The organism is Cytobacillus solani, from assembly GCF_001420595.1.
In the GTDB taxonomy this organism is placed as follows: Bacteria; Bacillota; Bacilli; order Bacillales; family Cytobacillaceae; genus Cytobacillus; species Cytobacillus solani.
In genome coordinates this window covers 1,670,669-1,728,339 of the sequence record NZ_LJIX01000006.1, presented here as the reverse complement: position 1 = coordinate 1,728,339, position 57,671 = coordinate 1,670,669, and the positions used below count along the sequence as shown (strand labels likewise).

At 36.4% G+C, this 57,671-nt stretch carries 60 protein-coding genes (2 of these 60 running past the window's edge); 19 read left to right on the top strand and 41 right to left on the bottom strand.

The window, feature by feature from the left end; genetic code table 11:
* Nucleotides 1-770, bottom strand: partial view of a cytochrome c oxidase subunit II gene (gene coxB / locus AN957_RS10480; protein WP_053475465.1) — the 5' portion only. Its footprint begins 304 nt before the window's first position; the window shows 770 of its 1,074 coding nt (coding positions 1-770); it begins with the start codon at nt 768-770; its stop codon lies off the left edge, out of view.
* A gap of 254 nt (nt 771-1,024) precedes the next feature.
* On the bottom strand, nt 1,025-1,963 hold the full coding sequence (gene cyoE / locus AN957_RS10475) for a heme o synthase (RefSeq protein WP_053475464.1): 939 nt from the start codon (nt 1,961-1,963) through the stop codon (nt 1,025-1,027).
* A gap of 638 nt (nt 1,964-2,601) precedes the next feature.
* On the opposite strand from cyoE, the gene AN957_RS10470 reads away from it, so the two are divergent.
* Nucleotides 2,602-3,570 carry a COX15/CtaA family protein gene (locus AN957_RS10470; protein ID WP_053475463.1) on the top strand — a complete coding sequence of 323 codons (969 nt, stop codon included), beginning with the start codon at nt 2,602-2,604 and terminating at the stop codon, nt 3,568-3,570.
* A 36-nt stretch (nt 3,571-3,606) separates the two neighbouring features.
* On the opposite strand, the gene pyc is transcribed toward AN957_RS10470, so the two are convergent.
* The 4 genes from pyc to glsA form a co-directional block, all read right to left on the bottom strand.
* Complete coding sequence (gene pyc, locus AN957_RS10465; protein ID WP_056683999.1) at nt 3,607-7,047, bottom strand: pyruvate carboxylase; 3,441 nt, start codon at nt 7,045-7,047, stop codon at nt 3,607-3,609.
* Nucleotides 7,048-7,200: 153 nt separating this feature from the next.
* On the bottom strand, nt 7,201-8,403 hold the full coding sequence (locus tag AN957_RS10460) for an FtsW/RodA/SpoVE family cell cycle protein (protein ID WP_056683995.1): 1,203 nt from the start codon (nt 8,401-8,403) through the stop codon (nt 7,201-7,203).
* A 233-nt stretch (nt 8,404-8,636) separates the two neighbouring features.
* Complete coding sequence (locus AN957_RS10455; protein WP_053475460.1) at nt 8,637-8,918, bottom strand: Fpa/YlaN family protein; 282 nt, start codon at nt 8,916-8,918, stop codon at nt 8,637-8,639.
* Between the two features lie 121 nt (nt 8,919-9,039).
* Nucleotides 9,040-9,969, bottom strand: coding sequence for a glutaminase A (gene glsA / locus AN957_RS10450; RefSeq protein ID WP_053475459.1), 930 nt, complete (start codon nt 9,967-9,969; stop codon nt 9,040-9,042).
* A gap of 161 nt (nt 9,970-10,130) precedes the next feature.
* Between glsA and AN957_RS10445 the strand changes: the two genes are divergently transcribed.
* Nucleotides 10,131-10,628 (top strand): hypothetical protein, encoded by a 498-nt coding sequence (locus AN957_RS10445; RefSeq protein WP_053475458.1) that lies wholly within the window; start codon nt 10,131-10,133, stop codon nt 10,626-10,628.
* Between the two features lie 87 nt (nt 10,629-10,715).
* Here the strand turns inward: AN957_RS10445 and AN957_RS10440 are convergent, their stop codons facing one another.
* A complete protein-coding gene (locus AN957_RS10440) occupies nt 10,716-12,041 on the bottom strand; it encodes a PhoH family protein (RefSeq protein WP_053475457.1) in 1,326 nt (441 codons plus the stop codon).
* 169 nt (nt 12,042-12,210) lie between these two features.
* Here AN957_RS10440 and AN957_RS10435 point away from each other — a divergent pair, with 169 nt between their 5' ends.
* On the top strand, nt 12,211-12,801 hold the full coding sequence (locus AN957_RS10435) for a YhcN/YlaJ family sporulation lipoprotein (protein WP_053475456.1): 591 nt from the start codon (nt 12,211-12,213) through the stop codon (nt 12,799-12,801).
* 110 nt (nt 12,802-12,911) lie between these two features.
* Here AN957_RS10435 and AN957_RS10430 read toward each other — a convergent pair whose 3' ends face one another.
* On the bottom strand, nt 12,912-13,367 hold the full coding sequence (locus AN957_RS10430; protein WP_053475455.1) for a pyridoxamine 5'-phosphate oxidase family protein: 456 nt from the start codon (nt 13,365-13,367) through the stop codon (nt 12,912-12,914).
* 132 nt (nt 13,368-13,499) lie between these two features.
* Here AN957_RS10430 and AN957_RS10425 point away from each other — a divergent pair, with 132 nt between their 5' ends.
* The gene (locus tag AN957_RS10425; protein ID WP_053477498.1) at nt 13,500-13,700 is read left to right on the top strand and encodes a YlaI family protein; all 201 of its coding nucleotides are present in this window, start codon (nt 13,500-13,502) and stop codon (nt 13,698-13,700) included.
* A 162-nt stretch (nt 13,701-13,862) separates the two neighbouring features.
* Here the strand turns inward: AN957_RS10425 and AN957_RS10420 are convergent, their stop codons facing one another.
* From AN957_RS10420 to typA, 3 genes are read right to left on the bottom strand one after another with little or no spacing between them, the layout of a single operon-like run.
* Entirely contained in the window at nt 13,863-14,150 is a 288-nt protein-coding gene (locus AN957_RS10420; RefSeq protein ID WP_056683994.1) for a hypothetical protein, read from the bottom strand.
* A gap of 15 nt (nt 14,151-14,165) precedes the next feature.
* Nucleotides 14,166-14,483, bottom strand: a complete 318-nt coding sequence (locus tag AN957_RS10415; protein ID WP_056683993.1) for a YlaH-like family protein — start codon at nt 14,481-14,483, stop codon at nt 14,166-14,168.
* A 23-nt stretch (nt 14,484-14,506) separates the two neighbouring features.
* Complete coding sequence (gene typA, locus AN957_RS10410) at nt 14,507-16,345, bottom strand: translational GTPase TypA (protein WP_053475452.1); 1,839 nt, start codon at nt 16,343-16,345, stop codon at nt 14,507-14,509.
* A gap of 205 nt (nt 16,346-16,550) precedes the next feature.
* On the opposite strand from typA, the gene AN957_RS10405 reads away from it, so the two are divergent.
* Nucleotides 16,551-16,736, top strand: coding sequence for a YlaF family protein (locus AN957_RS10405; protein ID WP_053475451.1), 186 nt, complete (start codon nt 16,551-16,553; stop codon nt 16,734-16,736).
* 180 nt (nt 16,737-16,916) lie between these two features.
* On the opposite strand, the gene AN957_RS10400 is transcribed toward AN957_RS10405, so the two are convergent.
* Nucleotides 16,917-17,717: an inositol monophosphatase family protein gene (locus AN957_RS10400; RefSeq protein ID WP_053475450.1), complete on the bottom strand. Its 801-nt coding sequence runs from the start codon at nt 17,715-17,717 to the stop codon at nt 16,917-16,919.
* Nucleotides 17,718-17,965: 248 nt separating this feature from the next.
* Nucleotides 17,966-18,160, bottom strand: coding sequence for a hypothetical protein (locus AN957_RS10395; protein WP_053475449.1), 195 nt, complete (start codon nt 18,158-18,160; stop codon nt 17,966-17,968).
* Between the two features lie 202 nt (nt 18,161-18,362).
* On the opposite strand from AN957_RS10395, the gene AN957_RS10390 reads away from it, so the two are divergent.
* Nucleotides 18,363-18,983, top strand: a complete 621-nt coding sequence (locus AN957_RS10390; RefSeq protein ID WP_053475448.1) for a YktB family protein — start codon at nt 18,363-18,365, stop codon at nt 18,981-18,983.
* 55 nt (nt 18,984-19,038) lie between these two features.
* On the opposite strand, the gene AN957_RS10385 is transcribed toward AN957_RS10390, so the two are convergent.
* Entirely contained in the window at nt 19,039-19,311 is a 273-nt protein-coding gene (locus AN957_RS10385) for a UPF0223 family protein (RefSeq protein ID WP_053475447.1), read from the bottom strand.
* Between the two features lie 50 nt (nt 19,312-19,361).
* Nucleotides 19,362-20,321, bottom strand: coding sequence for an NAD(P)H-dependent flavin oxidoreductase (locus tag AN957_RS10380; RefSeq protein ID WP_056683990.1), 960 nt, complete (start codon nt 20,319-20,321; stop codon nt 19,362-19,364).
* A 194-nt stretch (nt 20,322-20,515) separates the two neighbouring features.
* On the opposite strand from AN957_RS10380, the gene AN957_RS10375 reads away from it, so the two are divergent.
* Nucleotides 20,516-21,985: an aminotransferase class I/II-fold pyridoxal phosphate-dependent enzyme gene (locus AN957_RS10375; RefSeq protein ID WP_056683987.1), complete on the top strand. Its 1,470-nt coding sequence runs from the start codon at nt 20,516-20,518 to the stop codon at nt 21,983-21,985.
* A 200-nt stretch (nt 21,986-22,185) separates the two neighbouring features.
* On the opposite strand, the gene AN957_RS26800 is transcribed toward AN957_RS10375, so the two are convergent.
* Together AN957_RS26800 and AN957_RS10370 are read right to left on the bottom strand one after the other, a co-directional pair.
* Nucleotides 22,186-22,305, bottom strand: a complete 120-nt coding sequence (locus AN957_RS26800; protein WP_075209127.1) for a GapA-binding peptide SR1P — start codon at nt 22,303-22,305, stop codon at nt 22,186-22,188.
* Nucleotides 22,306-22,518: 213 nt separating this feature from the next.
* A complete protein-coding gene (locus AN957_RS10370; protein ID WP_053475444.1) occupies nt 22,519-22,818 on the bottom strand; it encodes a DUF3055 domain-containing protein in 300 nt (99 codons plus the stop codon).
* Nucleotides 22,819-22,976: 158 nt separating this feature from the next.
* Here AN957_RS10370 and AN957_RS10365 point away from each other — a divergent pair, with 158 nt between their 5' ends.
* Nucleotides 22,977-23,411 carry a DUF1885 family protein gene (locus AN957_RS10365; RefSeq protein ID WP_172797634.1) on the top strand — a complete coding sequence of 145 codons (435 nt, stop codon included), beginning with the start codon at nt 22,977-22,979 and terminating at the stop codon, nt 23,409-23,411.
* Between the two features lie 76 nt (nt 23,412-23,487).
* Nucleotides 23,488-23,829 (top strand): hypothetical protein, encoded by a 342-nt coding sequence (locus AN957_RS10360; RefSeq protein WP_053475443.1) that lies wholly within the window; start codon nt 23,488-23,490, stop codon nt 23,827-23,829.
* Between the two features lie 26 nt (nt 23,830-23,855).
* Here AN957_RS10360 and AN957_RS10355 read toward each other — a convergent pair whose 3' ends face one another.
* The gene (locus tag AN957_RS10355) at nt 23,856-24,098 is read right to left on the bottom strand and encodes a hypothetical protein (protein WP_053475442.1); all 243 of its coding nucleotides are present in this window, start codon (nt 24,096-24,098) and stop codon (nt 23,856-23,858) included.
* Between the two features lie 214 nt (nt 24,099-24,312).
* Here AN957_RS10355 and AN957_RS10350 point away from each other — a divergent pair, with 214 nt between their 5' ends.
* Nucleotides 24,313-24,690 (top strand): hypothetical protein, encoded by a 378-nt coding sequence (locus tag AN957_RS10350; protein ID WP_053475441.1) that lies wholly within the window; start codon nt 24,313-24,315, stop codon nt 24,688-24,690.
* A 40-nt stretch (nt 24,691-24,730) separates the two neighbouring features.
* Here the strand turns inward: AN957_RS10350 and lpdA are convergent, their stop codons facing one another.
* The 5 genes from lpdA to AN957_RS10325 all read right to left on the bottom strand — a co-directional run bounded on the left by lpdA (nt 24,731) and on the right by AN957_RS10325 (nt 30,836).
* Complete coding sequence (lpdA, locus tag AN957_RS10345; RefSeq protein WP_056683984.1) at nt 24,731-26,140, bottom strand: dihydrolipoyl dehydrogenase; 1,410 nt, start codon at nt 26,138-26,140, stop codon at nt 24,731-24,733.
* 3 nt (nt 26,141-26,143) lie between these two features.
* Nucleotides 26,144-27,466 carry a dihydrolipoamide acetyltransferase family protein gene (locus tag AN957_RS10340; protein ID WP_053475439.1) on the bottom strand — a complete coding sequence of 441 codons (1,323 nt, stop codon included), beginning with the start codon at nt 27,464-27,466 and terminating at the stop codon, nt 26,144-26,146.
* 81 nt (nt 27,467-27,547) lie between these two features.
* The gene (locus AN957_RS10335; RefSeq protein ID WP_053475438.1) at nt 27,548-28,525 is read right to left on the bottom strand and encodes an alpha-ketoacid dehydrogenase subunit beta; all 978 of its coding nucleotides are present in this window, start codon (nt 28,523-28,525) and stop codon (nt 27,548-27,550) included.
* Nucleotides 28,526-28,528: 3 nt separating this feature from the next.
* Entirely contained in the window at nt 28,529-29,644 is a 1,116-nt protein-coding gene (pdhA, locus tag AN957_RS10330) for a pyruvate dehydrogenase (acetyl-transferring) E1 component subunit alpha (protein ID WP_056683982.1), read from the bottom strand.
* Nucleotides 29,645-30,167: 523 nt separating this feature from the next.
* Nucleotides 30,168-30,836: a YkyA family protein gene (locus tag AN957_RS10325; RefSeq protein WP_231690048.1), complete on the bottom strand. Its 669-nt coding sequence runs from the start codon at nt 30,834-30,836 to the stop codon at nt 30,168-30,170.
* Nucleotides 30,837-31,280: 444 nt separating this feature from the next.
* Here AN957_RS10325 and AN957_RS26795 point away from each other — a divergent pair, with 444 nt between their 5' ends.
* Both AN957_RS26795 and def read left to right on the top strand, forming a co-directional pair.
* Complete coding sequence (locus AN957_RS26795) at nt 31,281-31,421, top strand: YjcZ family sporulation protein (RefSeq protein ID WP_075209126.1); 141 nt, start codon at nt 31,281-31,283, stop codon at nt 31,419-31,421.
* A 424-nt stretch (nt 31,422-31,845) separates the two neighbouring features.
* Nucleotides 31,846-32,400 (top strand): peptide deformylase, encoded by a 555-nt coding sequence (def, locus tag AN957_RS10315; RefSeq protein WP_053475435.1) that lies wholly within the window; start codon nt 31,846-31,848, stop codon nt 32,398-32,400.
* A 45-nt stretch (nt 32,401-32,445) separates the two neighbouring features.
* On the opposite strand, the gene AN957_RS10310 is transcribed toward def, so the two are convergent.
* The gene (locus AN957_RS10310) at nt 32,446-33,216 is read right to left on the bottom strand and encodes a Cof-type HAD-IIB family hydrolase (protein WP_056683981.1); all 771 of its coding nucleotides are present in this window, start codon (nt 33,214-33,216) and stop codon (nt 32,446-32,448) included.
* A gap of 602 nt (nt 33,217-33,818) precedes the next feature.
* Between AN957_RS10310 and AN957_RS10305 the strand changes: the two genes are divergently transcribed.
* On the top strand, nt 33,819-34,031 hold the full coding sequence (locus AN957_RS10305; protein WP_053475433.1) for a DNA-dependent RNA polymerase subunit epsilon: 213 nt from the start codon (nt 33,819-33,821) through the stop codon (nt 34,029-34,031).
* 3 nt (nt 34,032-34,034) lie between these two features.
* Nucleotides 34,035-35,702 (top strand): ribonuclease J1, encoded by a 1,668-nt coding sequence (gene rnjA / locus AN957_RS10300; protein WP_053475432.1) that lies wholly within the window; start codon nt 34,035-34,037, stop codon nt 35,700-35,702.
* A gap of 55 nt (nt 35,703-35,757) precedes the next feature.
* Here the strand turns inward: rnjA and AN957_RS10295 are convergent, their stop codons facing one another.
* The 8 genes from AN957_RS10295 to AN957_RS10260 form a co-directional block, all read right to left on the bottom strand.
* The gene (locus AN957_RS10295; protein WP_053475431.1) at nt 35,758-36,417 is read right to left on the bottom strand and encodes a potassium channel family protein; all 660 of its coding nucleotides are present in this window, start codon (nt 36,415-36,417) and stop codon (nt 35,758-35,760) included.
* Nucleotides 36,418-36,521: 104 nt separating this feature from the next.
* Nucleotides 36,522-38,342 (bottom strand): ABC transporter ATP-binding protein, encoded by a 1,821-nt coding sequence (locus tag AN957_RS10290; protein ID WP_056683980.1) that lies wholly within the window; start codon nt 38,340-38,342, stop codon nt 36,522-36,524.
* An 8-nt stretch (nt 38,343-38,350) separates the two neighbouring features.
* The gene (locus AN957_RS10285; RefSeq protein ID WP_053475429.1) at nt 38,351-40,105 is read right to left on the bottom strand and encodes an ABC transporter ATP-binding protein; all 1,755 of its coding nucleotides are present in this window, start codon (nt 40,103-40,105) and stop codon (nt 38,351-38,353) included.
* A 169-nt stretch (nt 40,106-40,274) separates the two neighbouring features.
* Complete coding sequence (locus tag AN957_RS10280) at nt 40,275-40,730, bottom strand: TlpA family protein disulfide reductase (protein ID WP_053475428.1); 456 nt, start codon at nt 40,728-40,730, stop codon at nt 40,275-40,277.
* A 94-nt stretch (nt 40,731-40,824) separates the two neighbouring features.
* A complete protein-coding gene (locus AN957_RS10275; protein WP_056683979.1) occupies nt 40,825-41,367 on the bottom strand; it encodes a peroxiredoxin in 543 nt (180 codons plus the stop codon).
* Between the two features lie 280 nt (nt 41,368-41,647).
* On the bottom strand, nt 41,648-42,535 hold the full coding sequence (locus AN957_RS10270; protein WP_053475426.1) for a transcriptional regulator CcpC: 888 nt from the start codon (nt 42,533-42,535) through the stop codon (nt 41,648-41,650).
* 111 nt (nt 42,536-42,646) lie between these two features.
* Nucleotides 42,647-43,093: a cyclic-di-AMP-binding protein CbpB gene (gene cbpB, locus AN957_RS10265; RefSeq protein WP_053475425.1), complete on the bottom strand. Its 447-nt coding sequence runs from the start codon at nt 43,091-43,093 to the stop codon at nt 42,647-42,649.
* 152 nt (nt 43,094-43,245) lie between these two features.
* Nucleotides 43,246-43,482, bottom strand: a complete 237-nt coding sequence (locus AN957_RS10260; RefSeq protein WP_053475424.1) for a YkuJ family protein — start codon at nt 43,480-43,482, stop codon at nt 43,246-43,248.
* A 270-nt stretch (nt 43,483-43,752) separates the two neighbouring features.
* On the opposite strand from AN957_RS10260, the gene AN957_RS10255 reads away from it, so the two are divergent.
* On the top strand, nt 43,753-44,010 hold the full coding sequence (locus AN957_RS10255) for a glutaredoxin family protein (protein WP_053475423.1): 258 nt from the start codon (nt 43,753-43,755) through the stop codon (nt 44,008-44,010).
* 23 nt (nt 44,011-44,033) lie between these two features.
* On the opposite strand, the gene AN957_RS10250 is transcribed toward AN957_RS10255, so the two are convergent.
* From AN957_RS10250 to fadH, 4 genes are all read right to left on the bottom strand, one after another.
* On the bottom strand, nt 44,034-44,678 hold the full coding sequence (locus tag AN957_RS10250; RefSeq protein WP_056683978.1) for a DUF3993 domain-containing protein: 645 nt from the start codon (nt 44,676-44,678) through the stop codon (nt 44,034-44,036).
* A 204-nt stretch (nt 44,679-44,882) separates the two neighbouring features.
* Nucleotides 44,883-46,106 carry an EAL domain-containing protein gene (locus AN957_RS10245; protein WP_056683977.1) on the bottom strand — a complete coding sequence of 408 codons (1,224 nt, stop codon included), beginning with the start codon at nt 46,104-46,106 and terminating at the stop codon, nt 44,883-44,885.
* Nucleotides 46,107-46,255: 149 nt separating this feature from the next.
* Entirely contained in the window at nt 46,256-47,671 is a 1,416-nt protein-coding gene (gene aspA / locus AN957_RS10240) for an aspartate ammonia-lyase (protein WP_245637775.1), read from the bottom strand.
* Between the two features lie 161 nt (nt 47,672-47,832).
* Nucleotides 47,833-48,555, bottom strand: coding sequence for a 2,4-dienoyl-CoA reductase (gene fadH / locus AN957_RS10235; protein ID WP_245637827.1), 723 nt, complete (start codon nt 48,553-48,555; stop codon nt 47,833-47,835).
* Nucleotides 48,556-48,782: 227 nt separating this feature from the next.
* On the opposite strand from fadH, the gene AN957_RS10230 reads away from it, so the two are divergent.
* On the top strand, nt 48,783-49,649 hold the full coding sequence (locus tag AN957_RS10230) for a metallophosphoesterase (RefSeq protein ID WP_056683973.1): 867 nt from the start codon (nt 48,783-48,785) through the stop codon (nt 49,647-49,649).
* A gap of 165 nt (nt 49,650-49,814) precedes the next feature.
* Here the strand turns inward: AN957_RS10230 and AN957_RS10225 are convergent, their stop codons facing one another.
* On the bottom strand, nt 49,815-51,923 hold the full coding sequence (locus AN957_RS10225; RefSeq protein ID WP_075209125.1) for a sensor domain-containing protein: 2,109 nt from the start codon (nt 51,921-51,923) through the stop codon (nt 49,815-49,817).
* A 301-nt stretch (nt 51,924-52,224) separates the two neighbouring features.
* Here AN957_RS10225 and AN957_RS10220 point away from each other — a divergent pair, with 301 nt between their 5' ends.
* From AN957_RS10220 to AN957_RS10210, 3 genes are all read left to right on the top strand, one after another.
* Entirely contained in the window at nt 52,225-52,833 is a 609-nt protein-coding gene (locus AN957_RS10220) for a PadR family transcriptional regulator (protein ID WP_056683970.1), read from the top strand.
* Between the two features lie 3 nt (nt 52,834-52,836).
* Complete coding sequence (locus AN957_RS10215; RefSeq protein ID WP_056683967.1) at nt 52,837-54,114, top strand: MFS transporter; 1,278 nt, start codon at nt 52,837-52,839, stop codon at nt 54,112-54,114.
* A gap of 84 nt (nt 54,115-54,198) precedes the next feature.
* On the top strand, nt 54,199-54,666 hold the full coding sequence (locus AN957_RS10210; protein ID WP_053475415.1) for a YkyB family protein: 468 nt from the start codon (nt 54,199-54,201) through the stop codon (nt 54,664-54,666).
* A gap of 59 nt (nt 54,667-54,725) precedes the next feature.
* On the opposite strand, the gene AN957_RS10205 is transcribed toward AN957_RS10210, so the two are convergent.
* The 4 genes from AN957_RS10205 to AN957_RS10190 form a co-directional block, all read right to left on the bottom strand.
* Nucleotides 54,726-55,631: a chemotaxis protein gene (locus AN957_RS10205; protein WP_053475414.1), complete on the bottom strand. Its 906-nt coding sequence runs from the start codon at nt 55,629-55,631 to the stop codon at nt 54,726-54,728.
* Between the two features lie 186 nt (nt 55,632-55,817).
* Nucleotides 55,818-56,345, bottom strand: coding sequence for an RDD family protein (locus tag AN957_RS10200; RefSeq protein ID WP_053475413.1), 528 nt, complete (start codon nt 56,343-56,345; stop codon nt 55,818-55,820).
* Between the two features lie 228 nt (nt 56,346-56,573).
* Nucleotides 56,574-56,753 (bottom strand): hypothetical protein, encoded by a 180-nt coding sequence (locus tag AN957_RS10195; RefSeq protein ID WP_053475412.1) that lies wholly within the window; start codon nt 56,751-56,753, stop codon nt 56,574-56,576.
* Nucleotides 56,754-56,814: 61 nt separating this feature from the next.
* On the bottom strand, nt 56,815-57,671 hold the 3' portion of the coding sequence (locus tag AN957_RS10190; RefSeq protein ID WP_075209124.1) for an NAD(P)-dependent oxidoreductase. It continues 94 nt past the right edge of the window; only the last 857 of its 951 coding nucleotides appear in the window; its start codon lies off the right edge, out of view — the gene reads right to left on this strand; it ends in the stop codon at nt 56,815-56,817.

Sequence of the window (57,671 nt, the reverse complement as noted above, 5' to 3'; positions counted from 1 at the left end):
GTTGCTTCCTGTGGTTCCTTAATATTTTGCATATTAGTAACCCACTGATCAAACTCTGCACGAGGAAGGGCTTTTACTTTAAAATCCATTAAAGCATGTGATGGTCCGCAAAGCTCTGCACATCGTCCTTGGAATAATTTATCAGGGTCAGCTTTTTCACTATCAAATTCTAACCAGAATTTATTTACATTTTCAGTGTTGTTATCCATTTTCCCACCAGCTGCTGGAATCCAAAATGAATGTTTTACATCTGAAGCAATTAAATTAAAATAAACCTTTTCATCAGTCGGAACAATTAGTTCTTGACCTGTTACTATTTTTTCATTTGGGTATTCAAATTCCCACCAATATAAATTTGCACGTACATTGACAACAAGTGCATCAGAGGAACCATCTTCATTCTTCTTCTCCATTGCATCAACATCAGCGAAATTGAAAACAGCAGATACTGTCGGAACTGCTAGGACAAGGACTAATAAGATCGGTATAACAGTCCAAATAATTTCCATTGCATGATTTCCTTCAACTTGATTAGGAATTTTGTCATCTTTCCGACGGAACTTCACTAATACAATAATGAAAATCACAGCTACTACCGCCATTACAGCAATCATCATAATTGTACTAAACACCATTAAATCATATTGTTTTTTTGCTACTTCACCAGCAGGTTGTAGCGCAGATAAATATGGTTGACCACTGCAAGCAGAAAGCACGAGCGTCAGAATTGCAAATAATGATACTAGACGCCATTTTGCAAGCCTCTTCATAAGCTAATCAATCCCCTCTTTCTTTAAAATTTCTGTTTGAATTTTTTAATTCAAAAAAATTATGAATAAATTCTTTCAATACTTAGGAAAAGAAAGAATTCCTAACAAAAGTTGTTTTTGACATTTTAGTATGTAACTCATTAGTAGAAATTATTATTAAATTGAAACAATTATTCGTTTCATAATAAAAAGAGAAGCGAAGACGTGCTAATAATTAAAAAACTATTAAAAAAACCCTTCGCTCCAAATTTTTTTTATAAAAGTGTGATTATTACCATAGCTACAAACATGATAGTCAGATATTGTAGAGAGTATACAAACATTAAAGTTGCCCATTTAATATCATCATTGAATTTTCTTGCATATATCCCAGTTGCGATCCATCCAATATTTAACAATGTCGCAAGGATTAAGAAAGGCAATCCTAACTCAGGAAGAAAAAACGGAAGCGGCAATAATGCTGCAATCCAAATATAAATATGACGCTTAGTAGTTTTAAATCCTTTTATAACAGGAAGCATTGGGACACCGGCTGACCGATATTCCTCTACTCGTCTCATAGCAAGTGCATAAAAATGAGGCGGCTGCCAGAAAAACATAATTAAAAATAAAACCCATGCGATAATATCAAGATTTGCGTCTACAGCAGCCCAGCCAATTAACGGCGGGACAGCACCAGAGAAACTGCCAATAACGGTATTAGATACATACCTTCTTTTTGACCATATTGTATAAGGAACAATATAGCTAAACACTCCAATTAACCCAATGACTACAGCTGTCATTGTTGTCATCATTAAGAAAAGAGTTCCAGCTATAATTAATAGGAAGCTCATTGCTGCAACTTTTGTTGGATTCGCCTTGCCCGTAACAGTTGGTCTTTTCTTTGTTCTTTCCATTAAAGGGTCAATATCTCGATCTATGTAGTTATTAAGAGCACATGAACCAGCAATAATTAATCCTGATCCAATTAATGTATAGAACACAAGATCTAAATTACTAAAAAAGCCCTTAGATGAAAAATGCAAAGCAAGCCATAACCCTGTAAAAGTAGTAATTAAGTTTGAATTAACAATTCCAATCTTAATGAGAGAAAGAAAATCCTTCCACGCAGTAGATTTTGGCACTTTATTATCTAGGCGTTGATCATTGTTATCGATGCCTCCATCAATGACAGCCCTCGTATTAGACATGTTTTTATTTCCTCCTTTATCTCTTATCACAAATACACCATTATTCACTACAACTACTATAAAGCATTACAGTTTACATTACTATATTTGCAATAAAAAACGAAGGGTACATCCTTATACATTATGTGTACAATACTTTTCCACTATAGATAACGTAAAAACATTGTAAAATTTTTATGTAGAAAAACAGACCTTCCTCTGTATATTAAATCACACTTTCATGAACTTTTGTGAACATTTTTCGAATAAATTGTGAATTTTTTGTGTCAGCGCATTTTTGCTCTTAAAGAAATGTTGTTTTTCTGCCATAATATAAAAGAGTTTATTCATGTCCTACTTCGATCCACTTGGAGTTACCTAGAATAAGGTATCGTTCATTCAAACACCTATTTAGACCTCCATTCTATTTCTAGCAAACTCTGTAAAAACTTTCAACCCTAAATACTATAATTACAGTGAATAATAATAAAAATATTGAATATCTAAAATATTTCCAGTAGAATCTGAAAAAGCATCTGCTAGTTCTGTTCATTTCATATTAAATTCGATATGATGGGTACGATAAACTCATTCAATGACTTTTTTATTAATAGTTGTCTATTATAATGAACGTAATTTTTAGAAGAAGGTGAATAACTTTGCAACGATCATTGAAATGGCTCGCCGTTTTAACAACAATAGGGATGCTTCTCATATTGTTAGGAGGAGCACTTGTAACAAAAACAGATTCAGGAATGGGTTGCGGTAGATCATGGCCACTTTGCAATGGGGAACTAGTACCTACCGATATCACACCCGAATTAATTATTGAACTGGCTCATCGTGTGGTTTCGGGTGCAGTAGGCTTGATGGTATTACTTCTTTCCGTATGGACCTGGAAGGCAATAGGCCATATTAGAGAGACGAAATTTTTATCATTTACTTCATTCTTTTTTCTGGTACTGCAAGGGTTAATTGGTGCTGCGGCTGTTATTTGGGGACAATCAGACTTTGTTCTAGCCCTTCATTTCGGCATCTCCCTTATTTCATTTGCTACTGTATTATTACTTACCCTCTTAATATTTGAAGTAGACAAAAAATTCGAAGCAGAAAAGGTTATTCTCGATAAACGGATGAAAAGACATATCATTGGTGTTTCTATTTATAGCTATGTTGTCGTATATACAGGAGCCCTCGTCAGACATGTCAATGCGAGTTTAGTATGCCGTGATTGGCCATTATGCATAAACAGCTCATTTGCACTCCCTGGAAACATGCATGAATGGGTGCAAATGGGGCATCGTACTGCTGCTGGCATTATATTTATATGGATTGCCTATATCACTTTTCTAGCAGTAAAGCATTACAAGGACCAAAAGGTCATTTATTGGGGATGGATTATCTCTTTCATCCTTGTCACTCTTCAAGTAATAGCAGGTGCATTAGTTATATTTTCACGTTTAAATTTATATATTGCGCTTGCACACGCATTTTTTATATCTTGTCTTTTTGGGGTTTTGAGTTATTTCATCCTTTTAACTTCACGGAGCAAGAAAAATGCAATGGCACTTGAGGAAATAAAGAATAAGGAAGAAAAAGTTTCAATCCCGCCAGTCACAATCCATTAATGCAAAAAAGCGTTGCAGCAATAGCTGCAACGCTTTTTATTTTGTTAATTCAAGTAATATATCTCCTGTTTGAATCGCTTCACCATTTGTTACAAAGATATCGCTAACCGTTCCCGAGAATGGTGCTTGTACGGTTGTCTCCATTTTCATCGCCTCAGTGATCATAAGATGATCACCCTTTTCTACTTTTTCCCCTTTTTCAGCCAAAACCTTTATAACTGTTCCTGGCATGGAAGCCCCTATATGACTTTCATTATGCGGATCAGCCTTTATTTTGGAAGCTACCGTTGACTTAATACTCTCATCTTTAATAACAACCTCACGAGGCTGTCCATTTAGTTCAAAGTATACAACTCTATTCCCATCTGCCTGAGGCTGACCAATCGAAACAAGCTTCACAATTAGTGTTTTACCTGTCTCAATTTCTACCTCTATTTCCTCTCCTAATCTCATCCCGAAAAGGAATGTAGGTGTATCAAGAACGGATATATCACCAAATTGTTCTACCGTTTTTATATAATCCATATACACCTTTGGATAAAGCGCATAAGCAAGCGTATCGAACATCGTAACTTGTCTGCCTAGATCATTGAAAAGCTTTTCTTTTATTGCATCAAAATCGACACCCTCTAGCAATTCCCCTGGACGAACCGTAATAGGCTGTTTATTTTTCAAGATTACTTTTTGCAATTCTTTAGGGAAACCCCCATACGGCTGTCCAAGGTAACCTTCGAAAAGCTCCACAACCGAATCAGGAAAATCTAATGTCAATCCTTTGTTAATAACATCTTCTTCAGTTAGTTGATTTTGCACCATATATAACGCCATGTCACCAACAACCTTTGAAGAAGGAGTTACTTTGACAATATCTCCAAACATTTGATTTACACGGGAATACATTTCTTTCACATCGTCCCATTTTTCCCCAAGTCCTACACCCTTCGCCTGCTGCTGCAGATTGCTGTATTGGCCACCAGGCATCTCGTGCTGATATACTTCCGAGTGTGGGGCGATCATCCCACTTTCAAATTCCTTGTAATATTTCCGAACATCTTCCCAATAATAAGCTAATTGTTCGAGTGCTTGAACATTAATATTCGGTTTTCGGTCTGTGCCCTCAAGAGCATAATAAAGTGAATTTGCACTTGGCTGGGATGTTAATCCTGCCATTGAACTAATAGCTACATCAACGATATCTACTCCTGCTTCAATTGCTTTTGCATAGGTAAAGATTCCATTGCCGCTCGTGTCGTGTGTGTGAAGGTGGATTGGAATATTCACAGTATCCTTCAGTTCAGAAATTAATTGATAGGCAGCCTGCGGCTTAAGAAGACCTGCCATATCCTTAATACCTAATATATGAGCACCTTGATTTTCAAGTTCCTTAGCTAAATTTTTATAGTAAGTTAAATTATATTTTGTTTTAGCTGGGTCAGAAATATCACCAGTATAACATATCGCAGCTTCTGCAATTTTTCCCGATTGGCGAACAGCATCAATCGCAACTTCCATTCCTTTCAGCCAGTTTAAACTATCAAAGATACGGAATACATCAATCCCTGCTTGAGCTGACTTTTCCACAAATTCACGGATTACATTATCTGGATAATTCTTGTAACCTACTGCATTCGAACCCCTTAAGAGCATTTGAAAAAGAACATTTGGCATTTTCTCTCTTAAAGTAAGCAGTCTTTCCCATGGATCCTCTTTCAGGAAACGATAAGCAACATCAAAAGTTGCTCCTCCCCACATTTCAAACGAAAACATTTCCGGTAAAAGCTTTGCTGTCGGTTCAGCTATATGTTTAATATCGTTTGTCCTAACTCGGGTTGCTAATAATGATTGATGGGCATCACGAAAGGTTGTATCTGTTAATAATACCTCTTTCTGCTCCTTCACCCAATTTACTAATCCTTCTGGACCATACTTATCCAAAATTTGCTTTGTTCCTTCTTGATAATTATTTGTATAATTTAATTTTGGCACTCTCGGTGTTTCAAAAACCGGTCTTTTCTTTTTTTCGATTCCAGGAAAACCATTTACCGTCACATTTCCAATGTATGTTAACATTTTCGTTCCACGGTCTTTTCGTTTTGGGAACAAAAATAATTCTGGTGTTTGATCAATAAAGGAAGTATTATACTTACCTGTAAGAAATTTCTCATGTTTCACCACGTTTTCAAGAAATGGAATATTTGTCTTTATCCCACGAATTCGAAATTCCTGAAGGTTACGGACCATTTTTGAAGCCGCTTGCTCAAAAGTCATTGCTTGAGTAGATAGCTTTACAAGTAATGAATCATAAAAAGGTGTGATAACTGCCCCTTGGAATCCATTTCCGGCATCAAGACGTACACCAAATCCTCCACCTGAACGATAGGCCATAATCTTTCCAGTATCAGGCATGAAGTTGTTCAATGGGTCTTCTGTTGTTACACGAGATTGAATGGCATAGCCATTAACATGGATATTCTCCTGCGTAGGAATTCCGATTTTATCACCGTGTAAAGGATACCCAGCAGAAACTAAAATTTGTGTATGAACGATATCTATTCCTGTTACCATCTCTGTAATAGTATGCTCTACCTGTACACGCGGATTTACCTCGATGAAATAAAATTCTTCACCTGATACTAAAAATTCCACGGTACCAGCATTAATATAATCCACATTTTTCATTAGCCTTACTGCAGCCTCGCAAATTTCATCTCTTAAATTTGGAGATAATGAAACACATGGTGCAACTTCAACTACTTTTTGATGGCGGCGTTGAACCGAACAATCCCTTTCATATAAATGAACAATGTTTCCATGTTTATCACCGATAATTTGCACTTCAATATGCTTTGGCTTTTCAATAAACTTCTCTACATATACTTCATCATTGCCAAATGCCGCTTTTGCTTCAGATTTTGCCCGCTCATATGCTTCTCTTACTTCGTTAATATGCTTGACGATCCGCATTCCTCTTCCGCCACCGCCAAGTGAAGCTTTAATGATAATTGGGAACCCATGGCTCTCCCCAAAGTGCATTACATCCTCAATACAGTTAACTGGTCCATCACTGCCTGGGATGACGGGGATTTCAGCAAGCTGTGCTTGTGTCCTTGCCTTTACTTTGTCACCGAACATATCTAAATGTTTGGATTCCGGTCCAATAAAAATAATTCCCTCTTCCTCACATCGTCGTGCAAACTGGATATTCTCTGATAAAAATCCATATCCAGGGTGAATAGCATCCACATCACTGCTCTTAGCAATATTTATAATGCCCTCAATATCTAAATAGGCATCAATCGGTTTTTTCCCTTCACCAACTAGATAAGCTTCATCCGCCTTATATCTGTGATAAGAACCCGTATCCTCTTTAGAATAAATAGCAACGGTTCGAATGTGTAGTTCAGTACATGCACGGAATACGCGGATCGCAATCTCGCCTCTATTTGCTACTAACACTTTGTTGATTGATCGGTTCAAGGAAAACACCCCTAGTTTTATTTTTTGATTTTTCTGGTAATTATTTGTATTGAACGGTCTAGGATCAAACCGTTCTCAAAACCACTTAGATTCTAATTATCTATTTATCTTGCTCTTTTCTAATTCACTTTAATAACAAACATTAAGCACATTTCATTTACGATAACTATACAGATTGCCTGACGTTTTTTGTGAATTTACAGACTGATTGCTATCCTTGTTATTTTTATATTTTTCTTCATAGTTTACAAACATTGACACGTTAACAAGAATCCCCATTGCGAGAGACAATTGTAAAAGCGATGAACCTCCATAGCTTACGAAAGGCAATGGAACTCCTGTAAGAGGAATTACACCAGAAATACCTGCAAGGTTAATAAATGATTGAATTCCTATCATGCTTGAGACACCAATCGCCAATAAACTTCCAAAAGGATCCTTACACTTTAACCCAATAAAAATTCCTTTTAAAACTATGTAACCTAGAATAAAAAGGACAAAACATACACCAAACAATCCAAGCTCTTCAGCAATTACAGCCATAATGAAATCAGTATGAGCTTCAGGTAAATAGCCTAGTTTTTGAACGCTATTTCCCAAACCCACCCCCTTCAATCCTCCAGCTCCTAGTGCTAAATAAGAGTTAACAAGTTGATAGCCAAAATCAGTGGAAAATGGATCTTGGAAGGCTTCAATTCGGCCCATTCGTACTTTTGTAAAAATCTTATCCTTCATAATCAATACTAATGGAACTACCATGATAAATCCGATTAAACCAAGTTTAAATATATTTTTATAATTCATTCCTGATGCAAATATTATAGTTGCTGCGATAGCAAATATAATGGCAGCAGTACCAAAGTCTGGTTCCATAGCTACTAGAACACACGCAAGAAATAAATAAGCAAGCGGCGGGACAACCCCTCGATTAAACTCATTTATATATGATTGTTTCTTTGCATATACAGCGGATAAATAAATGATAACCGTTAATTTAATAAATTCGGATGGCTGCAAACTGCGCTCCCCTAACTCAAACCAGCTTTGGGCATTGTTCGTAGCTTGTCCAAATACAAATAGTGCAAATAGTCCCCCTAAAGAAAGAAATACCATCGGAATAAGAATTTTATTGCTCAGCATTGCTTTATAAGGAAAAATTGCCATAAAAGTGAATGCAACTGCAGAAATGATTAAGTGAGTCTTTTGTTTATTGAAAAAATAATCGCTGTCAACCTTATTAATTTGTACCGCGGTAACCATACTTGCACTATAGATCATGATCAGCCCAAACACTGATAACATGAGTACAGCAATAACCAATGTGTAATCATATGATTTTAATATTTTTTTTACCATCTAGCCCTCTTCCCTTACTTCTTACATTGATATATTTATTCAACTAAAGCATTAAATTATCCTGCATGAAAGAGAAGATAAATTAAATGTATCATACTAATCATCAAAAATCCACAATAATGTTATACTATTTATAAATGACATAACATTAATTAGGACTTATTTCTCTCCCATTTATACAATGATAAAAAAACTCAAACAATTCGAGTGGAATGTTTGAGTTTTCTTTACCTTTATTTTCTTACGGATGCTTCATGCAGAATAGATAACTCTTTTTCTAATTCAGCTAAAATAGCTTTTCCCTCAGACTCTTCAATTAAGCCAAGCCGGACAGCAAATTCGATTTCTCGAGATAACCCAAACATTTGCGTATCAAGCACTTCCTCATAAAGAGGACATTGAGGCATGGTGAGATTGTCCATCTGCACTTTAATTAATTTTAATATTTTATCTGCATCTGCCTTTAATAGGGCATCTGCTTTTTTCTTATGATCTAATATGGTTTCAGAAGTCAACTTTCAATCCCCCCGTTTCCCGAGCGATTATCCTATCTATAAATTTTATACGTTAAAAGAGAAAAAAGCAAGGATAATACGGTGTACATAGGGAATAGAATGATCATTTTGCAAACAAAAACTAGAAAATACTAAAGTTGTATCTCTCCGCAAGAATTTCAAGTAATTTAATCCCCGCCATACTATTGCCTTTTTCATCTAAGGCTGGACCAAAGATGCCAATGCCATATTTTTCAGGAACCACCCCTAGAATCCCTCCCGAAACGCCGCTTTTAGCAGGGATTCCCACCTTTATTGCAAATTCACCAGAGGCATTGTACATCCCGCATGTAACCATAAATGTTTTACAAATCCGTGCGATATGTACCGGAATCAGCCTTTCTCCTGTTTCTGGATCCAGCCCATTTAAGGCAAAAACCGCACCAATTCTCGCCAATTCAAAGCAATTCATTTCAATGGCGCATTGTTTCGTATAGGTCATCATTAACTCCTCTATATCCCCTTCAACTACTTTGTGCTGCTTCATAAAATAACATAGTGCCCGATTTAGCCATGCTGTTTCAAGTTCGGAATTTGCTACTTCTAAATCATAAGAAACATTCGGTTTGTTCGCTAGGCAGCTTACAAACTGAAGGATACGTTCCCATCTCTCATTCTCACTTTCTCCTTTGATCATATTTGTAACAGCAAGGGCACCAGCATTTATCATCGGATTGAGCGGTTTAGAAGGGATAGATGTTTCTAGCTTTGAAATCGAATTAAACGGATCTCCGGTCGGCTCCATCCCAACTCGATCAAAGACATAGTCTACACCCCTATCTTGAAGAGCAAGCGCAAGAACTAGCACCTTCGAAATGCTTTGCAGCGTAAATTTCCTCATGTAATCTCCTGCATAAATACACGAATGATTCCTCTCATAAATAGCAACTGACAAATCAGACTTATTTACTTTTGCCAGCGCTGGGATATAATCTGCAACTGTTCCTTTTTCTGAAATGGAACGAACTTCATCTACAATTGCCTGCAAATCAGCATTTGATTTACATGTCATTCAGTCTTCCTCCAAACATTTTTACTCATCGTATATTATTTTTCATGTTTCTATCGATTTCATTCTCTCATTAAGTCATGAGTATGACAAATTCCAAAAAAATCTGTATACTTACGGTTGTAATCAATGTTTGTTCTTGTCCCTATTAGGAGGAATTAGTAATGGAAAAAATTATCTTATTTAGCGGGAAAGTAAAATATCCAATCACTCTAGATCCAGGGGTATGGATTTTTGATGATCGACGTGTTGATTTAACTACTTATTTTAATAAAGAAGAAGAAAAAAAAGATGAATTAGAAGAATACACAAAGGAAATTTCCAAGCACTGGGATAGGGAAATTATGGAGGGAGCTATCTTTCCTCCTACTCTGAAAACGGAAAAAAAGTTTGAGAAAGAAAAGGTGCTAACAGGTACATTCGGAATCCCATTTAAACCTTTTTTAAAAAATGCAGAACCGGAGAGTCATGCAAGTACGGTAATAATTGTTTGTGAAGAGGAAGAAATCAGTATTCCAATTGAACAAGCAGAAGAACTAGTTTTAGGTTTTTCTGAAAATGGGAAACCATTGATAGAAGATGGACCTGCATATATTTATTATGGAGATGGTTCCAATAAAGGGAATCCAATAAAGAACGTGAAGGCATTTAGAGTGGAATAAATGGAAAAAGGGCGATGAAAATATCATCGCCCTTTTCTATCTTTACCTAATTGTACATGTAAAAAATGATAGCATCAAAACTCATTTCTACAAAAGGTCCGCAGCTAACTGTGCAAGTCTGGATCGTTCCCCTTTGATGAGCTTAATATGCCCAGAAATCTTTTGATCTTTAAATTTTTCTACTACATATGTTAGTCCATTGTTGAAAGCGTCTAAATAAGGGTGATCGATTTGTTCCGGGTCACCCATTAAGACAATTTTACTGCCCTCGCCAACACGGGTAAGGATTGTTTTCACTTCATGCTTGGTTAAATTTTGTGCCTCATCAATAATAATAAACTGGTCAGGAATACTTCTTCCCCTTATATAAGTTAATGCTTCCACCTCTATTGATCCCATCCCTGCTAAGATGGCATCTAATTCCCCTGGCTTCTTTGCATTAAATAAATACTCTAAATTATCATATATCGGCTGCATCCAAGGTCTAAGCTTTTCTTCTTTTTCACCTGGAAGAAAGCCAAGATCTTTTCCGACAGGTACAATCGGCCTGGCCACAAGCAGTTTCTTATAATATCCGAAATCTTCCGTTTGCATTAACCCAGATGCTAGCGCAATAAGGGTTTTTCCTGTGCCTGCTTTTCCTGTTAGGGTGATTAACGGCAATTCTTTCCTTAATAAAAGCTCCATCGCTATCGTTTGTTGAACATTTCTCGGTTTAACTCCCCATATATGCTCGTGATCAAAAATAAGCCGTTTAACCTTATTTTCCTTTTTATCAACGATTCCAAGTGCAGAAGAGGAAGACCCCAGTAAGTCCTTCATCAAAAGGAACTGATTTGGATATACTGGCGAATGGATTAGAGAAAGTGATAGTTCTCCTTTTTCATAAAAAAGATCCAATTTTTCCTTCGAAATAAAAACTTCCATATATCCCGTGTACAAATGATCGTTTTCAATGACTCTGTCACTTAAGAAGTCTTCAGAATGTAATCCAATTGCATCAGCCTTCACTCTGACAAGCGCATCTTTACTGACCAAAATAACGGTTCGTCCATCTACTTTTTCCCCTTCTTCGAGAGAAAGGTTTTTCGCCACTGCTAATATTCGATTATCATTTGTTTTTTCAACAAAGATTTCTTGTAATTGCTGAAAGGACCGGTGGTTTAATTCAATTCTCAAGCTCCCTCCATTTTCTAATGGAATCTTCTCGTGGAGCTTGCCAGATTCTCTTAAACCATCAATAAGTCTGGATACTTGCCTTGCATTCCTGCCAATCTCGTCCATATATCTTTTCTTGGAATCAACCTCTTCTAATACAACGGCGGGAATTACCACTTCATTTTCTTCGAAAGAGAAGATAGCATTCGGATCTTGTAACAAGACATTTGTATCTAACACATATATTTTCCTCAATTCGATGCCTCCTGCCCCTATTAGATCATCTTAACAGTGGAACGAATAGAACTTTGATTAAATATATGATTTTTCGAATAAAGATAGAAGAAATTTTGCACAATAATACATAAATACATAAGAAAAGCGAAATGCTAGTTGTGAAGCTTTACCTTTGGAGGCGGATAACATGAAAAAATGGCTAGTTATTTTCACTGCTGTATTATTAAGCGGATGTGGGGTTAATAATGATTCAGTTCAAGAAGGGCAAAAACAAAATATAGTAAATGTCAAAAACAGCACAATTCAAGAGGTGGATCGAACAACCGGACAGGATATTTCAAAACACCTAGTAAATCTCGCCTCAAGCATTCCTAATGTAAATGATGCAACAGCAGTCGTAATAGGAAACTATGCGATTGTGGGAATTGATGTTAATAAAAACCTGGAACGCTCAGAGGTAGGAACGATAAAATATTCTGTAGCCGAGAGTCTAAAAAATGACCCGCATGGAGCAAGAGCAATTATTATTGCAGACCCTGATATAAATGCACGTCTTAAAGAGGTGTCAGACGATATTCAGGCCGGAAAGCCTATACAAGGGATTATGAACGAGCTTGCGGATATTTCCGGGAGATTAATGCCTGAAATACCTGCTGACATCATTGATTCAAACCCCAAGAAAGCAACTGAAGACCCTAAAAAGAAGCTAAACAATAAAGAGGAAAATAATCTTGATGAAAAACAAGAGAAGCATTCAAATTTCCATAAAAATAATTAGAAAAACTTGGCATTCGCAAAGCCTTTCAGCGAATGCTTAGTTTTTCTTATGCGTTCAGAATTTATGGAGATAAATTCTGATTAGCTGAATGAAAAAAGCTTAGTGACTCACTAAGCTTTTTTCATTGCGTCCATCACTTGCTTGTCAAGGCGTGCTGCTGCAACCTTATCATATGTTTTATCGTACTGCGGAACTGTCGTTATCTTTGATCCATAAAACATTACATCCCTTACTTCTTCGATCGTTAATTCGATTAATGCAAGCTTTAAAGGAACACCTTCTAATTTTTCTTCTTTAATCGTTGCCACACCGCTAATCGAATATGTAGACTCATTCGCAATTACATTTATAACTGCCTTGTTATTTTTAATAATATTTTGGATGATTCTAGAACGATTATCAACTGCAAAATAGATCGTCTCTTCATTCTTTGCAAGCGTCCATGAAATTGCACTGACATTGGGACCACCGGACTCATGATCAACAGTTGCCACTGTTACAAATCGTTCCTGCTGCAATTCATCAAACAACGGTTTAATTAGTTTTGGTTCAACTTGATTTGCCATTTCATCACTCCTTCTTCCCCATCATAGTATGCCCCTCCTTAACTTTCAAGACTACAAAAGAAATTCGATATGATGGTCTACATATTATATAATAAAATTAGAGAAGAAAATAAGGATTTCCAGAGGTGCAAAATGAAAGTAAAATGTGTTTTATGCGATAAAATAGAAACGATAGAAAATGAATCTCTTCAAGCAAAGAAACTAAGAAATCGTCCCATACATACGTATATGTGCATGGAGTGCAATGAAAGAATAGCCTACAAAACGCAAAAAAGAATCGAAACAGGTAACTTTAAGCTTTATCAAAGCAAGACTACTGATGATGAATGGTAAATAGAAAAGCGTAAGCTCCTTGATCCCCCTCGGGCATGGTTTGTGATCTCGAGGTCGACACACGACGTCCTGTATGTCAGCGTGGCGCTGGAGCCAGACAATTCCTAAACTCACAAGTTATCCCGAAAAAAACCGCCTGTTCTATAAGAACAGACGGTTTTTTTATTCGGGATAATTCTCATACTTTTCAGGACTTGCATTAATCTGGTTTAGCATAATTTCAATGAGTTCTCTTGGAAAGCGTGCTTTTTTTCTATCTCCAGCATGATCATAGTGGACATAGTACATGACTGCGTCCGTTTCAATTTCAATATTCGATAGTTGATGATCATCTGAAAGCATGCCCCAGAACATTTTTTCTGTATCAGCAGCCGCCGTATCTTCAGGCCTTTCATCACATACAACTTTAATTGTCAGCCAATTGTATAAAGCATCCTGTAATGAGTTCATATGCTCCACTCCATCCTAATATTCTTTTCCTTCAAGTTTTTTTGTCTGATGAAGGCGGATTTTGTAGATAATTAAAATTAAGGCAGCAACGACAAGACCTTCGGCAATTGGTAAGAAGACTGCAAAAAAGGTTAAAATTGTACAACCCAAAATGAGAAAAAGATAAATAATTATTGATTTTGCAATTGGCAGTTTTTTAGCAAATCCCAATTTAAAAACAATAATGCATAAAACAACAATTGTTAAATAAAGAAGCCACATTCCCACTTCAGAATTTTCTTGGACTTTGAATAAAGCAGCGAAAAAAGACAGACTCTCATTTACATCTCCCACTTTTTCTCCTCCCCCTTCATCCCTTAGCTCATTTCAGCATATTTTTTCTTCTTCGTCATTCTCTCACGTTCGTTTTTCTCAAGGATCTTTTTGCGCAGACGGATGGATTCTGGAGTTACTTCACAATACTCATCTTCATTTAAATATTCCAGCGCCTCTTCAAGCGTCATGATACGTGGCTTCTTCATTGTTGCTGTTTGATCCTTATTCGCTGAACGGACATTGGTAGCGTGCTTTACTTTCGTAATATTTACAGTGATGTCATTTTCACGAGTATGTTCGCCTACAATCATCCCTTCATAGATCTCAGTTCCAGCTTCTACAAAGATGATTCCGCGATCCTCTACTTGCATGATACCATAAGTTGAGGCTTTTCCGCTCTCCATAGATACAAGCACACCTTGACGACGTCCTCCAACCTGACCTTGAGCCATTGGCTGATAACTGTCAAATGTATGATTAATGATTCCAAACCCGCGTGTTAACGTTAAGAATTCTGTCGTATAACCAATTAATCCACGTGCAGGTACATTAAACACTAAGCGAACCTGACCGTTTCCATTATTGATCATATCTAGCATTTCACCTTTACGAGCCCCAATTGATTCCATGATCGATCCTGTATGTTCCTCAGGCACCTCGATTTGTACCCGCTCAACAGGTTCACAACGCACTCCATCAATAACCTTAACGATAACTTCCGGCTTAGACACTTGCAGCTCATAGCCTTCACGACGCATGTTTTCAATTAGAATGGATAAATGCAATTCTCCACGTCCAGAAACAACCCATGCATCTGGAGAGTCTGTGTTGTCTACACGAAGACTTACATCTGTCTGTAATTGCGCACGTAGTCTCTCTTCAATTTTACGAGATGTTAAATATTTTCCTTCTCTTCCGGCAAATGGACTGTTATTAACAAGGAAAGTCATTTGTAATGTAGGTTCATCAATTCTTAAAATCGGCAATGCATCTTGATGTTCAACAGGGCAAACAGTTTCCCCTACATTAATATCTTCCATTCCTGAAACGGCAATTAAGTCACCAGCATACGCTTCTTGAATTTCTTGACGCTTTAAACCAAAGAAACCGAAAATTTTCGTCACACGGAAATTTTTAACTGTGCCATCTAATTTCATTAAAGCAACTTGCTGTCCAACTTTCATCGTTCCGCGGAAAACACGGCCAATTCCGATTCTTCCTACATAATCGTTATAATCAAGCAAGGCAACTTGGAACTGAAGCGGTTCTTCTTTGTTATCAACTGGCGCAGGGATATTTTCAACAATCATATCATATAGAGACTGCATGTTTTCATCTTGCTTACTTGGGTCTGTACTTGCTGTACCGTTAATCGCAGAAGCATAAACAACTGGGAAATCAAGCTGATCTTCATTTGCTTCAAGCTCAATAAATAAATCAAGCACTTCGTCAATAACTTCTTCTGGACGAGCAAAGTCACGGTCAATCTTATTAACAACAACAATTGGAGTTAGGTTTTGTTCTAATGCTTTCTTTAAAACAAAGCGTGTTTGCGGCATACATCCTTCATAGGCATCAACAACTAATAATACCCCATCAACCATCTTCATGATTCTTTCTACTTCTCCGCCAAAGTCAGCGTGTCCTGGGGTATCAAGAATGTTAATTCGTGTATCTTTATATTGAATCGCAGTATTTTTAGCCAAAATAGTAATCCCGCGTTCTCTTTCAATATCATTAGAATCCATCGCCCGTTCCTCTACATGTTCATTCGAACGAAAAGTTCCGGACTGCTTTAAAAGCTGATCTACTAAAGTCGTTTTACCATGATCGACGTGAGCAATAATGGCAATATTACGAATATCTTCTCTTAATTTCAAGGAAGTTCCTCCTACCTGTATTTAACAATTTAGAGCATTTCTGCTTTCTTACGTACAACTGAAACATTATACCATATTTAAAGTGGAAACTTAAAAGTTTTTTGTGTAAAATATAAAGCAAGATAAATAAAACGCTTTATTTTCTATGTTATCCACCGTAAAATCATTTTTATTACATACTGCTTCATTTGAGGGGGTCCAAAATTTGAAGAAAATTAAATGGCCATTATTAGCTTTAGCGATTCTCGCAACACTATGCATAATGGGAATTGGGATAGCGGTGGCAGAAGAAAGCATCATTGGGATCTTTGCAGCAATTATTGGTTTAATTGTAGCAATGGGATTTGGTTTCAAAACTAAGAAGAAAATGAGAGAAAATGGAATACTATAAGAATCGAAAAACGGAGGCGATTATACAGCCCCGACAAGCATAAGGCAAGCTGGATGGAAGGTCGTTCTTAAAACTTCTAGTCGGCTTTTCTAGACCCAAGAGGGGCTAGGAGCCGGAGATAGACAAAAGATGACCAGCGAAACAAAGACTGGTCATCTTTTTTTATTAGTTTATGAACTTTTACCAATTTCCCTCATTTAGATATTTGTTCATTACCTCTTGATGAAGTCCCGGTTTAGAAATAAATAATGAATTGTTCTCCAAGAAATTGATCGGCTCTCCTTTTAGAGTTGTTGCTATACCACCAAGCTCTTCAACTAATATGATTCCCGCTGCAATATCCCAAGGGGCTAGCCTTAACGAAATGTATGCATCCATTCTTCCTGAAGCGATATATGCCATTTCTATAGCTGCTGAGCCGTAGGAACGCGTACCGCGCGCGTGCTTTACAAGAGGTGCTAAAAGGAGCGGATTAATTCGTTTATTTTCAGTCACCCATGTTGCATTTATTCCAATAATTGCTTCATTCACTTGGACTTCTTGTAAAGATGGAAGCAGAAGATCGTTAAGGTATACTCCATTTCCCCTGATGGTATGATATAACTCGTCATGGACAACATCATAAATTAAACCGACATGACCAATCCCATCTTCATAAATTCCAATTGAAATCGCAAAATTTCTTTGCTGATGGATAAAATTCATCGTCCCATCTATTGGGTCGATAATCCAAACAATCCCTTTTAAATCACTGATTTGATCTCCAAACCCTTCCTCCCCAAGGATTTTATGATCTGGATAGTGTTCCTTTATTTTTTTTATAAAAAATTGTTCCGTATTTTTGTCAATATCCGTTACTAAATCATTTGCATTTGATTTTGTTTCAATGGTTAGTGTTTTACTAAACGATTGCTTAATCCTTTGTCCAGCTTCCAATATCCAAGACTTAGCGTTACGATCTATCTCTTTCCACTTAGTCATCCGATTCCCTCCGAACTATTTTCACCAAGATTGTTTCATTGTGTCAGATACTTATTTTGAGTGAATTCATTTATGAAATAACAATAGCTTAAATGATAAAGAAAATTGCTTCAAGCATTATCCTCTCCTGCTGAGCAAAATAATAAACGAACCCCTAATTCCTTCTAGGAGTTCGTTTTTATTGGTTAAGTCGTATTTCATTATACATGTTTCTCAATCTTTCTCCTTTAACATGATTAGACCATTTTCTAAAGAGCTTTCAGTCTTAACAATTCCTGTCTGATTCTTTCCAGCCTTTGCTTACTTTTTGTTTTCATTTCTTCATTTTCAGTATTCATCGCCTCAAATAAAGTAGCAAGCTCGTAATCCATCTCCAACCGTAAAACTGCAGTTCTTTCTTTTTCTCCTGGACTGTTCTTAACCGAGTTCATAAGTTGTTTCATTGACAATACACCCCTTCCAAATAATCTTAAATTTTATTTCTTCTGATTATTTTTACTATTATATTATGAGGAATCTTGTTTACTTGCAACAAATTTGTGCGATTACCTATTTTTACATAAGATTTTGTAGAAAAGCATGATGATTACTGTTTTTTTGCAAGTATGCTACAATATTTGACAGAGCTTGAAGGAGGTTTTTTACATGGCATTTACTGGCTTTACAAATACTGACTTTCTCACTTTTACAATCGAAGGTTTAGAAGAACGTATGGATGCACTAAAAACGCATATTAGGCCAAAGCTTGAGGAATTAGGTCAATATTTTACACCAATGCTTACAGTCGAGACAGGGGATGAAATGTATACACATGTTGCCAAACATGCTAGAAGAACAAAAAATCCGCCAAATGATACTTGGGTAGCTTTCGCTAATAATCCTAGAGGCTATAAAATGCTTCCTCATTTTCAAATTGGTTTATGGGAAACTCACGTATTTATTTGGTTCGCCCTCATTTACGAGGCACCGCATAAACAAGATTTCGGAAAAACGTTAAAAGCAAACCTAACTAGGGTTTATGAACAAACGCCTGCACACTTTGTTTGGTCCATTGATCACACAAAACCATCTGTCATTCGTCATGGTGATTTAACGAAGAAAGAGTTACAGGAAATGTTTGTTCGTCTACAAAAGATTAAAAAGGCCGAAATCCTTTGTGGAATAAACCTTCCAAAAGATGAAGCGATTAAAATGGCTCCTGAGGATTTTCTTGCAACAGCTGAATCTGTATTTAAAGAATTAATACCTCTTTATAAAATGGTGTAAACCACCTAATTTTTTTCTAATAAAACCTCCTGACTTGGAGGTTTTATTATTATCGTTATTTCATTTTTATTTTTCCTCCTGATTCAGCAGCTTTGACAGCATTGACCGTTCGGTATGAAGAAAATCCGCTCACCTCTTCAAATTCGTCACAGATCCTTCGTTCCTGTGCTTTCCCAGGGACAATTTCCTTAAAGCGGCGATAGGCATCTAGAAAAAGATCCCGATCCACTCCTCTACTATACGCTTCTTCGACTTTTTGGAAGTATTGGATGACATCAATTACTTCATCTGTCGACCAGTCTGTTTCAATTGGATATTGAAATTCCATTTTAACCCCCCCTTATGTAAATTCATGCTGATAATTTTTTATTCCGCTAGTTATAAAGCCCACTTTTTACGAATTTTTTCACCTTCAGAAATCATTCGATCAAAAAGTTCTTGTACAGTTGGTACATCTTTAATTAATCCCATTACTTGCCCTGCCCAAGCGTAGCCTTCATTTTCCTTTCCCTCATAAATATACTTTTTGTTAGCATTCCCGCTAATATAGTCTTTTAATTGCTCATAGCTTCCATCTGCCCTTTCAATTTCCAGGATTTTACTTGCCCATTCATTAGCAATCACTCTTGCTGGAGCACCGATTGATCGCTTAATCACAGCAGTATCACTTTCATTTCCCTCAACAAGTCTAGTTTTATATAATTCTGATGCGTGGACACATTCCTTGGTGGCTACAAATCTTGTTCCCATCTCAATACCCTCTGCCCCCAAGCTTAAAGCAGCAAGCATTCCTCTCCCATCACCAATTCCACCAGAAGCAATAACAGGAATAGACACAGCATCAGCCACTTGTGGAATTAATACGATCGAACCGATATCATCTCTCCCTAAATGGCCTCCCCCCTCTTGTCCAACGACCATTACTGCATCAGCTCCAAGCTCCTCTGCTTTCACAGCCTGCCTCTTTGCTGCAACTAGAACAAGTTTCTTCACATTTACTCCCTTTAATTGTTCAAAGAAAGGTGTTGGGTTTCCCCCTGTCATTGAAATAACAGGCACTTCTTCCTCAATAGCTATATCAAGATAATGTGAAAAGGGTCTACCATGCTGCCCAATTGCAAAATTCACACCGAATGGCTTGTCCGTCATTTGTTTTACTTTTTGAATCTCTTCTCTTAAGGCTTCGGGACTTTCCAACGACATTGCTGTGACCTGGCCTAACCCCCCGGCATTGGATACAGCCGCAGCTAAATCAGAATAGGCTAGATGAGCTAAACCTCCCTGGATAATGGGATATTTAATTTTTAATAATTCCGTTACACGTGTGTTCCAATTCAATATGTGACCCTCCTTATCCACCAACCTATATTATTAATTCTATTTTAATGTTATATTTTCCTGTTTTCATCCCAAAACTATAATAATTTAAGAAGAAGTTTTTGTGACAATATTTCTTTCTATGCAAAGAAAATGAATAATGCTATAATTCATTTGTTTTATTACTTTTCCACTTAAAGAGGTGTTAGATTAAATTGTCTCAATTAGAAACACCGTTATTCAGCGGTCTATTAGCACATGCACAAAAAAATCCAGTTCAATTTCACATTCCTGGTCATAAGAAAGGAAATGGAATGGATCCGGAATTCAGAGCATATATCGGCGATAATGCACTAGCCATTGACCTTATTAATATTGGTCCACTTGATGATTTACATCAGCCAAAGGGCATCATTAAATCGGCACAGGATTTGGCAGCTGAGGCTTTTGGTGCAGATCGAACCTTTTTCTCCGTTCAAGGAACCAGCGGGGCAATCATGACAATGGTCATGGCTGTATGCGGCCCAGGTGAAAAAATAATCGTTCCGCGTAATGTCCATAAATCTGTTATGTCTGCAATTGTTTTTTCAGGTGCAACTCCAATTTTTATTCATCCGGAAATTGATAAGGACCTTGGTATTTCACATGGAATCACAACAGATTCAGTCGCTAAAGCACTTGAACAGCATCCTGACGCAAAGGGCGTTCTAGTGATCAATCCAACATATTTTGGTATTTCTGCTGATTTGAAAAAAATAGTTGAGATCGCCCATTCGTATCAAGTGCCTGTGCTCGTTGATGAAGCACACGGAGTTCATATTCATTTTCATGATGATTTGCCATTATCCGCTATGCAGGCAGGCGCGGATTTAGCAGCAACAAGTGTCCATAAGCTAGGAGGGTCAATGACCCAGAGCTCCATTTTAAATATGAAAGGAAACCTTGTGTCTGCTAAAAGAGTACAATCCATTCTTAGCATGCTAACCACGACTTCTACATCCTATTTATTACTTGCTTCTTTGGATGTAGCTAGAAAACAATTAGCTATTAACGGGAAGGCACTAATCGATCAGACGATATCACTTGCTCAATCCATTCGTCAACAAGTGAATGAAATCGAACATTTATACTGTGTCGGAGAAGAAATTCTGGAGTCTAAAGCTGCTTTTGACTATGACCCGACAAAATTAATCATTTCGGTAAAAGAGCTTGGGTTAAGCGGTTTTGACGTCGAAGTTTGGCTTCGTGAAAAATACAATATAGAAGTAGAAATGTCAGACCTGTACAATATTCTTTGTATTATTACACCAGGTGATACCAAGAAAGAGGCAGACATACTCATTCAAGCATTGAAGGAATTATCAACTGAGCGACATAGTAAACCAAACAAGATTGAAGCTCAAGTATTGCTTCCTGATATTCCTGTATTGGCACTCTCACCAAGAGATGCATTTTATGCTGAAACAGAACTAGTTCCATTTGATGAATCGGAAGGCAGAATTATCGCTGAATTTATTATGGTTTATCCGCCGGGGATTCCGATTTTTATTCCAGGAGAAATTATAACGAAGGATAACCTATTATATATTAAAACCAATATGGAAGCAGGGCTTCCAGTTCAAGGTCCAGAGGATTATGACTTTAAATACCTGCGGGTAATTAAAGAACATCGTGCCATAAAATAAAAAAAGAAATGCGGAAGTATCTTGATAACCCCATACAAGCACAAAGCGTGCCTCTCGAGAAAGTGATTTTACCTTTCTTGGAGGCTTGACTTATCTCCTCAAGGAGGTAAGACGCTTGCGCTAGACAAAAATGAGCCTTCCTATTTTGCTGGAAGGCTCTATTTATGGGTATACAGAGTATAATTTATTTTTCAAAAAAATTATTTAGTCTTTTTTTTATCATCATTACAGCAATTACACTTTGAATACAAAACTGTTACTTTTTCATCCTCGAAGTGATCAATTGTTGAATTACAAGTTTGGCATACAAGTGTGCCCATCTTCCATTCCCCTTTTCAATGAGTTATCGCATAAATGATTGTAAGCGTTTTAATAACCTTAAGTTAATAATAATATAGCATTATTATTTTTTCAAGCCTAAATTGTATAACTCATTAAAAGAAAATAATGGAAAACTTTTCATCTTAGCACAAAAATTACGGTCGAATAGTATAACACATATTTTATTAGAAGTAATAACAGGCTATTTCAGCTTATTCATATTGAGTCTCAAAGGAAGGGCTTGGGAGAGCAATTTTAAAAAATTCGCTTAAATCTTCTGCTTGATGGTGAGTATCCATTTTAAAGACTTTTTGTAAATAAGCCTTATCTTCGAGGTCCTTAGGGTCGAGGAGAGTGGAGCGGCCAGTTTGCATACAAACAACTAGAGGTTTTCCAAAGAAAAGATTTGTAAACACAATCCCAAAATCATATCTGGCTTGTTCGGTTGTAAAGCCGACAAAACGAACTTTAGCATTTTCATTCTCATCATATAGCTTCTCAAATAGGTTCATATTTTTCCTCCTTTTTATTTTAATATTTAGAATATTATTATAATTATTTTTTTGAATAATTACAAGTATTTTTTATTATTCATCATATTAAGTTGTCAGAAGTTTTTAATCAATGCTAGAATGAAAAGGAGAGTAAACAAGATATGGGGGGATGGATGGTGGCAAGTCATGCATATATTAAGCTCGTGCCTTCATCAGCAAAAGAAACAGTAACAACTGAAGACATAAAAGACTTATTTCTATATTTCAAAGAAATAACAGCAAAAACTGGCAGTCAGGTTGACTGGAATTATAATGAGGCTGCCTTTCCATATGAAATGAAAGAAATGCCTGATGGAAAAGGTAAATGGTTTTACCTGAAATCGGAAAATGATCGGTATAACATTATTTTACTTGGCGTAGATAAAGAAACTGCCATAAATGAGGATGGATCAGAGCAAGAACAATCATACATACAGATTACCCTTCCAGAATCCTCAACATTTGGAGACAAGGGCAAAGCCAATGAGTTTTGCAGATTTTTAGCAAAAAAACTGCAAGGTGAATTACATTTATTTAATGGACGTGTAATGTATTTTTATCCTAGAAAGTAGAAATAAAATAGAAGGACGGCTGATCGCTGTTCTTCTATTTTACTCTATTTGAGCAATACAGCAATGAGGTGAATTCATGATAAAACACAGAATAATCATAGTAGGGATATTTAGCCTTGTGATAACGCTCATATCTCCTTTCGTTTTTTACTCATACTTTGAAACGCAGCCAAAAATATTAAATCAGCAACTATCCTTTGGAGGACCCTTTCCATATGCTGAACAAACAATTACTCTTCCAGCCGGTGAAGAGCTTTACCCGCTGGAAATAAAGTTTGAATCCCCTTTTGAGAGGGAAACAAAATTTAATATTATTCCGTTTATCCTTTCCTTCGTATGCTTTTTCCTATTTTTCTTTGCGATTTATAGTATTATCGCAAGATTTTTCAAAGGAAAGCCAGTTAAAGAGCCCCAATGAGGCTCTTTTTTATATTTAAAAAGATCTTATCCATTTACAACGGCCATTGTAAAATGGAAGGATGCGTATAAAGTTAAACTTAAAGAAGTTACAAATAATGTCTTTTTTACAGATTTCATAATTGTATTTCCTATAATAATGGCAATATAAAAAAACACAAAAAACATTAATACTTTATATAAAAGCTGATCATATCTAGATAACCACTCAATAAAGGTGTAACCACTCCAAATAATAAGCTGCAAAAGCAGCGCAGTATAAGTCTTCATGCTCTCACCACCACAAATGTCTATATCTCTTTCACTAAAAAGTGCTTGTATTTGTAATATATGTAGAAAAGGAAAATCTTATTTTTCATTTCTGTAACATTTAGGTGACAAGGGCTATTTGATTATTTTCATATGGTAAAATAATCATAATTTGTTCAAAAAAATGAGAAAATATTCATTTTATTTATATAATAAGCAAGGTGGGGAATAGAATATGAAAGGGTTGCCACTATTATTCATCGCTTCTCTTCTTTTTATAACCTCCTCATGTAACCATGTTGATTCTAAAAAAGACTTAAATATCGATCAAAACATAAAACAACTCATATTTTTCACGGATGACCAAGCATACGAACAGGAAGTTTCTTATTATGATGCGATAATTGAGCTAAAAAAAGATTTTCCTATCGACATAAAAAACATGAAGATCATTACAGCGAAGAATGCAAGAAAATACTATGATCAATTTGATATTGATCGCTGCCCTGCAATCCTACTTGTTTATAATGATCAAATTCTTGTAAAGGTAAAAGGAGAGGCAACCAAAGAGCAAATTGTAGCGCCAATCAATTCAGCGTTAGAAAAAAAATAAAAGCTCCAGAGACTAAAGATTCGGTCTCTGGAGCTTTTATTTATTTAACGATATGAATTGGAGTTCCTAGTGCAACCTCTGCTGCTTCCATTGATATTTCACCTAGTGTTGGGTGAGCATGAATGGTCATAGCTAAGTCCTCTGCAGTCATGCCTGACTCAATCGCCAAACCTAATTCTGCAATCATATCTGAAGCATTGGCACCTGCAATTTGAGCACCAATTATTAACCCATCTTCTTTTCTAGTAATAAGTTTTACAAAGCCATCTGTTGCATCTAAAGCAAGTGCACGGCCATTTGCAGCAAATGGGAACTTCGCAGCCGTTGCCTCAATGCCTTCCTCTTTTGCTTGGCTTTCTGTATAACCAACAGAAGCCAATTCAGGATCTGAAAAGACAACTGCCGGAATACCTAAGTAGTCAATTTCTGAATGATGACCAGAGATAACCTCTGCTGCAATTTTACCTTCATATGAAGCTTTATGCGCTAATTGAGGTCCTTGAACAATATCACCGATCGCGAAAATATTGTTAACACTTGTACGGCACTGTTTATCAATCTCAATGACACCACGGTCAGTCATTTTAATGCCAACCTGTTCTAATCCTAATTCATCCGTATTTGGACGGCGCCCTACCATAACAAATACATAGTCAGCTTCAAGTGATTTTTCTTCACCTTTAACTTCGTATTTGACAGTAACGCCGTTTTCATGTTCCTCAACACCTTTAGCAAGTGCTTTTGTAACAATTTCAGCGCCCTTTTTCTTCAGCTTACGTTTAACGAGTGTAGTCATTTGCTTTTCAAAGCCGACAAGAATATCATCAGCTCCCTCGAGTATCGTTACCTCTGAGCCGAAGCTAGCATACGCACCACCTAACTCGATACCGATAACACCCCCGCCAATAACGACGATTTTTTTAGGAATTTCTTGAAGTGCAAGTGCACCAGTTGAATCAAGAACACGTTTTCCATATTTAAATGCTGGTAATTCAATAGGTCTTGAGCCTGTTGCAATAATTGCATGTTTAAATGTATAGGTTTGTGCTGAATTTTCATCCATCACACGCAGTGTATTTCCATCAACAAAGTAAGCCTCTCCACTTACAATGTCAACCTTGTTCCCTTTTAAAAGACCTTCAACACCGCTGGTAAGCTTTTTTACTACTCCAGCTTTAAACTCTTGTACTTTTGTGAAATCCACCGTAACATTCTCAGCAATGATCCCCATTGAATCAGAATGCTTAGCATTTTCATAACGGTGTCCCGCAGAAATTAATGCCTTAGAAGGAATACACCCAACATTTAAACAAACTCCACCTAAGGTTGCTTTCTCAATAATTGTCACTTTTTGACCAAGCTGTGCTGCACGAATAGCTGCTACATACCCGCCAGGGCCAGAACCGATGACAATCGTATCTGTATCGATTGGAAAATCTCCTACTACCATTTTTTACGCCTCCATTAACAATAGTTCCGGATCGTTTAGTAAACGTTTAATATGATTCAAAGCATTTTGAGCTGTTGCCCCATCAATTATACGATGATCAAAGCTTAAAGATAAAGCAAGAACTGGTGCTGCAACGATTTCTCCATCTTTTACTACTGGTTTCTCTGCGATGCGGCCAATTCCTAATATAGCTACTTCAGGATGATTGATTACCGGTGTAAACCATTGTCCGCCGGCAGAACCAATATTTGTTATCGTGCATGATGCACCCTTCATCTCATCTGGAGCAAGTTTTCCTTCACGTGCTTTAGTAGCAAGTTCATTTATCTCATTCGAAATAGCAAATGTAGATTTACGATCTGCGTCTTTAATTACAGGCACTAATAGTCCTTTATCAGTATCTGCTGCAATTCCAATATTGTAATAGTGCTTTTGAATAATTTCACTAGCTTCATCATCAATCGATGTATTCAATGTTGGGAATTCACGCAATGCACTTGTTAATGCTTTTACAACATAAGGAAGGAATGTAAGCTTAATTCCTTTGCTTGCTGCAACTTCTTTGAACTTCTTGCGGTGAGCTACTAGCTTTGTAACATCAACTTCATCCATTAATGTGACGTGCGGAGCTGTATGCTTTGAGTTTACCATCGCTTTCGCAATTGCTTTACGGATGCCACTCATTTTTTCGCGTGTTTCAGGATACTGCCCTTGTGGAATTGCATTTACAGCTGAAGCTGCTTTTGCTTCCTGTGGTGCAGGAGCTGCTTGTTCGGTAGCTTCCTGTGCTTGAACAGCAGCACCGCCATTAATGAACGAATCAATATCCGATTTTACAACACGGCCATTTTTACCGCTGCCTGCAACCTTCTGTATATCAACACTGTTATCGCGAGCATACTTTCGAACGGAAGGCATAGCGATAATACGTCGATTAGAATCCGATTCAACAGGGGCTGTTGTTGCATTAACTGTCTCCTGATTCTTCGGCCCTTCCGGTTGTGGTGTCTCCTGAGTGTTTATTTCCGGAGCTGTCTCTTTGCCTGCCGGTTCTTCTTCATCACCTTTAAATTTCAAATTTTCATATCCAGGTGCATCAAAAGTGATAAGCACTTGTCCTACTGTTGCAACCGTTCCTTCTTCGACCTTAATTTCTTCTACGGTTCCTGCAACTGGAGAAGGAATTTCAACGACAGCTTTATCATTTTGCACTTCACATAGTACGTCATCTTCTTGAACTTTATCGCCAGATTTGACAAACCATTTAACGATTTCACCTTCATGAATACCTTCACCAATGTCAGGTAATTTAAATTCAAATGACACTTGGAATCAACCTCCTACACTGCTTAATTGATCACTCTAAGGAAACAGGGGTAATGATTTCGCCCCTGTAAAATATGCTGTCTAGAAATTTAGAACCTTTTTGCCTGTTTCGATAATATCCTTGTAATTTGGGAGCCAAACCGTTTCAGCTTGCGGGAAAGCAAATACAGTATCGGGAGCTGCCACTCGCAATACTGGTGCCTCAAGGCTAAGAATTGCACGATCATTGATTTCAGCTACTACATTTGCAGCAATTCCTGCTTGCTTTTGTGCTTCCTGTACAACAATCGCACGTCCTGTTTTTTCTACAGAAGCAATAATTGTTTCGATGTCTATTGGAGAAACAGTACGTAAATCAATTACTTCAGCAGAGAACCCTTCCTTCTCAAGCTCTTCAGCTGCTTTCAGTGATTCATGCACCATTGCACCGTAAGTAATAATTGACAAATCCTTTCCTTCACGCTTGATGTCTGCTTTTCCTAAAGGAATAGTATATTCCTCCTCCGGTACCTCCTGACGGAAAGAACGGTATAACTTCATATGCTCCAAGTAAATAACCGGATCGTTATCACGAATAGCTGATATCAATAGCCCTTTCGCATCATATGGTGTGGAGGGAATAACTACTTTAAGACCTGGCTGTTGAGCCATTAAACCCTCTAAGCTATCAGCATGCATTTCTGGGGTATGTACGCCTCCCCCAAATGGCGAACGAATAGTCACTGGAGAATGATAGCGTCCGCCCGAACGATAACGCATACGTGCAAGTTGACCAGAAATAGAGTCCATCACTTCGTAAACGAATCCAAAGAATTGGATTTCTGGAACAGGACGGTAGCCTTGTAAACCAAGCCCAACTGCTAAGCCGCCGATTCCTGATTCAGCTAACGGCGTATCAAATACACGCTCTTCGCCAAATTCATTTTGAAGACCTTCTGTCGCACGGAATACACCACCGTTTACGCCTACGTCTTCACCGAATACTAATACATTCGGATCGTTTCGCAATTCTGTGCGTAAGGCATCAGTAATTGCTTGAATCATAGTCATTTGCGCCATGGCTTACTTCGACTCCTTTGCTTTATAAATTTCGTATTGTTCTTTTAAATTATAAGGCATCTCTTCGTGCATAATAGATATTAAATCCGTCACTTTTTGTTTTGGTGTATCATCAGCCTGTTTAATAGCTACTTTAATATCTTCTTTGGCTTTTTCGATAACTTCATTTTCCTTCTCTTCGTTCCAAAGCCCTTTCCCTTCAAGGAATTTTCGGAATCGGACAAGAGGATCCTTTTTCTCCCATTCGTTATCAAGATCAGTTGTTCGATAGCGAGTCGGGTCATCTCCGGCCATTGTATGTGGACCATAACGGTAAGTAAGAGTTTCAATTAATGTTGGGCCTTCCCCGTTTACTGCACGCTCACGAGCTTCACGGACTGCGACATAAACAGCAAGAGGATCCATGCCATCCACTTGAATACCAGGAATACCTGCTGCAACAGCTTTTTGTGCAAGTGTTTTAGCCGCAGACTGTTTGCTGACAGGAGTTGAAATGGCAAAGCGGTTATTCTGAACAATAAAGATAGCAGGTGCACTAAATGCGCCAGCAAAGTTAATTCCTTCATAGAAATCCCCTTGGGAAGTTCCGCCATCGCCTGTATACGTAACAGCTACAGATTGTTTTCCGCGTTTCTTCATCCCTAGCGCTACACCAGCAGTCTGAATGTATTGAGCACCTATAATGATCTGTGGAGCAATTACATTCACTCCCTCAGGAATATTTCCACCTTGGAAATGACCGCGTGACCATAGGAAGGCTTGTGATAAAGGCAATCCATGCCAAATCATTTGAGGTACATCACGATATCCCGGTAAAATGAAGTCTTCTTTCTCTAAAGCAAATTGGGAGGCTAATTGGGACGCTTCTTGTCCAGCAGTTGGTGCATAGAAACCTAGTCTTCCCTGTCTATTTAATGAAATTGAGCGTTGATCAAGAATGCGAGTATAAACCATACGACGCATTAATTCTTGTAGTTGCTCATCATTTAATTCCGGCATTGCTGATTCATTTACTACCTTGCCTTCTTCATTAAGGATTTGTAGTGTCTGAAATTGTTCTTCTACTTTTTCGAGCTGCTTTTTCGCGTCGAATTGTAAATTCTTTGTTTTAGAAGCCATTTGAATCACCCTTTCCTTTCTTTCAAAAGACGTTATAATTTGGAGTTTTCATACACAGATTCTAGGTTGCCCAAAATGAAGTTAAATTAGAAAACGCTTAAAGAAAAAACCTTATATCCCTATTCTCTTCGCAAGGCTGCTTTAACAGTTTTCATTCTTCCATATTAACGCCTATATTTATATATCCACTATCATCATATTCTGTATTAATATTTTTTGCAACTAAATTGATACACATTTTCTTAATGATTCTTATTATTCGCACAAAAAAAGTTACCACCATCCCTTTATGTTATCGTTTTTCAATATTATCATACTTTTAATATGAACATAGTTTTGTAAAACTGTATTAATGTATATGAAATTCTGTTCTATAAAAAATACTAAAAAGACCCTTATGTGTTATAACACATTTATAGAAAAATAATAATCATCATTATTTTCAAAAAATGGATTTTTGCGATTGACAAAGACCTAAAAAAATAAAAAAGTCAGCATCAATTAAGAGCTGACAGGTGCAAGTTTATTCTTTTGTTTCAATCTTTAAGCCTGACTCTTTATAGAAGGATAGTTTCGCATCATTATATTCTTTCGTTTTTTTATTGAATTCTTCATTCTCTTCCAAAATTTTCGCATAGATTTCATTAATTTTAGTAATCTGAGTATCCAGCTGCTCCAACTGAAGGTCTTCCTTTTTAAACATAAGATACAGTTCTTTATCTAGTTTTACCCCTTCTAGATAGTGCTGATATAATTCATCGTGAATTTTATATCTTTCAGTCATGGTGTCATATAATTTTTCTGCCTTTTCTTTCAATGCAGATTCCTCTATTTCATTAATAAGGGGCAGTATTTTATTAAATTCCTTTTGTGAAGCAGCAATGCTCTGCTGTTCCTTATTCATATGGTCCCTGCGTTTATCAACAATGGCTGTCGCCTGATCTGAAAGTCGATTTATTTCATTTACTTCTTTCATACCTAGTGAGATAATTTTATCGTAAATTTCCTTTTCCTGTTGCTCTAATTCGACAAGCGGTTCCTGCTGCTCTTTAAACACATTTTCAGTGGATACAACTTTTTCAAGAACATTATAAATTTTTTCAACTGGTGTTAATTTATTAAAGCAACCTGATAATAAAAGGATCCCCATGGCAACTACGAAAAAAAAGCAGCCTTTGCGCAAAATTGACACGTTTTAACCTCCTTATACTAAAAGCGGAAGCACCTTCGGAACAATCAATAGGCAAATTGTTCCTGCGTGGATTATTCAAAGGAGCTTTCCTTAGTGTTCAGCCCCGACAAGCATAAGGCAAGCCTCTCTGAAAGGTGTTCTTTACCTTTTGCGGGAGGATTGCCTTATGACCTCGAGGTGCTAGGCGCTTGAGCTGGATATCACTAATAACAACCATTACTATATAGGTTGTTTCTACAATTAGCAATAGTCTCTTAATTCTAGTAACACGCAGTGGTTGATAGACTTGTCCTATTTTCATATTTTATTCTTCATACTTTTCATTTATGACATAGGCATCGGCCTACACATAAAAAAACATGATACATAGGCTATATTAATCGTTCGATTAAAATTAAGACACATATGGACGATAATTTAAAAAACTTTGGGAGGTTATCCTTCATGTATGGATATGGCGGATATGGTTATGGCTGTTGCTATCCGAGTTATGGTGGTGGCGGCGGCGTAGGATTTGGAGGATTTGCGCTAATTGTCGTCTTGTTCATTTTACTCATCATAGTTGGCTGTTCTTGCTGGTGTTAAGAAATGTGGAAGCACCTTGCTTAGCGCCGTATGGACTAGGATGCCAAATACGAGATAAAGGAAAATACAAAGAGCGATAACGCATTCGACCTTAACTTATCGTAGGAGCGGGAGAAAAGTCCAATAGAGCTAGGCTGCTTGCGCAAATATTTTATTGGTGAAGGTGCTACCTGTGCCTTCTCTTTTTATTAACATTTCACTTACACTTTGGTAGACTATTATCAAGTGAAACTCCAATTAGCGGAGGCTTCATCCCCACTGATTGTTAGTTGAACTAATTGTGCTTTTACGGGCTGCTGATTCCCCACTTAGAATTTTGTGTTCCCTCAACATTTTTTTGAAGAGGAGTCTTACAGTCCGATAATATGCGGTAAAAAGCTGCAATGAAATATTTGAAAACATATTTTTCACAGGAGTGATTTTTATGATTACGATGGAGGATATTATTCGCGACGGTCACCCTACGCTTAGAGAAATAGCAAAGGAAGTTCCTACTCCCCCTTTAGAAGAAGACAAACAAATACTAGCAAGCATGATGGAATATATCAAAAATAGCCAAGACCCTGAAATAGCAAAGAAATATGGATTACGTTCTGGAATCGGTTTAGCGGCACCGCAAATTAACGTTGCAAAACGGATGATCGCCATTCATGTTCACGATGAAAAAGGCGTTTTACATAGCTATGCACTTTTTAACCCTAAAATTGTTAGCCATTCAGTAGAAAAATCTTACCTTACCTCTGGCGAAGGTTGCCTTTCTGTTGATGAAGCCATTCCCGGCTATGTTCCTCGTTATGCACGAATCACCGTCAAAGGAATCACCCTAGATGGGAACGAGGTAAAATTAAGAGCAAAAGGACTCTTAGCTATTGTGTTCCAGCATGAGATTGACCATCTTAATGGGGTAATGTTCTACGATCATATTGATCAGCAAAATCCATTGAAGCCGATTGAAAATGGACTGCCCATTGAAAGGTAATAAAAGCATGAACCATATTCGGTTCATGCTTTTTCTTTACTTATTTTAGATTAGTTTTAACTTCTTTAATCCATTCCATATTCCAGCGTCATCTACTGAAGTCGTTGTGACATCAGCGGCCATTTTTACTTGTTCGGTGGCATTTCCCATAGCTACTCCAGTACCAACCGTTTGCAGCATTTCAATATCATTCAAACCATCCCCAAATGCATACACATCTTTCATATTAAATCCAAGACGTTCCACCATGAGTTTAATTCCCTCTGCTTTCGATCCTCCCGCAGGTAGAACATCCGTAGAAAATCGATGCCAGCGCACAAATCGGGAATTTGGAAAATTCTTTTCATACAGCTCATCATCTTGTTCTTCACAAAAAATTAATGATTGATATACTTCTTTATTTTTATAATATTTTTCATCTACACTTGGATATGGGAATTTCAAGCTTTTGATGCACAAATCGATATACTGATCATTCGCAACTGAAGCCTTCATTACCTTTTCATCCATGAACACCATTGGATGATTCCTCTCCAATGAATAGGAAAACAAATTTTCTATTTCTTGTGTATCTAGAGGATTTTTATAGATCACTTTGTTCTCAAATACTACAAATTGACCGTTAAAACTAACGTAAGAATCAATATCCAGCTCTTCTCTTAACTTTTCAAACATAAAGGGTGCACGGCCGGTTGCAATTGCAACAAACACACCATTTTCTTTTAATTTTGCTAAAGCTTTTTTTGTTAAATCTGGCAATTGTTTATTTCTATCCAATAACGTACCATCTATATCAAAAAATGCAATTTTTTTCATAGTTCATTCATTCCTTTCAAGGCATTGCTTTTCTTTTCTATCCTTCAATTTTAAATTCTTTCATTTCCCGTAATACACTAACCTCTTGCGAAAAAAATGTCAATCAAACGAAAACTTCTATTATTCAACCCTTTTTACTCATGAATTTTTCCTCTTAAAACAAAATAGAATATAAACTTTGTTTCAAAATAATCCATAATTACCCATGAGAGATACTTTAGTATCAGCATATAATAATAAAAAAAAGGGATTTTCAGTGCTTTTCGCATGTAATATTCTTGATTCACTTTACATTGGACAAGGATCGTATAAAATAGTATGTAAGGAGATGATCCACAATGTTAAAGAAGCTCAGAAAAAAGCTCTTAAAACAGTGGAGAGATATGCTTCGAAAAAAAACAATTGCCTAAATCATTTTTGAGCCCTTCAAATATGTGAAGGGCTCCTTGTTTATTGAATGAAGCTAGACAGTATAAGATTTTTCATTCATACTTACAAAGTTACTATTTTGGTTAATTTATCTTAAATAAGAAAAAACATGAAAACCATGTTAATTTTTTATATAATAGAAAAAGTTATATCGGATTAAGGAGAGATAGTAGATGATTTTCAAAGTTTATTTTCAAGAGTCCATTAAACAAGTACCCGTTCGCGAAAAAACAATGACGATTTATGTTGAAGGGGAATCTGAAAGAGATGTTCGGCTTAAATTAAAAAACGAACCATATAATATCGAGTTCGTTACCGCTCTTGAAGGAGCATTCTTAGAGTATGAAAAGCAAAATGAAGACTTTATAGTATTGGAGATAGGATAAATTATGAAATTTGTAAAAAATGACCAAACAGCCGTTTTCGCTCTTGGTGGACTTGGGGAAATCGGTAAGAATACGTATGCCGTTCAATTCCAGGATGAAATCATTCTCATCGATGCGGGAATAAAATTTCCCGAAGATGAACTTCTCGGAATTGATTACGTTATACCGGACTACACTTATTTAGTAAAAAACGAAGAAAAAATTAAGGGACTGTTCATTACTCATGGACACGAGGATCACATTGGCGGAATTCCTTACTTACTTAGAGAAGTAAATATTCCTGTTTATGGCGGTAAGCTTGCACTTGGTTTGCTAAAAAACAAATTGGAAGAGCATGGATTGCTTAGACAAACGAAGATGCATGAAATTATAGAAGATGATGTCATTAAGTTTAGAAAAACTTCTGTTACCTTCTTCCGAACAACACATAGTATCCCTGATTCTTACGGGATTGTTGTTAAGACTCCTCCTGGACAAGTTGTTCATACTGGAGACTTTAAATTTGATTTCACACCTGTTGGGGAGCCTGCAAATTTAACAAAAATGGCAGATATTGGGAAAGAAGGCGTTTTGTGTCTATTGTCAGATAGCACAAACAGCGAAATACCTGAATTCACAATGTCAGAACGCCGAGTAGGCGAAAGCATTCATGATATTTTCCGCAAAGTAGAAGGAAGGGTTATTTTTGCTACCTTTGCTTCTAATATTCACAGACTTCAGCAAGTAACTGAAGCAGCTGTATTAAACGGAAGAAAAATTGCTGTCTTCGGAAGAAGCATGGAGGCTGCGATTAATATCGGACAAGAACTAGGCTATATAAATGCACCTAAGGATACCTTTATTGATGCTCAGCAAATCAATCGTTTGCCAGCAAATCGTGTAACAATTCTATGTACTGGGAGCCAAGGTGAACCTATGGCAGCCCTTTCTCGCATAGCAAATGGTACCCACCGCCAAATTCAAATTATCCCGGGGGATACGGTTGTCTTTTCATCCTCCCCAATCCCTGGCAACACAATTAGCGTGAGCAGAACAATTGATAGTCTTTCACGTGCTGGTGCAGAAGTCATTTATGGCAAATTAAGTGATATCCACACTTCAGGACACGGTGGCCAGGAAGAGCAGAAGCTTATGCTTCGTTTGATAAAACCAAAATTCTTCATGCCTATACACGGAGAGTATCGTATGCAAAAAATGCATGCAAAATTAGCTGTTGATTGTGGTGTACAAGAAGAAAACTGCTTCATCATGGATAATGGTGAAGTGCTTGCATTAAGTGAAGATACAGCTCAAATTGCCGGAAAGATTCCATCTGGCTCCGTATATATTGATGGAAGTGGAATTGGCGATATCGGGAATATTGTATTAAGAGACCGCCGCATTCTTTCTGAAGAAGGTTTGGTCGTGGTCGTCGTAAGCATTAATATGAAGGATTTCAAAATTGCTGCAGGTCCAGACTTAATTTCACGTGGCTTTGTCTACATGAGAGAATCTGGAGATTTAATTAATGATGCGCAATCACTTATTAATAAGCATCTAAACAAAGTAATGGACCGCAAGACAACTCAATGGTCAGAAATTAAAAATGAGATTACTGATACACTAGCTCCATTCCTTTACGAAAAAACAAAACGCCGTCCTATGATTTTACCGATCATTATGGAAGTTTAATAAGACAAAATAAAAAACGCTGAAATTCACTTGTGTGAATTTCAGCGTTTTTATCTTATACCATCACTTTCTTTTCAAATCTGTTAATATCTACATCCGCACCAATAACGATAAGAATATCATTCACTTGAATTCTTTCGTGCGCCTTAGGGGATACAATTATTTCATTTTTTCTTTTAATAGCAACAATGTTGATCCCATATTTTGCACGAATATCTAAATCAATCAATGAGTATCCGGCTAACTTTTCATTTGCTACGATTTCGACAATGCTATGTTCATCAGATAATTCCAAATAATCAAGAACATTATTTGAAACAATACTATGCGCAATTCTTTTCCCCATGTCACGTTCAGGATGGACTACATGATCAGCTCCAATTTTCCGTAACACTTTTTCATGATAATCATTTTGAGCTTTTACCGTTATTTTATTTACGCCTAATTCCTTTAATATTAAAGTAGTTAATATACTTGCTTGAATATTATCACCAATTGCTACAATCACATGATCAAAATTCCGTATACCTAAGCTTTTGACAACAGATTCATCAGTCGTATCACCGACAACTGCGTGAGTAGCTATCATGGAGAATTCATTGACCCTGTCCTCATTCCTGTCAATTGCCATAACTTCTAATCCTTCTTCAGCCAAGGCACGGCAAATACTTCCACCAAATCGTCCAAGACCAATTACCGCAAATTCTTTTCTCACACTTATTCCTCCAGCAAATTAGCATTCATTCTATTAGCTTATTGTAGCACAATCATCAAATTAGAAAAGCCTTTATTTGAAATGGAGGGCACAGAAACGAATCATTAAACGGCATTCAACATATTAAATTGCGCTTTTACTAGTGAGTAATACTCCCCTTCTAAATCCATTAACTGATGATGATTTCCTTGCTCCATAATATTTCCATGATCAAGAACAAATATATGATCTGCTTCGCGAATCGTTGATAAACGATGGGCAATGATAATTGCCGTTCTGCCATTCAAAAGGGTTTTTAATGCCTTCTGGATTTTCATTTCTGTTTCTGTATCAATGCTGGCAGTTGCTTCATCAAGAATTAAAATCCGTGGATCAGCTAGCAATGCCCTGGCAAAAGACAAAAGCTGTCTTTCACCTACTGATAAGATATTTCCCCGCTCTTCTACTTCAGTTTCATATCCATTCGGCAAATTTCTAATAAATGTATCGGCTCCAACTGCTTTAGCAGCCTCCCTCACCTCATCATCCGTTGCATCTGGCCGGCCAAATCGAATGTTTTCTTTAATCGTTCCAGAGAAAATAAACGTATCCTGAAGTACAATGCTTATTTGCTTACGTAAGCTCAATAAGGTAACATCTCTTAAATCATGACCATCTATCTTTACTATCCCTTCGGTAGGATCATAAAAGCGGCTAATTAAATTTGCAATTGTTGTTTTCCCAGAACCCGTATGACCAACTAGTGCAACAGTTTGACCAGCTCTCATCTCTAGATTAATCCCTTTTAATGCTGGGCGCCTATCGTCATATGCAAATTTTACACTCTCAAATTCGATATGGCCACGTATTCCTTTTAATAGGACTGCATTTTTATTTTCCGCAACATTCGGCTTTTCATCTAAAAATTCAAAAATTCTCTCAGAAGAGGCCATTCCCATTAATAACTGATTATACACCATCCCTAATCGTGAAATCGGCTCCCAAAACATTCCTAAATAAAAGGCAAAAGATACAAATACACCAATCGATATTTCGTTCCCTTGGATTAAATATGCGCCAAACCATATTAATACAGCTGAACCTAACGCATTTGTTAATTCGACTAACGGTCTAAACAACGCATTTTTTTGTGAAGCTATTCTCCAACTCTCGAAGTTTTCTGTATTTACACCATCAAAATAGATCATATTTTCTTTTTCCTGTGTAAATGCTTGTGTAATTCGAATCCCTTGGATACTTTCATTCAAATGTGAATTTAATTTGGACTGTTTTAAACGAACAACTTGCCAAGATCTTCTAATTTTACGCCGAAGTGAAGTTGAAATAAAGAACATAATCGGCAAGATAACCATAATAGCTAATGTTAATGAAGGACTTAAAGTAAATAATATAATAAAAATACCCACTAAAAGGATCATGTCCATTAATAAATTTATAACCCCATTCGTGAACAACTCTTGCAATGAGTTAATATCATTCATGATCCGTACAAGTATCGAGCCAGCAGAGCGCTGATCAAAAAATCGATGCGACAATGATTGCACATGTGTAAATAAATGTTTACGCAAGTCATATATCACGCTTTGACCAAGTACATTCATCCATTTAATTCGAAAGTAATTCGCTCCGTAGGAAAGAATATAAAGCACGGCTATAACGGAAACTAATACGGCGAGTAATTGACCATCTTTATTTTCTAAAGCTTTATCTAGCGTATATACACCAATTAATATTGGTATTATTAATTTAACACTCGTAGTAAGCAGGACCATCAGAATCGATAGTGGCAGCAAATCCTTTCGATAAGGCTTCATATAACTAAAAAGCCTTAACATTTGCTTCCAGTTGAATGGCTTTTCAATTACCTCATCTGCCGAGTATTTGAATCTTGATAACACTTTCTCATCTTTGTACTTTTCCATCATTCCACCCCCTAGCCAATATGACTCTTGCTTATCTTCTCCAAGTCTTGATATTGAATATCATAGATTCTTTGATATGGACCATTTTGGCTTAATAATCGATCGTGAATTCCCCTTTCAACAATATGGCCATTTTCTAATACAAGAATTTCATCTGCATGCTTTAAAGAAGAAATACGATGGGCGATAATAAAAGTTGTTCTTCCCTTCATAACCTCTTTTAAAGCTTTCTGAATCTGAAACTCCGTCTCCATATCAACTGCGCTCGTCGCATCATCTAGTATAAGTATACTGGGATTAACGCAAATAGCTCTGGCAATTGCAATACGCTGTTTCTGACCTCCCGAAAGACCCATTCCTCTTTCTCCGAGCATAGTTTCATATCCATCAGGCAATTCCATAATAAAGTCATGTGCCTGTGCCCTTTTGGCAGCATCCATTATTTCCTCCATCGATGCATCAGGCTTACCATAAGAAATATTTGCTTTAATGGATGATGAGAACAAAAAGGATTCTTGCAGGACAAAGCCAATATTGCTTCTTAAGGAGGAAAGGGCGTATTCTTTCGTATGAATGCCATCAATAAGAACTTCTCCTGTCTCAGGCTCATAGAATCTCGTTATAAGTTGTGTGATGCTTGTTTTTCCAGATCCCGTAGAACCAATTAAACCAATTACCTTTCCTTCATAGGCAGTAAATGAAATATTGTAAAGTGCTTCTTTATCACCTTCTGCATACCGGAGGGTAACATCACGAAACTCAACCTTCCCATTCAAACGTTCTTTAATAATTGCATCATGTCCATTTACAATCTCATTTTCAGCATCTAGGATTTCTAATAATCGTTCACCGGAAGCCTTTGCTTGAGAAAACAGATTGACCACAAATCCAAGGTTCATAATCGGCCACATGATATACCATAGTAAACTATAAAATGCGACAAGTTCCCCTGGCTTTAAATTCCCGCTTATAACGAGATAGCCACCATAAGATAATAAGAAAACAACACTTACATTTCCTAAAAACTCCATCAAGGGAAAATATTTTGCCCAAATATACGATGTTTGCAAATATTTATCTTTGTAATCCCCGTTTGTATCATTGAATTTATTAATTTCAAAATCTTCCCTAGATAATGACTTAACTGTATTAATTCCGCTAATATTTTCCTGAACTTTCGTATTCAGGCGTCCAAAGGATTTTCGGATATTTCTAAATGCAGGATGAACTGCCTTATCAAATTTAAACGTTACAACGGCAAGAAAAGGCAATGTAATTAACGTAATAATGGTCAATGACATCGAGTAATAAAACATAACGGCAAAGCTAATTCCAATTAACAGAACAAATCGAATGAGCTCTGAAAACCCAACAGAAAGAAAAAAGCGAAATCCTTCAACATCTGCTGTGAGTCGTGACATTAAATCTCCTGTTTTTGCATTGTCATAATAACGAAAAGGCAAGAATTGCAGCTTTTCGTATAATGCATTCCGGAGCTTATATACAGATTTGATTCCAAATAAATCACCTGTATATTGATAAATGAACGAAGCAATTCCCTTAATGACCATTATGCCGACAAATCCTAGCGCTAGAGGTGGAATCCAATTATATTGGCCATTTACAACCACCTCATCAATTGTTATCTGAAGAATCATAGGATAAACAACTGTTATCGCTGTAACAATGATAAGAAAGCCAATTGACCACATAAAATAATTTTTATATGGCCAATAATACATTTTTAGTTTTTTAAATGTTTCCAAGGATTTTCCCCCTTCTAAAGAAAAATAAAAGAACGTAATATTAAATATAACGGGTTTCGAAATGTATTTCTACCCTATTTGTTATAATTTTCAATTTTTTAAGAAAATTTTTAAGTATAAAAAAAGAATCAAGCTATTTATGCTGGATTCTTTAAATATTTTCTATTAATTAATCTTCTTTATTCATTTCGTCTAATACGCGATTCACACGCTTTTCAAGCATTTTCATGCCGCCTCCGCCTGCTTGGAAATGACGAAGATTACCATCTTTATCAAAAACATAATAAGCTGGTACATATTGATTTTCGAAGGAATCTGTTAGCTTATGCTCACTATCCACGAATATTGGCTGTGAAATTTCATGCTCTGCTGCTACCTTTTTAATTAACTCAAGATCCAGATCATCCTCAGATCGAGGCATATGCACTGCAATTACATTTAATTCATCTTTATAATCATCTCTGAACTTATTCACGTTTGGCATTGCTTCTTTACATAGATGACAGCTAACTGACCAAAAATGGATAAGTGTCGGTTTTTCACCGATAAGCTGTTCTTTCGTTAATTCTCCATTTAACCATTCTGTTGCGCCTGCAAGCTCAGGCATTGGTGCACGTAATTTCATTGCAAACCCTCCCATATCGCTCTTTTTCAATTATATATTCACTGAAAGAAAGACCTAACGAGCGTTAGGTCTTTCTTTCGTTTTAATCACTTTATTATAAAGTTTTTTGACCTGGTTTCCAGTTCGCTGGACAAAGGCCACCTGTTTGAAGGGCTTGAAGAACGCGAAGTGTTTCATCTACGTCGCGGCCAATGTTGTTATGATTTACAACAGAGTACATTAACTCGCCTTCAGGGCTAATAATATATAATCCACGAAGAGCAATTCCTTCCTCTTCAATAAGAACTCCATATTCCCGAGCTACTACATGGTTTGTATCAGCAGCAAGCGGATATTTCAAATCACCAAGACCATTATCTTTACGATCTGTTTTAATCCATGCCAAATGTGTATGGATTGTATCAGTTGAAACGCCGATTACTTCTGCATCTAAATCTTCGAACTCATCATAACGATCTGATAAAGCAGTAATTTCTGTTGGACATACAAAAGTGAAATCCATTGGATAAAAGAAAAGCACAGTCCATTTGTCATTTTTCATGTTCGCTTCAAGACTTACTTTACCAAATTCTTTGTTTGGCATTACTGCATCCATTTCAAAACGTGGTGCTTGTTTACCTACCATACGTTCTGGCATATGTAATCCCTCCATTATCTTTTTAAATGAGAAAACGCATTTAATATTCTCATTTAAATAATGATCAACATAATAAATTATAGGATATTTAACATTTTATGTCAATATTAAATAATAATAAATTTAATTAAATACCTACTATAATTTAATTCAAGATGGTCTCCACTACTTGTTTTGCCCAATTTACAAGTAAAATAATCAACCGTCCTATCCGTGCTTTAAGCAAATTAACTCTAAGAATAAGTATACTAAATTTCGACATAAGAATAAAATATTATGCTCATGGCTTGTTTTCTTCACTTATATGTTCCTTAATCAACTCGACAAATGCTTGTACTTGTTTAAGCTGGAAGGCTGATTCATAGCCAAGCAGCCATGTATCTCTTTTTAACGGCAAGTTATTTTCATCTAATAATGGAATTTTAAAAATATCCTTTTCTGCTCCATTTAACGTAATTGCTGGCAAAATTGCATAGCCAATCCCATTGAAGGTCATTTGCTTGCATGTTTCGATTTGGTCAACAACAATCGTTCGTCTCGGTGCTGTTTTAAAATGTTTAAGCCACCAATCTTGGATTTCCTGATAATAGTTTGAATCACTTTTAAATTGGATAAATGGACGATCTGTTTCAAGAACCTGTTCCGGACTTGTAATTTCCGTATCGACAAGATAAAGACAGTCTTGAAACAAATGAGTTTTTACCCCTTTCCAATCTGGCGTTCCGCGAATAATGCCAATATGTACTTGATCCTCATAAAGAGACTTCAATATTTCACTGCTCCAGCCTGTTACTAGCGATATTTTCGCTTGTGGGTAGCGGTTAACAAATTTCTTCAGAACTTGTGGAAGCCAGTTTTGTCCTACAATCGATGCTACAGCAATCTTCAAGGTTCCATATACTTCAGCATTTAATGCATGAATCGATTCACGTACTTTTTCTTCTTTTACGATTACTTCATTAATAAACTTTATGACTAATTCACCAGCAGGAGTCAGCGACAAGCCTTTTTGCGAACGGATAAAAAGCCTTTCTCCCCACTCCTTTTCGATTGTTTGCAGCCTCTGTGATAGTGCTGGCTGGGAGACAAATAACCGTTCGGCCGCCTTTCTCATATTCATTTCCTGAGCCAGTACAGCAAGAAAGTGAAATTCGGATAGTGATGACATTAGAACATTCCCCCTTATGCTAAGAAAAGCGCTATACAGTTCTCATATTTGAAAAACGTATACTTTCTTATTCTGCAAAAATCAAGCTCCCATCTCTGGGAGCCCATTGTATTATTTCTTATTTAATCTACGGGCAAGCTTGTTTAGCTCATTAAGGATGGTCCTTCGTGTAAATATTCCTTCAAAGTAACCCTTCTCATTTTCAACGCATAGAAAAGGATGATCAATTAATAAAGCAATTGAATCCTGTACGGATGAATCAACATGCAATCTTGGAATTTCCTTATTCATTACTTCTTCTACACGCTTTTCTTCTAATTTTTCAAACTCAATTCTTTCAAGGCCTAGAATAGAATCCATAATAATTGGGGTGCTTATTAAGCCATGCAGTTTATAATACGGATCTAGTACAGGTATGGCTGTGTAGCCGCTTTTCGTTAATACCAATAGTGCATGTTCTAGATTATTGCCGACTTGCACATGGGCAACTCGTTCTGAAGGTATCATAAATTGTCGGATATTACTTTCTAAATATTCCCCACTGTGAAGACTTATCATCGCCGAAAACTCCTCAGTTAAATGTTTTCTATCTGCTTATATAGTGTATCACAATTTCCCTTTCCTTGCTCTTATAATGTTAAAAACAGCACCCTTGTACGATGGGTGATGAATAAAAAAAGAAACCTGAACAGGTTCCTTTAAAATTTTTATTATTGAATTAAATCAAATATCTCAATTGTAATCATATCGATATTGTCAAATTGATATCTTTTTGGTTTTTCTTTATCTTGATAAACTTCCAACTCAAACATTTCACTTTTCGGCTGATATGTTACTTGGCATTTCCTTTCTCCATTCACCTCAAAAAAACGCTGCATCGGTTCACCGCTAGCTGATTGTTCCTGAAGATTTTTTAATCGTGTTAATATACCTTGAAGCTGTGACATGCTCCCTCTCCTTTCAACAAAAACAAAAACATCATACGTTTATGTTTCTCTTTTGGCATGTTTCTATCCTAAAAGATTCGATTCAGAATATTCGACATTTCTCTTATTTCATACCAATAATAACAGCATAAATTAATGGCAGTCATTTATACAAGTAAAAACTAACTAAATGATCATATTTTTTTCAATCAATACTTATAAAATTGAAAGATATTCATTGAAATCCATTTGTTTTTTCACTATTATAATTCATGAAAGGACTGACCTGCTTTGAAAAAAATTACTGTCTATACTCAACCTGATTGTCCTCCTTGTGAAATTACAAAAAGGTTTTTAACGGAATATGGATTCTCGTATGAAGTAAAAAATATTAAAACAGATCAAAAAGCTAGGATGGAATTAATTGAAACCTATCAATCCTACTCCACTCCTACAATTGTTATAGGAGAACAAGTGATTACTGGTTTCGACTTAGAAAAGCTGAAAATAGAATTAAATATTAAAGATGAAAAAGAGCAGACACAATGAAAGTCTGCTTCTCCTTTTGTTCGCTATTTATTTAAATGCGCTACAATAAATGAATTTCCATATTTATAGAATGACGCAATTGGATTTAATGCCAGCCCTAATTGTAATGTAGCCTTCACCAGACTTTTTTGAACCAGATCCATTTTAACTGGAGTCGTATCTTCCTTTGACTGGTCTATGATTTCAGTTAGAACATCATGATTTAAAAATTCTGCTACCTTCCACACTTCGTCTGCTTTATCAAGTTTAACCCCTTCATAATGACTTTCGTAACCCACTGGACCTTCATCCGTTTCAGGGAAGAACTCAAATATATACATATGATCTTGTGACCTAATAACCTTTGTCTCGGCTGTATAGCTGAAAAATGGAATATAATAAAGAGGGAAATCTGTACCGTACGTGATATATTTTCCATTTTCGGCAACAAGATTTTCGTCTAAAAACTCCCTAGTATAATCCTCTGTAAAATAAGGAAAAAGAGTATTTTGTATTTCTTCCATGCTTTGAAACTTTTCACTTAATGACACTTGGGCCTGAAACGCTTCCTGTAAAAATTGCAAAACTGATTTGTCATCCGAAAAACGCGAGTCTGCATGTGACAAAGAAGGAAAAATAAAACTAAATAAGAGGATACATGTTATAGATGCTAGAAAAATTTTTTTCATTTCACTCTCCCTTTCTTTTCCGCTGCTTATTCCTTCATTCTACCAACAATCTCACGAATAATAGAGTAGAATCGTTCGCTTTAATCCTGCAGATTATGACAGATTATCCTTCTATCTATCCTATACCCCTTCGATACGACAAAAACGCCCTTTTTCCAAAAAAATAAGGCCCCTTCAGAGGGACCTTGCCTAATCTTAAATGAACTACAATAATCCTTCCCGTTCATAAAGAAATTCATAAGATAAATCAACAAATAAATAATCACTGGATTGCAGCGGATATGAAAAAGTCCGAATCGTTTCTCCTGTTTCAATATCACTGTATAAGTCAGAAAGAATGCCTTTTTTATCATTTCTCATCTTCATAATATTTTCCAAGAAGTAAGGGCGCCAGCTCCAATTTTTATGTAAATATTGTTTTTGGACAATCCAATTATTATCCTTTTTAAAAATATTTGCAGATTTTTGAAATCCATTTTCATCACAAATGTAAAGCCTAAAAGATACATCATTGAGATATTGTGAAAGAACTTTGATTAACTCCTCGTACTCTAATAATTTACGATTTTTCAATTGAAGAAATTGAGTAAGTTTTTCATTAAATTTCTCAGACACTTCATGTAAAGCCTCAAGTTTTTTCTTCTCATATGTAATATATTGTTGACATTTCCCCCTAAGCTTTTCTTTCATAATATCTCGATCAACAAATTCCTCACCGGGATTGTGCAGATAATACCCTTGGTAGTACCTGCCTCCATTCCTCCATGCAAATTGCAGCTGATAATCCATTTCGATATTTTTAAAAAGCAGGGTAGCACCAATTTTCCTTGCCATTAATGACAATGTGTATAAAATATCATGAAGTACATGAGCAGATGCAGTTGACCGAAGCTCATTCAAATCAACTTTAATAATATTCGGAGCAAGCTGACCGATTCGGTCTAAATGGCTTCTTTCATTCCCCATATTATCAATGGCTATTTTAATTCCATATGTACGTAAGTAATTCATTAAATGATCCAAATGCTCCATATTCCCCTTATAGGCACGTTCTGTGGACTCTAAAACAATTCGATCTAGCGTAATTCCTTTTTCTTGATACTCTAAAATTAGCGATAAAAATGATTCAGCATTATCATACATAAGTAAATCCGCATCTTTGTTTACAAATAAAAGCACATCTTCCTCTGAAGAAATGGAAATAAATTTTTCCAGTGCTTTTTTCAAAACCACATGATCAACCTCAAGGCGGTACTCTTCCGGAATGCCTTCATCCAAGAAAAATGGTCCCAGGCTAACCACTCCGTTTTCTCCTTGATATCTCCCGAATACTTCATAGCCTATGACACGATGTTCATCCGCACTGAATATCGGTTGAAAATATGGGAAAACATTATCTAAGTCTGTAAGGATTTCCAGTGCATCCATGCTCATAAACCTCCATAAATAAAGATGAATAATAAGAATAATGTATAATTATAACATATTTCTTGGGATGTAACTGTCCATAGATATTTTCCTTGCATGTAAAATAAAAAATACCGATAATTTGTATCGGTATTTTTTATTAAGCATTTTTATTTATCAAGTAAAGAAGAACCTGCAATTCCTGGCTTTGTCATTTCATAAGGATCTAATATTAAATCCAATTCCTCTTCAGTTAGTACATCATACAATAAACATAGTTCACGGATGGATTTTCCATTAACAATAGACTCTCTGGCAATTTCTGAAGCTATATTATAGCCAATATGAGGATTTACTGCTGTCAGTAAGCCTACACTTTTCTCTACGTATTCCTTCAAACGGTCTGTATTAGCAGTGATACCTGAAATACAGAAATTAGAAAACACACGGAAGCCGTTATTCATAATTGAAATCGATTGCAATAAATTAAATAATAAGACCGGTTCCATTACGTTTAATTCGAATTGACCTGCTTCAGATGCTAACGAGATCGTATGGTCATTCCCGATTACTTGGAATGCAATTTGGTTAATTACTTCTGGCATGACAGGATTTACTTTTCCTGGCATGATGGAGGAACCCGGCTGGCGGGCTGGTAAATTGATTTCATACAAACCTGCCCTTGGCCCAGAAGCCATTAAACGGAGATCATTTGCAATCTTCGACATATTGACCATACATATCTTTAATGATGCAGATACTTCTACATATGCATCAGTATTTTGGGTCGCATCGACTAAGTTTTCTGCTGGAACAACAGGGATTCCTGAAATGTCGGCTAAATATTGAACAACTTTTTCAATATAATTAGGATCCGCATTTAATCCTGTCCCTACAGCTGTGGCACCCATATTTACTTCTAATAAATTGTCCTTTGATCTTTCGATTCTTTTGATATCACGTTCAATTACGTTCGTATATGCCCTAAATTCTTGACCTAGTCGAATGGGCACCGCATCCTGCAAATGTGTTCTGCCCATTTTAATAACTGAATCAAATTCATCTGCTTTGACACTGAATGTTGCCTTCATTTCCTTCATGGTCGCTAGCAACGATTCAAGCGCACGATAGACAGCAATATGGATGGCTGTTGGGAATGCATCATTTGTTGATTGAGCCATATTCACATCAATATTCGGATTAAGATGGAAATACTCACCTTTTTCTTTGCCAAGAAGCTCTAATCCTCTATTCGCTATAACCTCATTCGTATTCATATTAATCGAAGTTCCTGCGCCGCCTTGGATCGGATCAACAAGAAAATGATCATGCCATTTACCTGTAATAATTTCATCTGCCGCTTGGCAGATCACATCTGCTTTTCCTTTATATAATCTGCCAACATCAGCGTTTGCCAGTGCTGCGGCTTTTTTTACAATTGCCATTGCAATAATTAAATCCTTGTCTAATTTATAGCCAGTAATTGGGAAGTTTTCAACTGCTCTTAATGTCTGTATCCCATAGTATGCTTCGATTGGTACATGTTTTTCACCAAGGAAGTCCTTTTCAATTCTATATGTACTCACTTCAACATCCTCCAAATAGTTAATGAAAAAGCCGTGATAGAATGATTTCCATCACGGCTTAAGTATACTACTATTTTATGAATTTTTCTGTTTATTTTTCATGCTTTCGTTATTTCGAAATAGTAGGAAAAGTCAGAAATAAAATTCGCTATTTGTTCCTACTAAAACGGGTATTGATTTAGCCATTGGCCTCCGTCCATTGTAATGCATTCCCCATTTATATATGCAGCATGTTCCGATAATAAAAAGAAAGCTAATTCTGCAATTTCCTCTGGTTTTCCAAGCCTACCCAGCGGTACACTTGAAAGAGTTCTCTTCGCTGCATCTTCAGATTCCCATAATTTATCTGCTCCACCTGTTCGTTCAATCGGGCCGGGTGCAATCGCATTCACTCTTATTCCATACTTTCTGCCCCACTCAACAGCTAATGTTCTCGTCATCGACAGAACACCTGCTTTCGCTGCTGCAGAATGAATGACCCCTGGCCCAGCATCCCAAGCATAAGTAGCAACCATATTAATTATGCTGCCTTCCATTCCATTCTCAATCCAGTATTTCCCGACCTCACTTGAGCAGTAAAATGTCCCATTAAGAACTATATTGATAACCGAACTCCAGCCATTAGCACTTAACTTCTCCGCAGGACAGATAAAATTACCGGCAGCATTGTTGATTAAATGGTCAATTCTACCAAAGGTATTTAACGTTTCTGTTACCATATGCTTAACATATTCTACTTCTCTTACATCCATTTGAACAACCAAAATTTGTCCTGATTCTATTTCAATTTCCTTTTTCGTTTCTTCCAGGCGCTCAAGATTCCTTCCTGTAATAACAACAGATGCTCCAGCCTCAGCAAATCGCTTAGCCATATACTTCCCCATCCCACTTGACCCACCTGTAACAATAACAACCTTCCCTTTCAAAATGCATGCCCCCTTAAAAATGAATGATTATTCATTCTTATTTTACCATTAAGTAATGAATTTTCGAACTATTTTTTCATTATTATTCTTTCATCTATTTACGATTGTTAAATTTCTCCCTTCTTTTTGATATCGTAGTTTGATAGTATAAAAGAGATGAATTTTTTAGATAGGTTGGTAATAACATGCCGAAAAAAATTTCAAGAAGGTCCTTTTTGAAAAGAACCATTGGCTCGCTTTTTTCCATTTTTGGACTTGGTGCTGGGGGCTATTATTATTCGAGGGAAATTGAACCTAAATTACTAGATGTCAATCAGCATAAAATAATTAATCCTGACATTCCATCTAGTTTCAACAATTTCAAAATTGTTCAATTTAGTGATACCCACTTAGGCTTTCAATATGATGCACATCAATTAAAAAAACTTGTAAAGAAAATAAATGCACTGAAACCTGATATTATCTTTTTCACGGGTGATTTAATGGATACACCTAATCAGTATCACGAAGCAAACATCATAATTCCGCTATTACAGGAGTTAGAAGCACCTTTTGGAAAATTTTCCATCTATGGCAATCATGATCACGGTGGCTATGGGACAGATATATATAAGTCTATTATTGAAGAATCCGGCTTTAAACTACTTCTAAACAACCACCAACAAATTAAATTAATTGATGGGAGCAGCATTTATGTCATTGGGATAGATGATGCAATGCTTGGTAAACCTGACATTCAAACGGCAATCGAAGGAGTTCCTGATCAATCGTATAAAATTCTATTATCACATGCACCAGATTTGGCTGATGAGGCGAAAAACTATAACATACAGCTTCAACTTAGTGGGCATAGCCATGGGGGGCAAGTAAAAATCCCTTTTGCGGGAGCACTTGTCATCCCTCCATATGCTGAGAACTATAACGAAGGATTTTATAAGATTGGCAGCACACCTCTAACACTCTATGTAAATAGGGGGCTTGGGACAACCCGATTGCCATTTCGCTTTCTATGTAGACCTGAACTAACCGTTTTTTCACTATTTCAGAAATAAGAAAAGCGCAAGCGCCTTGATTATCGCCGTACAAGCTGGAGGAGATCTGAAGTTTGATGGGCGATAGGCCGCTAGCGCTAAACAGTTACCAAATTTTAAAATGTTATATTTTCTATTTCTCAAAAAAGGAAAAGAAGCTCTAAGCTCCTTTTCCTTTTTTCATTATTATTCGTTTATATTCATGAAATTTTTTTCAATTTCATCTGCAGGAAGCGGCTTTGAATATAAGAATCCTTGAGCTTTATGGCAATTCGCATTTAATAAAAATTGTGCCTGCTCATCATTCTCAACACCTTCGGCAATTACCTCCATCCCTAGACTTCTTCCCAAATGGATGATCGTTGTAGTAATGGCTGCATCCTTTTCATTTACATGCACATCTTTAACAAAGGATTTATCAATTTTCAATACATCAATTGGGAATTTTTTCAAATAACTTAAAGATGAATAACCTGTTCCAAAGTCATCAACTGAAATCGATACCCCTAGATCCTTTAAGCCAGATAATATCGGAGACGTATCTTTCGTATCCTGCATAGCCCCTTCCGTAATTTCAATTTCTAAACATTTTGGATGGATTCGATGTTTTTCTATAGCTTTCTGGATGATCGTTAATAAACTATGCTGCTGAAATTGTTTAGGGGAAATATTGATTGCTACTTTAAAATCTTTCTCACCTTTATCTGACCAATCCTTTATTTGTTTACATGCGGTCTCAATTACCCACGTTCCAATCGGAATAATTAAGCCAGTATCCTCAGCCAACGGAATGAAATCAGCAGGAGAAATAAATCCGAGTTCATGATTATTCCAACGTAAAAGAGCTTCGTAGCTTGTTATTTTCATTGTTTTTAAATCAATTTGCGGCTGATAGTATAATGTTAGCTCATTTTTGTCTATCGCTTTACGTAAAAATGTCTCCAATTCAACAACATTATTAATAATTGAATTCATTTCCGAACGATAAAATTGAAAATGGGCTTTTCCTTTTTCTTTTACACGAAATAAAGCCTCATCTGCATTCTTTATTAACGCTTCCGCATTATTCCCATCGTTAGGATACATACTCACTCCAATACTCGGGGTAATATAATATTCCTTCGAATGCAAGTAAAAGGAGCTAGTAAATCTTGCTAAAATACTTTGTGCAAATCGTCTCGCTTTTCCTCTATCTGCATGCGGGAGAAGAATGATAAATTCATCCCCGCCTTGCCTGTAAACAGAATAATTCTTATGCCTAAACTCACACAATCTTTCCGCTACTTTTTTTAAAATTTCATCCCCAAAAATATGTCCTAAAGTATCATTTAAATATTTAAATCGATCCAAATCAATGGAAAGAAGTGCAAATTCATTTCCAACTTTTTTGGCATCTAAAATATACTTATCTAAATCTGCTAGCAATGCTCTTCTATTTAATAGACCTGTTAATTGGTCATGAAATGCCATATACCTAATCGTTTCAGCATTCTCTGCTTGCTCTGAAATATCCTTGATAATGACATAGATTCCCTCTATTTCTGAATTTATAACAATTGGTACTGTCTTTAAATGAATGGATAAATAATGACCTTTTCTATGAACAAAATGAATGTCCAACGACTCAGATGGATACCCATTCTTTGTTATATCAAATAAGTTTTGAAAATCAGGTATATCCTGATCCCTTATTAAATTGAAAATGGAGCGTTTTGTTAACTGCTTTTCCGTATAGCCTGTTAGCTGATTGCCTGCAGGATTTACTTCGAGAATCGCTCCTTTCAAATCAACTGAAATGATGCCATCTAAATTGTGGTCAACTATGGAGCGATATTTCTGTTCGCTCTTTATTAATCGTTTCTTCTCCAATAATGCAGTTGTTATATCTCGCGTAACAGAAACAACATAAAGAACTTCATCCTTTTCATCAAGAATAGGTGTTAAGAAAGACTCACCAATCATTGTACTCCCATCAGGCATTTTAACTTCATCAGAGAATATCATTGTTTCTTTTCTATCAAGTATTTTTTCATATTCTGATTGCAAAGAGGAAGCAACCTCTTCTGAGAGAACTTCATTAAGAGTCTTGCCAATAAAACCGCTTGATAATGTAGCATGTCTAATCCCTGGTTCATTAACAAACAAATAACGGAATGAAGGTCCTTTTTCAACTTTCATAATAAAAATCAAATCTTTAATATGTTTTAGAATAATATCATAAATAATTCTTTCAATTTTATTGCTAATTTTTTCATTATTTAACTCTCTAGATAATATTTCTTTCATATTTTCCATCAAATCATCCTTATTGACTTCATTCCAATTTATTGGAATGCATCTATGTACGTCTTGGTTGAAAACTTATATTGAGCATTCAGACAAATAATTCACTATTATTACAAAATTCAAGTACATTTCCCTTATTATAATATAAAACGACAAAAAACACATCGACAGTTTCTAAAATTGCTACTATTTAATGCCAAATTTTTTTCTTATAGACTCCTCTTTTGGTTGATTTTTCCTGTCATTCAATATATCATAATGATATATCACACTGTTATATCATTATGATATATAAGGAGGAAATTTTATCTTGTCTGTTGAACACACGCTGCTGGCAGTTTTAAGTTATTGGCCGAGCACAGGATATGATATTAAATCAGAATTCGAACATAAAGCAGCTAGCCTTTATTGGGGAATGAGCTACGGCAGCATTTATCCAAAATTAAGAAAGCTCGAAGAAGAAGGGTTCATCTTTACCCTTGACCAAGAGGAGGATGGGAGAAGAAAGAAATTATATGAGCTCACTCCAAAAGGATGGGAGGAATTAGAAAATTGGCTGCTTATTTCTCCAGCATATCCTGTAGTTAAAGATGAGCTGTTTATGAAAATGTCAACCTGGCATGACGATTTGGATTCCACCATCTTAATTGGACATTTACGAAAAAGAAGAGGAGAGACGGAGGATATTCTAGGATTTGTTAAAGAGTGGCCAAGTAACGGCATTTCCTTTGTAAGTAAATTCAGCGCTTTAGCCATTCGTTTTGCAGAAATACGCTTAGAAGCAGAAATTAAATGGATTGATGAAGCCATTCACGTACTCCAGACGAATGATTTACCAGAGGGACAGGATCTTAATGGAAATGTTGACAAGATTTTAACAAGAAGAAGAAAGGCAATTAAAGAAAATAAGGAGAAGTGATGTATGAAAGCTGGGATGTTTAAGCCACTTAAAATTCGTTCATTTCGTTCATTGTTCGGGGCACAAGTATTTTCAGATCTAGGAAACTGGCTTGATTTCGTTGCCATACAGGTAATCGTTGCTTACAACTGGGGACTTGATGCATCTGCGATTGCTTCAGTAATCATAGTAATCGGACTTCCATGGGTGATCGTTGGTCCTTTTGCCAGTGTCTTTGTTGATCGTATGCCAAAGAAGCCGATTATGATTGTCTGCTTGCTATTAAGAATTCTTTTTGTAGGCGGTCTCTTTTTCTCTCCAAATCTTTACATTCTCTTAGTATTTGTATTCTTAAAAGGAACGGTCGCAGCTCTTTATGATCCAGCAAGGCAAAGCAGCATTCGAATGACGGTGCCAGATGACGAGCTTCCTGAAGCGGTTACTCTTAGTCAATTATCCGTTAATACAATGAAAATTATTGGCCCGGCACTTGGCGGAGGGATAATCGCATTATTCGGCGTGAAAAGCCCTTTCATATTTGAAGCAATCGGCTTTTTTATTGCCATCCTCTTCTTATTAACTATGCCGAAACTAGATGAAACCACAGAGCAATTACCAAATGTAGAAACAAATAAGGGAAGCTACTGGAGAGATTTGACTGAAGGAATTAGACATATTGCGCAAACACGTTTGCTGAAAGTATCTATTATTCTTTCTTCTGCTGCATTTTTCATAATCTTTCTTTATGATGGTCTATTTGTTTTTATCGCAAAAGACTTAGGATTTTCGGAAGGAACTTTCGGTTTGCTCATTAGCGGAGTTGGACTTGGAAGTGTCGTTGGATCTGTACTATTAGGATACTGGACCAATTGGAAGGAAAAGCCCATCCATCTAATGTCTGGCACCTCTGTCTTTAGCGGGACCTTAATTATTGCTATTGGCTTCGGAAGCATGGGTATATTAGATTTGCCATTATTCATGTGGGTAGGTGGCGCATTTTTACTAGGACTGCTTGGTTCTGGGGAAGCCGTTCCTTATGGCTATGTACTACAATCGGAAACTCCAAAACAAATGATGGGAAGAGTTTCTGCTGCAGCCATGTCTATTCAAACTTTCTCTATGCTAATTGCACCAGCAGTAGGAGCATTACTTGCAAAATTGGCAAGTGTAGCAGCTGTAATGATCAGTGCAGGTATTTCCACTTGTTTGTTAGGAAGTTTTGTACTCCTATTCTTACTAAAAAAAATAAGGAGTACTTCAATTGAAAAACCTTCTGTATCTGTAAAGAAAATATCTGGTTAAACTTACTTTTCCTATTTTCTTTACTAGGTAAATAGGGGTATAATATGTTATACCCCTGTAATTTTCGGAAAGGAGCTTTTCATATTGAAAGCCGATAACAATGAACACCCCCATCTGCGCCCAACGGTAGAAAACCTCTCTCAAGCAATCTTCACCGTTAACCGCCATGCAAAAACGGCACCTAATCCAAAATTTTTGTACAAACTTAAGCAAGAGGCATTATTGAAGTTAATTAGAGAAGGAAAAGCCAAAAAGATTGGCCTTCATTTTTCTAGTAACCCAAAATATAGCCAGCAGCAATCAGATGTCCTTGTTGAATGTGGGAATTATTCATTTCATTTACCCCCTACAAAAATGGACTTTGAGCAATTGCCGCATTTAGGAAAGTTAAATGAATATGTAAGAAATCCGAGGTCTTCCCTATCACTAACCCAAGGGAAAAAATTATTGATGACCTACACTGGTCTAAAAGAAAATAGTGATTTCCATAAAAATAATAAACGTCCATATGAAAAACCTGTTTTCAAAAAGCTAGGTGAGAGCTACTTTTAATTAATTGAACAATATAAAAAACGCTAGGAAGCTTTAACAACTTCCTAGCGTTTATATATTTAAAGTGCGATTTGATCAATTAATAATACAAGCTCCGCAATTTCTGGTTTGCTGACTTGTGCGTCAGCTCCAACCATTTGCCCTTTATGACGAAGATCATCTGTAATTAAGGAAGAAAAAATAATGACAGGGACCTTAGATAATGAAGAATTATCCTTGATTCGTTTCGTTAGATGGTGACCATCCATTTGTGGCATCTCAATATCTGTAATAATTAACTGTACTTCATCAGTAATATTCTTCCCGGATTGTACTAAATTTTCTAAATAATGGAGTGCATCCTGTCCATTCTCAAAAAACTCAATGTATTGAAAACCAGCTTCTCTTAATGTATCGTGTAATAATTTTCTCAGCAATGGAGAATCCTCTGCGACAATAAGTCGTTTATTCGATCTTTCACGCTTTCCAAGCTTTTGTACTTGCTGAACATTAATACCTGTTTCCGGATTAATTTCCACAACAATCTTTTCGAAGTCAAGCAGAAGGATCATTTCACCGTTTAGCTTAATGACACCGATAATTTGACTATCTGGGCCTTGGTACATTTCCGACGGCTTTTCGATTTGCCCCCATGAAATACGATGGATTTGGGTTACACTGTGTACATGAAAAACTATTTTCTGCTTATTGAACTCAGCAACAATAAATTTATCCTGCTCAGGACTTTCTGATGAAGGGAACCCTAACGCATTTGCCACATTGACTACTGGAAGTACCTCCCCACGCAGTTCAATAATTCCCTCAACATTTTTGTGTGCATGAGGCACTTGAATGATAGAAACAGGATTTATAATTTCTTTTACCTTTATTACATTTATACCAAACTTATTTTTCCCAATTCCAAACTCTACTATTTCTAATTCATTTGTACCGCTTTCTAATAAAATTCCTTTTTTAGGATCCACTTCTATTTCGCCCTTCCTATGTATGTAATGGTCAGTTATACCTACTACTATATCACGAAAAATTATTTTTGATAAAAAATTTTTATATGATTAAGATTGTTTTCTTTCACTTTTACTAGAAAAATGAAAATGCTGCACTGTAATAATCAGCGCAGCATTTCCAAATGGATTAATTTAACAAATGAATTATCCTTTTATTACGATCGTACTTGCAATTAAATCGTGAAGAGACTGTTTCTTTTCTGTGAAAGCAGCAATAATAAATCCGATACAAAAGATCCCAGATAAAAAGGAAAGGGCTAGATATCGACCTAAGGATCTCCAGAAAGATATTCGATTTCCATGCAGGTCTGTTACTTTTAAACCAAGAAGCTTTTTTCCGATTGTCGCCTGCCACTTAGATGCATGTAATCCAGCAAAATATGCAATAGCTACAATCCAACAAAGCAAGATCGTAACGACAGTTGCGCCAAGATAAGACCCTAAAAATAATAATGCCTGTTCATCCGATATGTCTTGATTGTAATATGCTGGATCTGCATACAATTCCAATGCACCTGTTGGAAGAATAAATAGCATATAAATAATGACTGAAATAATTCCAAGAGGAATCCCAACAATGATTGCATCAATTAAATAAGCTGCAAACCGAATCCAGAACCCACCGTACTCCTTTCTTTCTTCATATGGCTGTTTTTCTAAGATTGTTTCCACTGCATAACCTCCAAAAACAAATATAAAATAAGCTGATAAAGAATGGAAAAGGGCTGAACCATATTAACTATCTTTATAGCTCCCTTTATTATACTCAACATTTCTAATTTATTAACACTACTATTATACCATTTTATTGGAAGTGTTAAGTTTTACTATATATACTTTTTCCTATATTCACAATGAGAAATCAAATAATAAAAATGGTGAGCCATTCGCTCACCATTTTTATTGTCCTTCATATTTGCCATTATTTTTTGAAGCTTTTTCTTTCTTTGCTTTCTCTTTATGCATTTTATTTGCTGCTGCACTTCCGAATTCATGTGAGAATTCTGTATCCAGTACAGCTGAGTCAAAGCCTTTTTTATTTTTTTGCTTAGGATCATCTTTTTTTGACTTTTTTGCCATCATAAATCCCCCTTTTGTAATAATCATTTATATTATTGTTGAATAGGGGGATGATTATTCCTTATCGATCCCAATATTTATACAATGCTTGTGTTCCGCTATTTTCCTCCCCTATTTCAGCAAGCTCTGAGTACATTTTTTTCGCCAGAGCGAGTCCAGGAGTTTCCAAGCCCATTGCATCAGCTTCTTGCAGGGCGATATTCATATCTTTAATAAAATGTTTAATATAAAAACCTGGGTCAAAATTCCCGTTTATCATTCTCGGTGCTAAATTCGATAAAGACCAGCTCCCAGCAGCACCTGTTGAAATACTCTTAAGAACGGTGTCAGGATTCAGGCCTGCTTTTTCCGCATATACAACAGCTTCACAAACACCGATCATATTAGAAGCAATCGCAATTTGGTTACACATTTTTGTATGCTGTCCGGAACCTGCCTTGCCTTGATAAACAATATTTGTACCTAAGTGTTTAAATACTGGCTCCATTGCAAGAAAGACCTCTTTATCTCCGCCGACCATAATAGAGAGCTTTCCTTCTTTTGCACCAATATCCCCGCCCGAAACTGGTGCATCTAATGCGAATATTCCTTTCTTTTTCGCTTCAGTATATATTTTACTCGCAAGTGTAGGAGTGGAGGTCGTCATATCAATTACATAAGTATTTTCCTTTCCATTAGGGATAATGCCATTTTCCCCTAAATACACTTCTTCCACATCAGCAGGATATCCAACAATTGTAATAATAATATTCGCCTTTTCAGCTACCTCTTTTGGAGATGCTGCCCACGTAGCCCCTTTAGCAAGCAATTCCTCTGCCTTGTCTTTCGTCCGGGAATAAACAACTAATGGAAATCCCGCATTTAGCAGGTGACCTGCCATACTCTTTCCCATTACCCCAGTGCCAACGAAACCAATAA

Coding starts and splice junctions, on each gene's coding strand:
- AN957_RS10275 (WP_056683979.1), bottom strand. CDS start 41,367: ATGCCAGAACGTATGGTAGGTAAACAAGCACCACGTTTTGAAATGGAT.
- AN957_RS26800 (WP_075209127.1), bottom strand. CDS start 22,305: ATGGGCACACTTGTATGCCAAACTTGTAATTCAACAATTGATCACTTC.
- AN957_RS10195 (WP_053475412.1), bottom strand. CDS start 56,753: ATGGCAAAAAAGTCAAAAAAAGATGATCCTAAGCAAAAAAATAAAAAA.
- AN957_RS10225 (WP_075209125.1), bottom strand. CDS start 51,923: ATGGAAAATATGAAAGAAATATTATCTAGAGAGTTAAATAATGAAAAA.
- glsA (WP_053475459.1), bottom strand. CDS start 9,969: ATGACATGTAAATCAAATGCTGATTTGCAGGCAATTGTAGATGAAGTT.
- AN957_RS10355 (WP_053475442.1), bottom strand. CDS start 24,098: ATGAAGACTTATACTGCGCTGCTTTTGCAGCTTATTATTTGGAGTGGT.
- def (WP_053475435.1), top strand. CDS start 31,846: ATGATTACGATGGAGGATATTATTCGCGACGGTCACCCTACGCTTAGA.
- AN957_RS10250 (WP_056683978.1), bottom strand. CDS start 44,678: ATGAAAAAAATTTTTCTAGCATCTATAACATGTATCCTCTTATTTAGT.
- AN957_RS10350 (WP_053475441.1), top strand. CDS start 24,313: ATGAAAGGGTTGCCACTATTATTCATCGCTTCTCTTCTTTTTATAACC.
- AN957_RS10435 (WP_053475456.1), top strand. CDS start 12,211: ATGAAAAAATGGCTAGTTATTTTCACTGCTGTATTATTAAGCGGATGT.
- AN957_RS10460 (WP_056683995.1), bottom strand. CDS start 8,403: ATGGTAAAAAAAATATTAAAATCATATGATTACACATTGGTTATTGCT.
- AN957_RS26795 (WP_075209126.1), top strand. CDS start 31,281: ATGTATGGATATGGCGGATATGGTTATGGCTGTTGCTATCCGAGTTAT.
- AN957_RS10360 (WP_053475443.1), top strand. CDS start 23,488: ATGATAAAACACAGAATAATCATAGTAGGGATATTTAGCCTTGTGATA.
- pdhA (WP_056683982.1), bottom strand. CDS start 29,644: ATGGCTTCTAAAACAAAGAATTTACAATTCGACGCGAAAAAGCAGCTC.
- AN957_RS10230 (WP_056683973.1), top strand. CDS start 48,783: ATGCCGAAAAAAATTTCAAGAAGGTCCTTTTTGAAAAGAACCATTGGC.
- AN957_RS10445 (WP_053475458.1), top strand. CDS start 10,131: ATGGAAAAAATTATCTTATTTAGCGGGAAAGTAAAATATCCAATCACT.
- AN957_RS10425 (WP_053477498.1), top strand. CDS start 13,500: ATGAAAGTAAAATGTGTTTTATGCGATAAAATAGAAACGATAGAAAAT.
- rnjA (WP_053475432.1), top strand. CDS start 34,035: ATGAAATTTGTAAAAAATGACCAAACAGCCGTTTTCGCTCTTGGTGGA.
- AN957_RS10385 (WP_053475447.1), bottom strand. CDS start 19,311: ATGGAATTTCAATATCCAATTGAAACAGACTGGTCGACAGATGAAGTA.
- lpdA (WP_056683984.1), bottom strand. CDS start 26,140: ATGGTAGTAGGAGATTTTCCAATCGATACAGATACGATTGTCATCGGT.
- fadH (WP_245637827.1), bottom strand. CDS start 48,555: ATGGGGAAGTATATGGCTAAGCGATTTGCTGAGGCTGGAGCATCTGTT.
- AN957_RS10370 (WP_053475444.1), bottom strand. CDS start 22,818: ATGAACCTATTTGAGAAGCTATATGATGAGAATGAAAATGCTAAAGTT.
- cyoE (WP_053475464.1), bottom strand. CDS start 1,963: ATGTCTAATACGAGGGCTGTCATTGATGGAGGCATCGATAACAATGAT.
- AN957_RS10400 (WP_053475450.1), bottom strand. CDS start 17,717: ATGACTAAGTGGAAAGAGATAGATCGTAACGCTAAGTCTTGGATATTG.
- AN957_RS10245 (WP_056683977.1), bottom strand. CDS start 46,106: ATGGATGCACTGGAAATCCTTACAGACTTAGATAATGTTTTCCCATAT.
- AN957_RS10290 (WP_056683980.1), bottom strand. CDS start 38,342: ATGATGGAAAAGTACAAAGATGAGAAAGTGTTATCAAGATTCAAATAC.
- AN957_RS10260 (WP_053475424.1), bottom strand. CDS start 43,482: ATGTCACAGCTTCAAGGTATATTAACACGATTAAAAAATCTTCAGGAA.
- AN957_RS10420 (WP_056683994.1), bottom strand. CDS start 14,150: ATGAACTCATTACAGGATGCTTTATACAATTGGCTGACAATTAAAGTT.
- AN957_RS10390 (WP_053475448.1), top strand. CDS start 18,363: ATGGCATTTACTGGCTTTACAAATACTGACTTTCTCACTTTTACAATC.
- AN957_RS10270 (WP_053475426.1), bottom strand. CDS start 42,535: ATGTCATCACTATCCGAATTTCACTTTCTTGCTGTACTGGCTCAGGAA.
- AN957_RS10280 (WP_053475428.1), bottom strand. CDS start 40,730: ATGAAATTACGTGCACCAATGCCTGAGCTTGCAGGCGCAACAGAATGG.
- AN957_RS10335 (WP_053475438.1), bottom strand. CDS start 28,525: ATGGCGCAAATGACTATGATTCAAGCAATTACTGATGCCTTACGCACA.
- AN957_RS10310 (WP_056683981.1), bottom strand. CDS start 33,216: ATGAAAAAAATTGCATTTTTTGATATAGATGGTACGTTATTGGATAGA.
- AN957_RS10395 (WP_053475449.1), bottom strand. CDS start 18,160: ATGAAACAACTTATGAACTCGGTTAAGAACAGTCCAGGAGAAAAAGAA.
- AN957_RS10430 (WP_053475455.1), bottom strand. CDS start 13,367: ATGGCAAATCAAGTTGAACCAAAACTAATTAAACCGTTGTTTGATGAA.
- AN957_RS10215 (WP_056683967.1), top strand. CDS start 52,837: ATGAAAGCTGGGATGTTTAAGCCACTTAAAATTCGTTCATTTCGTTCA.
- AN957_RS10305 (WP_053475433.1), top strand. CDS start 33,819: ATGATTTTCAAAGTTTATTTTCAAGAGTCCATTAAACAAGTACCCGTT.
- cbpB (WP_053475425.1), bottom strand. CDS start 43,093: ATGATAAGTCTTCACAGTGGGGAATATTTAGAAAGTAATATCCGACAA.